The following is a 57,671-nucleotide window of genomic DNA, read 5'->3' on the forward strand; positions in this document are numbered from 1 at the left end:
TTTCATTCTTCTGAAATGCCCAATTATATGTTTCAGCTTCATCACCACTGGTACATCTGGCTGTATTGTCATGCGATACCAGGGTGCCGTCGGTGTTAAACTTAAAAGTATCATCCACTTCACAGGCTTCTATTTTAACTTCTTCTTTGTCCAGTATCCCGTCGTTGTCAGTATCACGGCCATATTCTACATACTTCCATTCTTTTTCGGTTAACAGATCTTTACGGGACTTTTCTTTGTCGTTATCTTTTTTACAGGCGGTTAAAGAGGCAGCGGAAAATAATAATAGGAAAGTTGCTTTTGTAAATGGTTTATACATATTGGTTGATTTATAACGTTTATCATTAGGGTTGGCGGTCAAATAAACAGATTTTAAGTTATTTTATTGCGTATTTGAACAAACGTGGCAAAAATAATTGCAGAGCTTGCAGGAGGCTGATGAAAAGTATTTGTGTGAGAACGGAAAAAAGGCATTCTATGGCTTGATAAAATAAGTTCAGCAATAAAAAGGAAAAGCCTCCCGAAAATATCAGGAGGCTTTTTAAAAATTTTGTTCTTTTATTTTTAATGCTTCAAATCCAGCACAATATTAACGGCAGGAAAAGGCGCAACGGTCACTTCTTTTGTAACCCGTAGTTTAGTAGTTGTAAGCTCAATTACTTTTACATCGCCGCTGAACCCGCCGAAAATTGGATCGGGGCTATGTAATACTGCTCCATTGTCTTTAAACCACCATTTAAAGGACGTGGTTTGAGGATCTCCCGGGGAACATTTAGTTGCTCCTTCATTGACTGTGCCTGTACTATCGCTCTTAAAGGTTACGGTATTATCTTTTTCGCAGTTTTCAATGGTGCCTGCAGGTAATGGCTGATCTGGCGTACCGTTCTTATCAGCATCAATGGCGGCAGTATCATACTTCCACGTGGCGCTCGTGATCAATTGAATTTTTGCTTTTTCGTCATTCCCCTTGTCATCATCATCTTTGTTGCAACTAAAAATGATAAATCCAATGGAAAGCAATGCAAATACATAATTTTTCATCTTAATAGTTTTAATTTAATAGCCTAATGGATTTGGGTCGTCAATGGGGCCGCAAAATAAGACATCTATAGTATGAGCAAATTTTATTCCCTTTACGTTGCTTTCAGGTGTTGCAGAACTTTAAGAATACGATAACTATTAAATTGCCCGTTTATTGTATGTTGTGAAACATGTTTATTTTTATTGATTTTAGTGTTGTTTTTACAAGTTGGCAAGCATCTTGCAAAGGCATTTGCGTATTTTCATAACTGATTATAAATCATTCATACTAAACCCCGTATATGCTATTAACAGCAGATGATATCCGGCAGCTCAATGACAAAATTCAATATCAGAGCGCTTTTATCGACCGGCTCCGTGACGAAACAGCCCGGGTTATTATTGGCCAGCATCATATGTTAGACAGGCTGTTAATTGGTCTGTTAAGCAACGGGCACGTTTTGCTGGAAGGGGTACCCGGATTGGCTAAAACCCTCACTATTAAATCACTGGCGCAGGCTATTCATGCCAAGTACAGCCGTATTCAGTTCACGCCCGATCTGCTTCCGGCCGACGTAATTGGCACCATGATCTATAATCAGCAGAAAAATGAATTTATCGTACGCCGGGGGCCAATTTTCGCCAACTTCATCCTGGCTGATGAAATTAACCGCGCCCCGGCTAAAGTGCAAAGTGCCTTGCTGGAAGCGATGCAGGAAAGACAGGTAACAATCGGCGATAGCACCTATAAATTGGATGAACCATTTCTTGTACTTGCTACGCAAAACCCATTGGAGCAGGAGGGTACCTATCCTTTGCCCGAAGCGCAGCAGGACCGGTTCATTATGAAAGTAATTGTAGATTATCCTACCAAGCAGGAGGAACAGATCATTATACGTCAGAACGTGCAGGGAACAAAATCTCCTGAAGTGGGCAGGGTAGTGTCGATGCAGGAAATAACACAGGCAAAAGATTTGACGCGACAGATCTACATGGACGAAAAAGTTGAAAATTATATCCTCGATATTGTTTTTGCCACTCGTTTCCCCGAAAAATACAAACTGGAAAAATTAAAACCGCTCATTGCCTATGGTGGTTCACCCCGCGCCAGCATTAACCTGGCACTGGCCGCCAAAGCGCATGCCTTTTTAAATAAACGCGGTTTTGTTATTCCTGAAGATGTGCGTAGTATTTCAAAAGATGTTTTACGCCACCGTATTGGTTTAACATACGAAGCCGAAGCGGAGAATGTAAACGTTGAGAATATTATTGATGATGTTCTGCGTGTTATTCAGGTACCATAAGTATTCTGTTCACTGCCACTGACCCAAAGCCCAATAACAATGTTAACTACGGCTGAAATAATAAAAAAAGTTCGCGAGCTTGAAATTAAAAGCAAAAAGATCACCCGGCATTTATTTACGGGTGAGTATCATAGTGCTTTTAAAGGCCGGGGTATGTTGTTCAAAGAAGTACGCGAATACCACGCGGGAGATGATATCCGGTTTATTGACTGGAATGTATCAGCCCGCTTTAATCATCCGTTCAGCAAAGTATTTGAAGAAGAACGCGAATTATCGGTGATGCTGCTGGTAGATGTAAGCGCCAGCTCCCTGTTCGGTACTACATTGGCAAGAAAAAAAGACCTTATTACTGAGGTGGCCGCCGTACTGGCGTTTTCAGCCATCAGTAATAACGATAAAATAGGTGTGCTGTTCTTTAGCGATGTGATAGAAAAATTTATTCCACCCAAAAAGGGCAGGGACCATGGCCTATACATCGTGCGCGAACTGCTTACCGCAGAACCAAAAAACAAAGGAACCCGGTTAGGGCATGCCTTGCAACGGTTGAATAATACCGTTCGGCAAACCAGTATTGTTTTTGTGCTCAGCGATTTTCTTGACAATAATTTTGAAGATGGCTTAAAAGTGGCCGGTAAAAAGCATGATGTGATAGGCATTAAAGTGTATGATAAAATGGACATGCAATTACCCGATGCCGGTTTAATGGAAATTGAAGATGCAGAAACCGGGGCGCGCAATTGGATAGATACCAGCGATTACCTGGTACGGCAACAATATGAAGCTGCTTTTTTTAATCATACAAACTATTGTAAAAATATTTTTACGCGGGCAGGTTGCGACCTCCTGCATATACGCACCGGCGAGGACTATGTAAAAGTGCTGCAGAAATTCTTTATCGGGCGTAACCGGTAATTATGAAAAACCAGATTCTTTATATTATCCTGATTAGTTGTTTACTTGCCAGTCCGGTATGGATGCATGGCCAGGTGTTGGCCAAGGCATCGGTCGACCGCGACCAGATCCTCATTGGCGAACCCATTAAACTTACTTTTGAAGTACGTATACCGCTAGGTAAATCCTTCACCTGGTTTAACCTGGATACCATTCCTCGCTTTGAGATCATTGAAAAAGGAAAAACCGATACCACTGATAATATCGACGGAAAGCAATTTCACCAGGAGCTTACCATTACCAGCTTTGATTCGGGTATGGTGGCCATTCCACCCATGACGCTCAAAGTAGGCGACAAGTTGTATGCTACCGATTCCATTCCCATTGAAGTAAGTTATGCGCAATTAGACATTTCGAAAGATTACCGCGATATAAAAGAAATAGAAGAGGTGCCCAAGCCGGGCTGGATGGCCTGGATACCCTGGATTTTGGGCGCTGTTACCCTCATGGCAATTGCTGTTATTGTTTACCTGTTACGAAAACCAAAGCAAGCTGCGCCGCCGACACAACCGGTTCAACCCAAGCAAAGCCCTTACGAAGAAGCGTTGCAGGCATTGGAAGAATTGCGCAAACAGGGTTTCCTGCACAATGGAGAAGTAAAAACATATTATAGCCGGCTCAACGATATTTTGCGGGTGTTCCTGTTCCGTAAGCTGAAAGTGGCCACGTTAGAGAAAACAAATGAAGAACTTATTGCGCAATTGCGCCAGGTGCCTATGGATAAAGAGAGTTTCGCTCAACTGGTACAGGCTTTACAGATTGCAGACTTTGTAAAGTTTGCACGCTATCAGCCTGATGAAAATGATAATGAAAAAAATTTTGCCGTTATTCAATCGGCTATCAAAACACTAAATAATATTACCTGACCCTTGCTGTACAATTGGTTTGAAAATATAACATTTGCATATCCTGAAGTATTCGGATTGTTTGTATTTGTTCCGGCTATGCTATACTGGTACCTGAACAAATATAACCGGCAACAGGGTACAATGAAAGTATCTTCCCTGGCAGTTGTACGCAGAAGCAGCTCCTGGAAAAGTACCTTTCGGCATGCTCCTTTTGTAATCAGGCTACTGGCCCTGAGTTGCATTATCATGGCAATGGCCCGCCCGCAAACGCGTAATGATGAAGAGTTGAAAAACGGGCAGGGCATCGACATCGTGCTTTGTATGGATGTAAGCGGTAGTATGCTAGCGCAGGATTTTTTACCCGACCGGTTAGAAGCTTCCAAACAAATGGCGGCAGCCTTTGTAGATATGCGCCCCACCGATCGCATTGGCGTGGTTATTTTTTCGGGAGAAAGTTTTACCCTGGTTCCCTTAACTACCGATAAAACGGTATTGAAAACCCAGATATATAATATTCAACGCGGGTTACTGGAAGATGGTACGGCCATCGGTGACGGATTGGGCGTAAGCGTTGACCGGTTGAAAAGCGTAAAAACAAAATCGAAAGTTATTATCCTGCTTACCGATGGGGAAGACCAGGGCGGCCGCATTGATCCGCTGGCTGGTAAAGAGCTCGCAAAAGCTTATGGCGTTCGGGTATATACCATTGGCGTAGGGTCTGAAGGATATGCTCCGGTGCCTATTCCCGATGGAAGTGGCGGCACCACCACCCGGCAGCAAAAAGTGAATATCGACGAAAAACTGTTGCGCATGATTGCTACAGAAACCGGTGGTTTGTATTTCAGGGCACGTGACAATGAGAGTTTGAAAAAGATTTATACAGAAATTGATAAGCTCGAAAAATCACGCATAGAAGTTACCTCTCTCAAACGCTATACTGAACGGTTCTTCCCTTTTGCATTTATAGCAACCGCCTTGTTGTTGCTTGAAATATTTTTGCGATATACCTTATTTAAAAAATTCCCATAAGAGGGAAGGTCCTGAGCGCCCTGAGCGAAACCGAAGGGTCGAAGGACAACAGCCGAATATCCTGAGCGTAGTTGAACGATTAATTTGCATTAGCGTACATTTATGGTTCAATGAAAGCAATCGTATACCGGTCAACCGGCAGTTGGTACAATATAAAAACCGAAACGGGCAAAGCTATGAGTGCCCGCATAAAAGGTGTATTCAAAATAGATGATATAACATCTACCAACCCCCTTGCGGTAGGTGATGAAGTTATTATTGAAGTAGAGAGCGAATCGGCTAATACAGCTATTATCACCGAAATTCTTCCCCGGCGCAATTACATCAACCGCCAGTCGCCATCACATAAAAAACAGCATCATATTGTAGCGGCTAATATCGATCAGTCAGTAATGTTTGCCACCCTGCGCGAACCTAAAACTTCACAGGGCTTTATCGATCGTTTCCTGGTAACCTGCGAAGCGTACCATGTGCCGGCCATTGTAGTTTTTAATAAAGCTGATGTATATAAAAATAAAGAGCTGGATAAATACGCAGCTCTAAAGGAGATGTATGCGGCCATTGGCTATCGCACAGTGCTTATGTCGGTTAAAAATAATGAAGGCGTAGAAGAAGTGCGGGCGGCTTTACAGAATAAAACCACGCTGTTAAGCGGGCATTCAGGTGTTGGTAAATCGTCATTTATTAATGCCATTTTCCCCGAACTGAAATTAAAAACGCAGGATGTAAGCGGCTGGAGCGGCAAAGGATTGCACACCACCACGTTTGCAGAGATGTTTGATCTTCCTTCGGATACCGGTGGCCGCGTCATTGACACACCGGGTATGCGCGAATTTGGACTGGTAGATATTTCAAAGCAGGAGCTGTCACATTACTTTCCCGAAATGGCCCGCCTGATCAACGATTGCCAGTTCAATAATTGTTTACACATAAACGAACCGGGCTGCGCAATAAAAGATGCGGTGGTTAATGGCAGCATCGATGAAGAACGCTACATTAGTTATTACAATATTCTTGAGTCTATTGATGAGAAGACTTATTAACTATTGAATATCGGATGTCCAATACAGAACGTCGATGTAGAGCTAACCCCGGGTTTTACTTCGATATTATATCAAATATCGTTTAGCCTTGTTGACCAGTAATTTCGTTTCAAGAAATTTGGCAACTTCTATTACTGCATCATTATCCTTGCGCGGCGCCTCTTTGAATTTGTAGGGATAAATAGAAATTCCAGTGTAAATGTTGTAATACAACGTGAGTAAGTGGCCTTTATACGTGAAATTCCACGTTAGGGTGTCAAAGTCATCCTGCTTGTTGGTAAATCTGATCTTAAGATCGTCCAGGAGAATGTTGGATACCTCGTAAAAGCGTTTCAGCCCGCAGTCATCATCAATGATGGCCTCGGTACAGCCGAAATCTGTGCGCAGAGTCAGGCTCATAAAGTACGGTTTGGGGTTATATGTATATGGTTGAACCTTGTTCAACCAGGTTATCCAGGGTATTTCTACGATCTAAATTTTCTGGCTTTTGGCACCTTTTCACCACTCAATATACGCTCTGCTCCCACATTTTTGCCATTACTGGGGCAACCATGTTTCGGACTGCACGCACTTCCACCTAAAATATAAGTTGCCATTGACGCAAAAAAAAGAAGAGTTCTGATAGATTTCATATTCCTTATTTTCAAAGCCTAAAACGCCCTTAAATCTAAAAATATTATGCCATTAATGCAATAGGTAAAACCAATTATTCGGTTACCTGATCACGAAACCAGTCGGCATACTTGATGTAGTTATTGGCAATGCGGTCAATTTCGCCCTGAATTTGCGTTACTGCTATGTCTTTCACCTTTTTAGCAGGCACGCCGGCAAAAATGGTTCCAGGCGGAACGATGGTTTCTTCCAATACCACGGCGCCCGCCGCAATGATGGAATTGCTGCCGATTTGGGCGCGGTCCATAATAATAGCGCCCATGCCAATAAGTACATTGTCTTGCACCGTACAGCCATGTACAATGGCGTTATGCCCAATAGATACGTTGTTGCCAATAATAGTTTGGGTGCGTTTATAGGTGCAGTGAATAACGGCGCCATCCTGTATATTCACTTTATTTCCCATGCGTATGCTGTTTACATCGCCCCGTACCACTGCATTGAACCAGATGCTGCAATCGTCGCCCATTTCCACATCTCCAACAATGGTAGCATTGGGGGCAATAAAGCAATTACTTCCGAATTTGGGGTAAACTCCTTCAACGTGTAAGATGACTGGCATGGCTGTTTATAGTTTATGGTTTATTGTTTGTGGTTTTTGCGGTCTCACAACAAATGTCCTGAATAAGTTCCAGGTTTCAAGTTTCAGGTTTCAAGGTCCCGATTTTTTGGGCCTGCTATCGTTTAAACACCCTGCAATTAACCCTGTAATCTGCAACCTGTAACTTGTAGCTGGTTCCCAGGAGACCGGCGCCCGGTAACTGGCACCCGGTAACTGGTCACCGGCAGTCGGCAATCGTGAAAACGTGAGTTAATTCTGTATTCCATTATCCCATTAGCAAATTATCACTTTATCACATTGTTCTAGGGCTATCTTTGCCCCTGATTATGAATAAACGAGAATTATTTCTACGGCACGTGGCGCAAACCTCTCCGGCTCCGTTGGGGTTAGATATCATAAAGGCAAAAGGGAGCATTTTGCGCGATGCTGACGGTAAAAAATACCTCGACCTCATTGCCGGTATCAGTGTGTGCAATGTTGGTCACGGGCATCCTAAAGTGGTAAAAGCCATAAAAAAGCAGGTGGATGACTATATGCATCTGCTGGTATACGGCGAAATGATTGAAACACCCCAGGTGCAATATGCCAAGTGGCTTACCGATCATTTGCCGGCTTCGCTGAATTCCGTTTATTTTACCAATTCGGGGGCCGAAGCCACCGAAGGCGCTATGAAACTGGCAAAGCGCGTTACCAATCGTACCCAGATCATCGCTTTCAATAAAAGCTATCATGGTTCTACCCAGGGCGCGCTGAGCATTATGGGCGATGAATACTGGCGGAATGCCTTTCGCCCCCTGTTGCCCGATGTGCTGCACCTGGAATATAATGCTGCAGAATCGCTGCAGGAAATTACTTCCCAAACAGCCTGTGTAATTGCCGAAACCATCCAGGCCGAACGGGGCGTATTTGCGCCTTCAGCCCAATGGATGGCTGCCCTGCAGGAAAAATGCAGGGAAACCGGCACTTTACTGATCCTCGATGAAATTCAAACCGGTTTCGGCCGAACCGGCACCTTGTGGGGGTTTGAGCAGTTTAACGTGGTGCCCGATATTGTTTTAATGGGAAAAGCATTAGGCGGCGGTATGCCTATGGGCGCTTTTATAGCAGACCAGAAAATAATGCAGGTACTTACCGAGAACCCGGTGCTGGGCCATATAACCACATTTGGGGGCCATCCTGTTTGTTGTGCGGCCGGGTTGGCTGCTTTTAAAGTGCTTTTGAAAGAAGAAATCGTGAACCTGGTAACAGATAAGGCAGCTTTATTCCATGAACTCTTACTGCACCCCCTCATAAAAGCCGTACGGGCCAATGGGCTGCTCATGGCGGTTGAATTTGACCATTTCGACATCAATAAAAAAGTAATTGATGGCTGTTTACAGCAGGGCCTGCTTACCGACTGGTTTTTATTTGCGCCTGAATGCATGCGTATTGCACCTCCCCTTACCATTACAGAAAAAGAAATAAAGAAAGCCGCCAGCACGATATTGCAGGTCTTGGATGCTGTACAGGAAGCAAAGTAGAGTAGTGCTTTCGGGTGAACCAGAGCCCAGATAAGTTACAGGTAAGGCAAAACTCGGAAACCTGGAATCCGGAAACCGGTAACTGGCAACCTGCAACCTGTAACAGGTTTGTCACCAGCCAACTTGTTAATAAACCGGTAATTAGGTTTATATCCGGCATATACCTTTAAATTTGCGCCTCACCATTATTTAATCATTTCAAAAATAGGCTATGCGTAAAATTGATCTTATTCCATTTCTGATTTTAGGTTTAGTGGCTTGTAATGATGGCCGCACAAAGGATACAGAAAATGCTGTTGATACTGCTGCAGCGGCAGCCACAACAGATACTATGCACCATCATGCTGATGCAGCCCAGGCAATTGAACCGCTGCCTGCCATCCCTGACGGCGCTAAAGTGTTTTTCGTTAACCTGAAAAATGACCAGAAAATAAAATCTCCCTTTAAAGTTGAAATGGGGGTATCGGGTATTGCATTGGATACTGCCGGTGCAATTAAACCCGCTTCTGGTCACCATCATATCTTGATCGATGCCGGCGATTCACTGACTGCTGGTACCGTAGTTCCCAAAGATTCTGCCCACCTGCATTTCGGCAATGCCCAAAAAGAAGCAGAATTGAAGTTAACTCCCGGTGAACACAAACTCACTTTGCAGTATGCCGATGGCATCCACCGTTCTTATGGCGGTAAGCTGGCGGCTTCGGTAACCGTGACCGTACAGAAATAATACAGTTTTTATAAAATATCTTGGGCTGGCATCAGTAAAATGGTGCCGGCTTTTTTTATTGCCGAAATGGAAGATAGGTTTGGGGAAAGAAGGCGAACAATAACATAATCGTTTGAGTACCCAAAAAACGGGTTAAAGTGTCTTATTTACACAAAAAGAGGGCGTTCAGAAAGGGAAATTTTGATGACTTAATTGTTAAAATATAGCAGCTCGTCTAAAAAATTATTTATTTAAAATTCTGTACAATATTTTTGACGAAGTTAAACAAGGTCTATGCAATAGCTTTGAGGGCATGACCTGCGGGGCGATTTTCTAATCGCCCTTTTTTTATGCAATGTGTAATAAATGGTCAAACAAATGGCGTACCCATTGACTGCAATCAACTATATAGTATTATTTTTTTTGTGTTTGGTACTACGGTATTCTTCAACTGTTTTAATTAGTGATAGTCGGTTATTGTTCGTAAGAAATCACCCCTGAATTTCATCGATCAATATCAGATTATTGTAGTTCTTTTCTTTGTGAAGTATCGCAAATTACACTTTACCAGGAGCCAGTTCTCTGGTTCCTGCTTTTTTTATTTTACAAGTACGCATGAATGATCATAATTGCATATTCACAAACACACCCGCACTACATCTAAATTCTTCCTTCAATTTCATAAAAAAACTTCGCCAGGAAAAAACCATAGCGAAGTTTAATATTTTTAGGAGTAATTCTCACCCCTCACCATTAACCATTAAAACTGCAATCTAAAGCTGCCAAATACCCCAAAACGTTGAGTGGCGGCTTCGGGCAGTGGTTGAGGTAATACCCGCCACACAAAATCGAATCTGAATACTTTAAAGATATTATCAACGCCAGTACCTATTTCGAGGTAGGTTTTACCATCGAGTGATTCAAATTTATAATCAGAATTGGCAGGCATATTCAAGGCCTTATTTTCCTCGCTTAAGCTTCCCCACAATCCTTTTACTTCATAAAACTGACGCCATTTTAGTTTACGGGTAAGCGGTATAAAACGGAATAACCCGGCTCCGATATTATGTTCAAAATTAAACCCGGCGTACTGGTCGTGCAGGTATTGCCAACGGTTCATTAAACTATAGGCGTATTTGTTATAGTAATAAATTTCATTGCCAGGCGCTACATCCAATAACATAAAGGGCAGCGTTCCAAAAGTTTTTCCTGCAAATACGTTGTAATATAATGTGCCATAAGGCGAGATCTTTAAATAGTCAGATACGCTTCCACTTAATTTGGTGTAATCATAGTGGCTGTTTAATACACCCGACATACCCCTTGTTAACCGTACTGAAGTGATGGGGTAGGGGCTGCCCATGGTGTACCGGTAAAAAGAGCCTTCGATGAACTTTTCGAGGTAGGCAAACCGCAACTGTATGGAGGCTTCAAACGTATTTAAAGGTTCTGTAGTGCCATTGCCACCAATGAAGAGTTCTTTGGAAGGTAAATTCAATACGGGGTTATATAATTTGCGAACGCCGCTTACCATCACTGAAAAGCCCGAATGCCATTCTTTAAAGAGATCCAACTGCATTAATTCGGTTTTCAGGAATTTTATGGGAACGCCATTCTTTCTTACCGCCAATGCAAAGATGTTATCCTGGCTTACTTCATCTAAATAATTCTGACCATAATCAATATCTTTTGAATACTTGGCAAAAATGTAGGATCGGGGGTTTCTGTTGAACAGGTACATTACATCTGCCTCATATTTGAATTGCTGGTCTTTGGTGCCATACGCTAAATAGCCATGCAGCCGGAGATTTTTGTTGAAGCCACGATTGGTGCCCATGTCCCACCGGAAACGATAACCTTCCAGCACATTAGAGAAGATCCAGTTGTACCAGGGGCCGATCTCGAAATTGCCAACATCAAGGTAGCCTGTAGCCAGAAAATTAACGGTACGTATAGCCCGTTGAAAGGCCGGTAACTTTAACAGGGTATCTATCGTTTGGTATAACTTTTTTTCGGTAACACTTAATTCTTCGTGGCGGTTCTCTATCCAGAATGAATCGGATGCGTTGTTTGCCTGAGGCGGAAAGATCGTTTCTTCAATGATCTTGTTTTTGGCCAGCTCATTGGTAACCGAAGAATCATTGACTACAATGTCTTTGTACGTAGTGGTTTTTCTACCAATAGCCGAGAGCAGTTTTTCGCCCGATAGGAGGGAAAGATCAACTACGAATTTATCCCTTATCAAAAACCAGGTGCTGTCGTTCAGCAAGCTGAATTCCTGTATCAGGCTCAGCCTGTTCACATAGTTCAGGTTAGCATCTTTACCCAGGCGCAGGTTCATTTTCTGAATGGCAAAAGTGGTATCATGTACCCAGCAATCGCCTTCAAAAGTGTTTTGCCCTTTGTGTTTGGGAATAAAGAAGAAGTGGATGAGGCGGCGGCCATTTACAAATTGCGAGTCTAATACTTTATAATTATAAAATGCATCGCCATTATCACTGATGGGGCTTACGAATTGTTTGTCAAATACAGGTATGAAGTTGCTGTAAAAGTTTACATTCTGATCTATGCCACCCAGTAATTTCGAAACGCTTTCATTGTTCACCCCCATGGTTTTGGTGCCTTTGAATACTTCGCGGCGGCGCAGGGGCGACTTCTGGTAATAATAATCCGAGATAGCTTCTGTAATATAAACCGGTAAATAAGGAATACCTTCTTCTGTTGTATCAATATTGTTCAACACAAAATTGAACTTCTTGACGAAGGGCAGGTTTTCCCATTTTTCTCTTTTTATGTTTTTAAGGTCTACTTCCAGTTTGTTGTACAATTCATAAGAGAAATTGCGGAAACGGTAGCGGTCGTTTTGCGGTTTATGTTTTACAATACGTTTCCACATGAGCAGTCCGCGGTCTATTTTCTTTTTTACAACTACTGCTTCAAATTTGCCGCGTTCCATTAAGATACTAATGTCCAGAACATTATTCTTTACTTTTTGCAATAAAAAGCTATCAATTGGCAGTTTGAAATCCTGGTATCCTACATAGGAAATAACCAGGGTATCAGTAGGCCATTCGTTAAAGCGAAAAATAAATGCTCCTGATGAATCACTGAGCTTACCTGTTTTCTGGCTTATAAACTGCATAGAGGCGAAAGGGATGCGTTCGTCACTATGAGCATCTTTGACAATTCCTTTCAGTATCCTGTTTTGTGCAATTGCGGTCTGGGTCAACAAAATGAAAAACAGGAGTTTAATCGGTCTAATAAACATTCTAATAAGGTCGGTTTGATTTCCGGCCAAAAATACAATAACACAAATAAAAGCGATTTGTTAAAAACGATAAATGGGGTTAAGACATCGGTAAAAAGCGGTTTCATCCGGCAAGATTTGGCATTACAAGCCTATAATTATCCTGAAAAAGAAGAAAAAACTGCTATAGCTATGGCTTATAATAATATTTGCAGTTTTTTGCCAGTGAATGATTAAGGAAATCTCTTTTGTATCAATTACCTGCAATTTCAATATTAAATGCGAGCATAAGGGATAGAATTGACACTTCAAATCAGAGAATCCTTGGCATCTACAAGGGTATGCCGAGCTTGACTACCGTTCTTTTTTGTGGTATTGTGAAGCAGACATGTCAGATGTTTAGCACTGGCAGGCTTGCCCTGACAGTTGCATTGGTTAAAACCTGCACTCAACCTTCCCGAAAACCATATTGTAAGGAACATTTTAAATTGGCGGATACGTAGGGTTCGCCAATAATGACATTCTAAACCTCAATATTAACAGCAATCCATTCAAACCTGGCCTTCTAATAACAAAATATATGATTCTCTCTTTATCAATTAAAATGAACAAGTGTTAGGTTGTTAATTTTTATTAAAGGCGCAAAAAGTTTGGAAATATCAAAATCTCGCGCTTACTTTGTTTTACAAAGTGCTTTTTATGGATAGCCAACATCCCCCGCTGGAAACCCTGCAGGACATTAAACGAATTATGGAACGGTCTTCACGCTTTATTTCACTAAGTGGATGGAGCGGGATCAGCGCCGGCGTATGCGCCCTGTTGGGAGCCTGGGCCGGGCACAGCCGCATTGCCAGTTATCTGCAAACAGTACGCGGAAGCAGTTATTACCGGGGTGAAACAGCTACTGTAAGCGATAGTGCAACAGCATTGATGCAAGACCTGGTCATAATTGCCGCCATTACTTTTATTACAGCGTTTATTTCAGCTTTTTTGTTTACCTGGGCCAGAAGCCGCAAAAATGGCACGCCACTGTGGGATCCTATTGTGCAACGCTTGGCCTGGAATACCATATTGCCTATGGTGATTGGCGGATTGGTTCTTGTGCGCGCTATGCAATGGGGATACTTTGAACTGGTGGCGCCTGGCTGTTTGATCTTTTACGGGCTGGCTTTAGTGAATGCATCGAAATACACATTAGGTGAAATACGATACCTGGGTTATGGTCAATTGATATTAGGTATTATTAATTTGTGGGCTATTGGTGGTGGTTTGTATTTTTGGGCTGCCGGTTTTGGTTTGTTGCATATACTGTACGGTGTCATTATGTGGTGGAAGTATGAACGTCGGCCTTAGATAATAATTTACAGCATGAAGAACCCGATTGAAAATCTTAATAAAGTTTTTGATAGCCGCATTCGCATGGGGGTCATGAGCATTCTCATTGTAAATGAGGAGGTGAGTTTTAATGACCTTAAGCAAATGTTAGATGTTACCGATGGTAACCTGGCATCGCACATGGTAAACCTGGAAGAAAATGGTTTTATTAAGGTTCATAAAGGATTTATTGGACGTAAAACAAATACAACCTATTCTATTACCAGGGCAGGGGAAAAAGCATTTAAAGATCATATTGAAGCATTGGAAAATATGATCAGGGGAATGAAGTAATTTTTTTTGTCCTTTTACTTTGAAATACAAAGTGCTTTTAATTATGCGTGACAATTATTACAAACAACTGTGGTTAACAATTAAAATATGGCTCATTGATCGGACTTACATTTTTTATGTTTCTTATTTTCTGTGCAGTTATAAGAATTGGGGCAGATAGGATCTTCCCGGTATTACTGGGCATTGCAGTATTGTCGGGCATTATTGGCATACTATCACAATACAAATCATTATTAAAATATGGCAGCGATTATGATGTGCCGGAAACTGCCGGCTATGAGCAAAATGATCCTGCATAAAAAATAAACCAACCATGAATAAAGACCTTGTAAAAGTTGTTTTGGTAACAGCTGGCGCTGTTTTATTTAACCTTGTTTTCTGGAACGAGAAACTGGCCATCAATACGGTTTTGTTCGATGCCTTTTTATTGTCAGCACTGTTCTGTTTATATCCGCAGGCCCGGCAGCATGCAACCGTTAACTGGTTATTGCTGGGGCACCTGGTTTGTTTGGCCATGGTAGTGGTGCACAATACCGAACTAAGCAAGATAGCCTTTGTAACAACCCTGTTGTTGCTGGCTGGTTTTGCCGAGTATGCGCATCGGTCGGTATGGTTTGCCGGTGGCTCTATGTTGATGAATGTGATTATGGTGGCGGCTTCTTTTGTAGAACCTATCCGGTTCAACAGAAACCGTACAATCAAGCGCGCAGGCATTAGCCGGGTAATCCGTTTTGCAGTATTCCCTATTATATTGCTGGTCGTATTCTTTTTTATTTACCAGGGCGCCAATACCGTTTTTTCCGAGATCGCAGGTCAGATAGGAATACAACTGGAACTATTTTTTAGTCACTTTTTCGATTTCTTCTCCTGGCAACGCATCCTGTTCCTGTTATTAGGATTGTTGATCACCGGTTCTATATTGCTGAAAAGCAAACTGGATTTTTTCAGTACCCGGGAAGCCCGTTTGCACGATGGGTTGCAACGATTCAGAAAAACATTGCGTCAGAAAAGGGAAGGGGCGTTCTTCCAGTTCGTTGAAGTGGTAATGGGTAAAATGGCCAGTGGTATGATGGCCTTAAAAAATGAGAACACCACCGGTATTATCAGCCTGGTATTACTGAATGTTTTATTGCTGGTAGTGAATGTCATTGATGTGAATTTCTTATGGATCCATTTTCAATACAAGGAAGGGGAACCCGTATATAAAATGGTGCACGAAGGCACAGAGTTGCTGATTGTTTCCATTGTGTTGGCTATGGCTATTTTATTGTTCTTCTTTAAAGGCAACCTCAATTTCTACAAACGGAATAAATGGTTGAAGTATGGGGCTTATGCCTGGATCATTCAAAATGCGATGTTGGTAAGCTCTGTTCTCCTGCGCGACTATTATTACATTCTTAAGCATGGCCTGGCTTATAAGAGAATAGGTGTGTTATTCTTTTTATTAATGGTGTTGGTAGGCCTGGTAACCGTGTTTTTAAAGATCTGGAACCGGAAAACCAATTACTTCCTGTTCAGGGTGAACGCATGGGCAGGTATTGTAGTACTGGTACTGGCTACTACCATTCACTGGGATGAAATGATTGCCGGATATAACCTGAAACGCAAAAATACCGTAGACCTGGATGTGTCGTTTTTGCTTTCCTTATCAGACAAGGCATTGCCTTTGCTTGATACTAATATTGTTGCCTTGCAAAAGCGCCAGAATGATTTGCACGCTGTAGCTACAGATAGGGCTGTTGTCTGCGATACCTGTTACATTGAGCAGTTAAAGCAACGGGAAATGGCATTTGCGCAAAAACAACAACAGTTGTCGTGGTTATCGTGGAATTATGCCGATGCCTATACGAAAAAGTATTTCCAAAGAAAGGGGCTGATTTCCGTAAATAAAAGCGAATAATTATGACATCAATATCAGTAGCTGTCAAAATTTGGGTAAAAACGCTATTTATTGGAGCCTTGATATTTGGAATAGGCATATTAATAAACGCAGATGGTTTTTGGGGGCTATTGGCTGGAGTAATGATTTTTGTTATTGGATTTATTGTAACGGTGCCTTTGTTAATGTTCATTTCTCCGCTGGTGAAACTCTCGGCCAGGTTACCCTATGGTAACCGGTCGAGGATGGGGTGGCTTATTTTTTGTCTTTTTGTAATGTACTTTCTTGTGTATATGTTGCTGTCATTTATTTTATCATACCGTTTCATAAATTTTGATTCAGATGAATATGGCAGGTTGATACTTGCCACATTTGTTGATCTGTTAATAGCAGTAGTAACTACACATAGATCGTTGTTTAAATTTTATGAACAGCCTTAATATTATTTGTTTTAAAAATCAAGTTTTATGAAGTCACAGGAGTTCTCTTTCCGGTCAAGAATAAAAAGCTTCCGGTTTGCGATGGAGGGCATTGGTTCTTTTTTTCAACGCGAGCATAATGCCTGGTTACATTTTATGGCAACCATCGCCGTAATTACGCTTACTGCGTTGGTAGGTGTTACCAAAAATGAGTTGCTGGCCCTGGTGTTTGCCATTGGGTTTGTTTGGGTGGCTGAAATGTTCAATACCTGTATTGAACGCGTAATGGATTTTGTTTCTGACCAGCGGCACGCCGAAATAAAGTTTATTAAAGACCTGGCTGCAGGGGCTGTATTAGTATCGGCTGTCACTGCATTGGCTGTAGGTGCTATTGTATTCATTCCTAAATTATTTTAATCATGAAATTAGCGCAGACGAAAGAGCTTGGTAAGCCAAACAATTGGTTTGGTTGGTCATTGTTCAAAACAGGCGGCAGCGAAATAGATCGCATACTGGCATGGTCTATGGCCTTTAGTGTAATCCTGGTGATGGCGCGGATCGCTTATACCGGCAAACTCACTTTTATCTTTTTGAATTGGAATCTGTTCCTGGCCTGGCTGCCATACAGAATATCTTCCTGGTTACAACAGCGGCCATCGGTTCAGGCCAACAAATGGAAATTTGCGGCTGTAGCACTTGTGTGGCTGTTGTTTATTCCTAATGCATTTTACATATTGACCGATCTCTTTCACCTGGGGGTGTACAATAACGTGCCTAACTGGTTCGATTTGACGCTTATCATTTCCTTTGCATGGAATGGTTTGTTGCTGGGTATATTGTCAGTGCGGCAAATGGAGAAAATGATACAGCCGTATTTGCCCGGAAAGCATGAATTGCTATTTATTTATCCCATCATGTGGCTGAATGCATTCGGCGTTTATATAGGTCGTTACCCAAGGTTCAATAGTTGGGATATTATTACCAACCCATTCGGGCTCGCTGCTTACATATTCAGGCTGTTGTGCCATCCCATACAGTGGAAATATGCATGGGGCATGGTTGCCTGTTTCTCGATATTTATGACCCTGGTTTACCTCGCTATAAAAAGATTGAGCAAAGCTATTCATTAACCCAGGCGCTATACCCTTCCAATATAGCGGTTGGTTTATCCACAAAAAAGGCGCTTTGTTCTCATAGCGCCTTCTAAAATTTTTCAAGCCATGATATGCAAAAGGAAAAGCCCCTGACCAGGTCGGGGGCTTTTCCTTTATATAACAATTTTATTCTCCATTATTCTCCCCCTTTAGGGGGCGGGGGGTTAGAAATCTACTCCCATGGCAAAGTGTAAATATGGTTTTCCTTTAAAGAAAACATTCATTTCCCAGGCGGCGTCTAAACGCAGGAAGTAACCCAGTAATGTGCTGCGGGCGCCGAAACCATAACCACCAACAAATGGTCCAATACCGCCGGCTTTTATCAGCACTTGTGCCGGCTCACTACCATATACCACTTGTGGACGGGATATTTTATTGTACTTGCCATTCCATGCACTGCCCAGGTCAACAAACTGAATAAGCTGGAAGTTACGCAGGAAGGCATTGTTAATAGGCTTATTGAAAAGGGTAGCAAATACCGGTAACCGGAATTCGCTGTTAATGACAACCGCATTATTGCCATTGGCTACGTTTTGCGGGAAGCCACGCATATTAACAGCCAGTGACTGAAAGGCATACGTAGGATCGTTTGGTCTGGGGTCCTGGCTGTATTTAGGGAACATCCAGCCATCAACGCCTCCCAGATAATAAACGATCTTCTGGCTACCCCAGGAGAAATCGCCTGATACCCGGCCGGCCCAGATAAAGTTGCGATAAATGGGATAGTAATAACGGCCATCGAAACCAAAATTATAGGTGAATCGTCCGGGTTTAAGACCACCAACCGATGGTTTGCTGATCTGTGCATCAAGGTCCATATACACCTTATAACGCAAACCGTTCCAGATGTTGGTTGCTTTTTGAATAGCGTCATCATGCACGTATTCAATGCGCGTTACGGCAAAGGTTTGCTTATTGATATCTGGTGTTTTTAACGTCAGCGTATCGAAGTAAGCACCGCGAACTACTACCTTATCGTTTCTGATACCGGTAGAAAGCCTGATACTGCGTACCCGGTCGAACGGATATTTGAATACTGCCTGGTACAGGTTGGTGTACGATTTACCTTCATACAGCGTTGCTGTACCACCGATGCCCTGTACATTACCCAGGTCGGTACGGCGATAATAGATCAACGAGTAATCTATTCTTTTTTTGAGGTAATCAATACGGCCATACCATTCGCCGCCGCCATCGAATAAAGATTGATTTACCGGTACAAATACACTGGCGCCGGTGTTACCTACAGAAGCGCCGGTTCCAATACCGCCTATCAATGGCAGGCGCATAGCGCCGGTGAAACGGATGTCTTCAAACAGATCGAAAACGGATGCTTTCAGCATACCGTTAAAAGCACCGCCGCTTTGCAATACGATTGGTAAGGCGCCGGTATATGGCTGATAACGGCTGATGAGGATGTCGTTATTAAATCCACCGGAGAAATTATCTACTGAAAATTTCAGCTTATAGTCAAACAGTTTAGCCTTTTTTAAGACGGGCTCTTCGCCTTTTTCTGCCGGGGCCACTACTGTTTCATTTCCCGGTGGCTGCTGTTGTGTTTGTGCAGAGTCTTTTTTCTCTTTTTCAAAACCGGTTTCAAAAATATCGCTGATCTTTCGGGCGCTGTCCTGACCAGTATTAGGCTTGTTAAACTGGATGGCTGCTCCGCTTGCCGCCTGTTCGGCTATTATGGTCTTTCGCCGGTATTCCGTTGGCCGCGGATTCAGGTTCCGTTTGCGCAGGCTGGCATCGTCTACTTTTAAACGATATAAAAATTTCAGGTTGCCTTGTTGTCTTACTTCACTTACCTGGCCCTGGTAACCGGCAATTTTAGTTTCCAGCAAAGCGCTTTGGTAATTGGTGATCGGGAACACATAAGCCGAGTCGTTGGTTACGGAGAAAGTGAATACTGAATCCGGTTCGGTTTTACCCCAGGCCCTGAGGGTAGAATCAATTTCATTTGGATCAGGGTTACGCAACACTTCATCGCCTACCAGTACAACTGTATCCAAACCTGCCCGTACCGTACTGAAGAAGCCGGCAAAGCGGTTGGAGATACCTGTTTCATCACTTACAAAGGTGAAGTGATAGGTATTGTACTGCATGGGATAACGGGCGTTGCCCCATTTCATTTTTGTTAGCTGGGTAATTTGCCTGAATTCGCTCTTGTTATAATTGTCGGCCAGGAAAATATTATAACGTTGCGAGGCCACTGCGGTATCGCCGCCTATGGTTGTGGCATCGGGGCGGTTAGATGAAAACAGGATGCCGGTCTTATTGGGGAAGGCTACAAAAGTGGGATCAAGATCGGCATATGCATCATTGGTAACCTGCTCGTACGTATCTTTTTCAATATTGTAAATGTAGATATCAGATTGTCCTTTGCGAACGGCACTTAATAACAGGGTATTGGAGTTCAGCATGAACTGCATATCCTGTATCTGTTCAAAATGCGGTATTTCCTGCTTTACACGTTTGAACCGGGCAACCATGTCATAGACGAATAAATTTACTTTTCCTTCCGACCAGTAAATACAGGCCAGGCGGGTGCCTTTGCCATCCCAGGCTAATAAAGGATAATTGGGATTGATCTCGTTCTCATTGGCGCGAACACCGGTATTTAATAAAACCTTTCTTTCGGTCATATTTTCCCACAACACTACCCGGTACTGGCCTTTGATAAATTCTACTACAGCATAGTGTTGGCTGCGGGGGGCAGGGTTCGGCGTGAAATGGATAAAGTCTTTATTGTGGGTTACTTCTTCAACGATTGAAACCGTTCCTTTAGGAATATCGCGGCGGCCACGAAGATCTTTTTCATACATTTCTGTTCTTTCGAGCATGAAATCTTTCAGCACTTCTTTAAATTTCTTTTTAGCGATCCGTTGGGAAGCACTGTTGAGGTTGCGGTAAACCCGGGAGAGGTATAAAAAGTAGGTAACGTTCTCTTTTTTATATTTCTCAGCCATGTAATGCCAGAAAGCATGGCCGGCCAGCAATGGCTTTTCGTAAGCGAAATGGTAAAAATTCTTGTATTCTCCCGACAAAAGGGCAAGCTTCAGCTCATTGTCGTATTCTGGGCTCCAATCTTCCGCTACGTAATCAATATACCCATCAACCAGCCATTTGGGCAGGTCGAGCAAAGCCTGGTTAGTTGCAAATTCACCCAGGTCATCGCCAAACAGGATATTATCTACCAGTATGCGGGCAATACCCTGGCGTATTTGTTTGCGTAATTTAGAATGGTCGCCGTCGAAGTACACCACCATTTTGTTATTCACCAGTTTGGTAATACCACCGGTGGTTTGCCAGTCGAGGCTAAGTCCAATGTTCGATTGGCGTAATTCATCAAAATTATTATATATAACGATGTTGGCGCGGCGTTGCAGGCCATACTCAACAAACTGTTCCAGGCCGGGCAACTCGCTTTCGGCCACCTGTGCTACATAGTTGGCAATGGTTTTACCATTTTCATAGAAATAAGTATTGAAATTGGTAGTTTGGTAATATTCCCATTTGAATTTACGGTACTGAACCCGGTTCTTTCCAAACTCCACAGTATTCACCTGGGCGAATAGTACGGTTGGCAGCAACATGGCTAGTAAAAGGAAAAAGGAAGAAAATACTTTTGTCTTTGGCTGAATCTGTTGAAATTGCATAGCCTGTCTTTAAATGTTTTAAAGTTAAAACAATCCATAATACCGCGAAAATCAATTATAACAAGGTACGAGTATGCTTACAGTGACATCTTTTACATTTAGTCCGGTTCAGGAGAATACGTATGTGGTGTATAACGAATCGGGCGAATGCTGCATTATCGATCCCGGCTGCTATTTCGGTAATGAACGCAATGAATTGAAAGAATTTATACAAACTTCCGGCCTAACGCCTAAATATTTGTTAAATACCCATTGTCATTTAGACCACGTATTCGGAAACAAATTCATCCATGATACCTGGAATCTAACCCTTCACCTGCACGAAAAAGAAAAGCCGGTACTGGAATATGCTCCAACGTTTTCCTTATCGTGGGGGCTGCCTTTTGATAATTACAAAGGCGACCTATTATTTTTACGCGAAGGTGACACCATACCGTTGGGTACCGATGCATTACAGGTATTATTTACTCCCGGGCATTCGCCCGGACATATTTGTTTTTATTGTCAGGCGCAGCAGTTCGTTATTGGTGGCGATGTGTTATTTCGCGAAAGCATCGGCCGTACCGACCTGCCTGGTGGAAACTTCGAAACCCTTATTGCCAGCATCCGCAACCAGCTGTTTGTTTTGCCCGATGATACCGTGGTTTTTTCCGGCCATGGCCCGCAAACCACCATCGGCCATGAAAAGCTGCATAACCCGTTTTTAAAAGGTTATTAACTGGATCTAGAGGATAAGATGGCAAGGTGCCTTTGTTAATTGCCATTGCTATTGCGGCTTTAATCCTGACCCCGGGACCTTATAAAAAAATTTACCTACAAATGGCAGGCGCTCAAATTCTTTCTTTTCAACTTTAAGGATAAGAAGCGTAAATAGCCCCATCAACAGTAACGAAGAGCCATAATAAACATATGGAAAATAACCTGCCTCGTGGTTGAGGTTACGTGCGATCAGGTATTCGTGAAAAACATACATTAACGCGCATATGAACAGGTAGGTAATTAGTTTCTTTTTAGGGTAGGGTACGGGATAATATTTCTGTCCTAAAACGTAACTGATCACCATCATAAATGCATAGCAAATAAAAGTAGCCCAGGCCGAACCGGTGTACCTGAAATCCGGAATAAGCACAATGTTTAATATAACCGTAATAACAGCCCCGGCAATGGTAATATAGGCGCCGGTCATATTGCGGTTAGTTAATTTATACCATACGGTTAAATTGTAATATATGCCCAGGAATACGCTTCCCATGGCAAGTATGGGAACGATATGAATGCCCTCAGCATACGCTTTAAATTTTGAAGCGATCAGAAACTTCCAGAAATCAAGGAAGAGTGCAATGACGAGGAACATAAAGGAACAGGCAATTACAAAAAATTTCATAACCCGTGCATATACCCTTTGGGCATCATCATTTTTGCTTTGATTAAAAAAGAAGGGCTCTGCCGCCAGCTTGAATATTTGTATAAAAATGGTGATTAGCACCGCCAGCTTATAGTTTGCGCCAAATATGCCAAGGTCTTGTTTTTCCTGAATGGAATCACCTGGCAATACTTTGCGATACACCAACCGGCTAAGCATTTCGTTGATCATACCACCTAAGCCAACAATGATCAAAGGGTAAGAATAGATTATTACTTCTTTCCACAGTTGTTTGTCAAACACAAAACGGATAACGCTTATTTCTTTATAAAGCAATAATAATGTTACAAAGCTGGCAATTAGGTTAGCAATGATAAAATAACCTACGCCAATATCTGGTCTATACAGGAACGCCAGAAAACTGTTTTCGCCCTTATCATGCGCTCCTTTTGCTACAAACAGAAAAAACAGCGTCAGTAGAATATTTATTAAGGCAGAAGCGAGGTTTACAAAAGCATATTTACGGGGACGTTCTTCGAGCCGCAATTTAGCAAATGGAATAATGGCTAAAGTATCAAAAAAGGTTATCCAGATCATCCAGGTTACAAATTCCGGATGATCGCGCAACTCAATAAAACTGGTGAGCGGCCCTTTAAATGCAAATAATAAAACGGTAAAGAGTATGGTGCTTGCAACAATGGAAATGTTTAGTGTATTGTATAGAACATTTCTGTCTTTTTGCTGGGCAAACCGAAAATAGCTGGTTTCAAGACCATAGGTAAAAAGAATATTCAGAAAGGGAATTACAGCATATACCTGGGTCAGGTCGCTGGTACTTACCGGGTCAAAAATGCGAAAACCCAGCAGTGTTAATCCATAATTTAAAAAACGGCTTACAATTTTGGGTACGCCATACCACATTGTTTGCCCGGCTAATTTTTTAATACCGCTCAATGAAATTTATTTAAAATGAATGGTCAAAATTAAGGGTTCATTCATTATAACCCGACTGGTAGCTGCTTGTTTATGCGGGATATAGGATTTAAATAACAAAGCTTGTACCTGAAATTCCCGATGAGATATATTGCCGTTGATTATCAGGCAGTCAGCTGCTCAGGGTGAACCGGCCTCAAAGGTAAGCCATTGCCGGTTACTGCGCCTTCGCGAAGCTTCAGCAAAGCAAGGCCAGTTACCGGTTGTCGGTTGCAGGGTCCAGAGCTTGCCCCGCTCTGCGGGTTTTCATGTTGCATGGACTTTGCTTTGAAAATCTGAAACTTATGCCCTGTAACTTGTAACCTCGTATCTGTAACAGTGGGTTTTTCACGTTTGCTCAGCCAGCTGGCGCATCGGCGAAACTGTTGATATGTTTTTTATTGCCTGCTATTGCTATCTTTGCGGCCGCATTGTATATTTAAGTCACAAAATCCGATCCCGATGAAAGTATCTTTACCTCTAATGGTCCTTGTGACCGTTATTTCATTAAGCTCCCCTGTTTTTTCGCAATCCGGCGAAACAAAGGTTGAATACCAGAAAAGTGATAAAATAGTTGCGACCATCGAATTACCTTACTCTGCTGAAGTAGTAGAGGACGCCATCAAAGAATATATGGGAAAAAAGGGCGGTAAGAGCGACCACATCAAGAGTTTTGATGTTTATCGCAATGCACGCCTGTCGGAAAATGACCCTGAAATTGTTGATGTGCATTACAAGGTAGATCGCAAGCTGGTAAAAGACCGCGAAACGAGCGTGGTGTACCTGCTCATTGGCCGCCCCGGTGAGAATGTTGGCGCCCGTACTTCCGATGATCGCTTTAAAGTAGGTGATGCCAAGGAGCTGTTGAACACCATGGCGCCTTACATTGATGCCTATAACCTGGATGTGCAAATTAAAAAACAGGAAGAGGTGGTTAAGAAATCAGAAAAAAGATTGCTGAACCTCAAGGACGATCAGTACGATCTCGAAAAAAGGTTAAAAGCCCTGCAGGAGAAAATTAACCAGAACAAGAATGACCAGGTATTGCAAACCGAAGACCTGAACCGTCAGAAGGATGCATTGAATGTTATTCAGAACAAAAAAGACGTTACCCAGGGAAAGTTGAGCAGGCAGTAAGAAGAAAGCTATATATAAGCATTAAGCCGTAACTTCAAGCAGAAAGGCAAAGGCCAAAAGCAGATTACGGGCAACAAGGCATAAAGGCAACGAAAAAAACTTATAAATTATTAGTAGGCGGGACCACGGTTCCGCCTTTTGTATTTTAGCTTTCGACTTTCACCTATAAGCTGTATTCGCGTGTAGCTGTATTCTGCTTTGGAGGTATTTCACTTGCACCTGCATCTCGGTGCCTTGTTGCCTATATGCCTTCTCTACTCCGGCTGCGCGAACCTTTTATCATTAATAAAAGTAGAATCGGTAAGCGTTTTCAAAAATTCAAGCAGGTAATACTTTTCTGTATTGGAGAGTGGGATCTTATTCTTCAATAAAGGATCAAGCGTAGGACCATTCTGTATGCCGCTGCTGTAATGGTCAAGCACACTGGTAATGGATGAAAAACGACCATCATGTTCATAAGGAAAAGTAAGGGCCACATTACGCAGGCTGGGCACTTTAAATTTCAGCGAGTCTTCCCGTTTATTCGTGATGCGCATTCTGCCAAAATCGTTTGCAAACGGGTCAACCGGTAACCCTACATTGCGAAAGCTATGATCGGTAAATAAAGGCTCGGGATGGCAACTAACGCATTTTGATTGAAACAGGGTATACCCGTTTTGTTCCGTTAAGGTAAAGGTAGCTGTGCCCTGTTTTACTTTATCGTATTTTGAATTGGCCGAAACCAGGGAGTTCACAAACTGGGTAATGGCAAATAACATGCGCTGGCTGTTGATGGTTTCATCGCCAAACGCAGCGGAAAACATTCTCTTATATTGATCGTCTTGCTGCAGTTTATTGAGGACGTTGTTCAAATCTTCTGCCATTTCATTGGGCGCCGTAAGCGGGGCCAGCGGTTGTACTTCAATATTTACAATGCCGCCATCCCAATGCATTTCTTTATTCCAGGCCATGTTGAATAAACCGGGCGCATTGCGTAGTGTAAACTGGTTGTTGAAACCATGGCTTAATGGATGATCGAAGGTGGCAAAAGCGGCAAATTGCTGGTGGCACGATGCGCACGGGAAATTACCGTCTTTCGACAGGCGGCCATCATAAAAAAGCTTCCTGCCCAGTTCAAACCCTTCCTGTGTTAAGGGATTGCCGGTAAAGGTGTATTGCGGGGCTGGAAATCCTGCTGGTACTGTAAACGTTAGCGGGTGTGGCCCGCTGTTATCATTGCCTGATTTTTTACAGGCATTTACCAGCAGGCATCCCAAAAAAAGCAATAAAGAAATTCTTATTGTCCATCTTACAGCCACTATTTATTCATTAGCAACAGAATCTACGGTAAACATTTTTGAATAATTCTCAGCAATCTGTTTTGCCAGGTCTCCGGGGGTCTTAACCACCGGGTTTTCGGCAATCTTTATATCGTGCGGATTATAAAACCAGTCATTGGCATCGCAGGTAATAAACATCTGGCTTGTTTGGCCAGGCTGCAGTTCTAAATTCTGCGCAAATGGAAATAACAAATAGGGCTTTTTAATTACGCTTTCAGCACTGGTGAACCCGCCGATATGATACTCAAATTTACCACCTTGCGATGATCTGGAAGAAGTTCCTTCCAGTTTTGCCATAATATAACCGGTCGTACGGTCCCAGAACATGCCAAGGGCAGGGTCCAGGGCGCCGGTTTGAGCGCCGCTTACATTCTGGGCGCTATCTACCCCAATAGTAAATGAAATACGGTTGTATACATAAGGTCGGACAGCTATTTTAATTTCTGTAGAAACCGAATCGGCAAAATCAACCAGGTAATATTTATCATTAGCAAGCTTGAACGAATAGCCCGAATCGGTATTGCTCATCTCAAAATTATGGATGTAGAACTTAAAGGCGGTGGGTGTGTACCGTTCTTTAAAAATGTTCTGGTACTCTTTTCCCAGCTCCAGGCGAACAGAATCATATTGCACTACGGGTATGAACTTCAATACCAGGTTATGATCTTTGGCTGGTATTTCGTCGAACTTTAATTCTTTCTGGCAGGAAAAAATAGCTGTTACTAACAGCAATCCAATGCTTAGTTTGGGCAAATTAACCCGGTGCAGTTGTTGAGTCAGTTTCATAGCATTCGGTGTTACGCTTACAAATCGCCGGGTCGGATCTTTCGGCGGTTTTGTTTGTGTTGTGATTGTTTCTGTTTTGTTTCAAGCCGCTTTGCTTTAGCTGCTTTGGAAGGTTTGGTGGCGATCCGTTTTATTTCTTTCTTTAATGCCTGCTCTAAAATCGCATTCATTTTTTTTACCACTTCTTCCTTATTCTGCAACTGGCTGCGGTGAATCTGGCTTCTTACTTGCAAAAACCCTTCCGAATTTATTTTTGAGGCCAATTTCTTTTGAACAATTACTTTTTGCTGATCATTTAAAATCAGCGAATTAGATATATGAAAATATCCTTCCACCATTGTCTCCACCTTATTTACATTTTGTCCCCCCTTGCCACCGCTTCGAGCAGTTTTAAAATGCAATTCTTTTGAAACATCTATCTTCATTCTATAAAGATAAAACTAATTAATACGTATATGCGGGCGGTAATACAACGGGTAACACAGGCGAATGTTGTGATCAATAACAGTATACGTTCATCTATTTCAAAGGGTTTGCTCATTTTGGTAGGAATTGAAGATGCTGATACCACCGAAGATATTACCTGGTTAAGCGGGAAGATCGTTAACCTGCGCATATTTAACGATGCAGCCGGCGTTATGAACGAATCGGTCAGGGATCAGGGCGGCGATATTTTGGTGGTAAGCCAATTTACTCTGCATGCTTCTACCAAAAAAGGGAACAGGCCATCGTATATCAAAGCATCCAAACCTCCTATTGCCGTTCCGTTATATGAACAATTCGTACAGCAATTGCAAACCGAGCTGGGTAAACCCGTTTTTACCGGCGAATTCGGCGCCGATATGAAGGTGTCGCTGCTGAATGATGGACCCGTTACTATTGTAATAGACACAAAGAATAAAGAATAATGTTAATTTGAAAATGTGCAAATTTGAAAATGGAGGCAGAGATAGGAAGTAAGAAGAATGAGAATGGAATGGGAGCCTTTGATGTTTGCCGTTTCAAGATTCACCACTCACAATTCACCACTTACCATGCAAATCAAAGAAGCGCAACAACAGGTTGATCACTGGATAAAAACAGTGGGCGTTCGATATTTCAGCGAGCTAACCAATATGGCTATTCTTACCGAAGAAGTAGGAGAGTTGGCGCGTATCATGGCCCGTAAGTATGGCGATCAGTCGTTCAAGGAAAGCGATAAAAATAAGGACCTGGCCGATGAAATGGCCGATGTATTGTGGGTGCTCATCTGCCTGGCCAATCAAACCGGCGTTGACCTTACCGAGGCCCTGAAAAAGAATTTTGAGAAAAAGAATATACGGGATGCTAACAGGCATAAGGATAATGAGAAGTTGAAAGGTTGAGAAGTTGAAAGTTGAAGCGATGATAAAGTTAATAAAGTTGATATGGGATGAGCCTTTCGGCTGCCGAAAGGCATTAGGGAACCCTGGAATAAAGACCTTGTCAACTTGTTAACCATATTAACTTGTCAACTATATTTGCATCCTTATGGCAACAGATAACAATAGATTCCAGGCAATTATTTCGCATTGCAAAGAGTATGGATTTATTTTTCAGTCTAGTGAGATCTATGACGGGCTCAGTGCCGTGTATGATTATGGCCAATGGGGTAGCGAGCTCAAAAAAAATATCCGTGATTACTGGTGGAAGAGCATGACCCAGATGCATGAGAACATTGTGGGTATTGATGCGGCCATTTTTATGCATCCTACTACCTGGAAGGCCAGCGGGCACGTTGATAATTTCAGCGACCCGATGATCGATAATAAAGACAGTAAAAAGCGCTATCGCGTAGATCACCTGATCGAAGCAAAGGCCGATGAGTTGGAGAAAGAGGGTAAGAAAGCTGATGCCGACGCCCTGTTGGCAGAAATGGATAAGTTGCTGGCTGCCAACGATTATGAAGGTTTAAAAAAGCTTATAGAAGATAGAAAAATTAAATGTACGGTAAGCGGTACCGGTAACTGGACGGAGGTGCGTCAGTTTAACCTGATGTTCAGCACCCAGTTGGGCAGCGTATCGGAAGAAGCGAGTGAGATTTACCTGCGGCCCGAAACCGCCCAGGGTATTTTTGTGAACTTCCTGAACGTACAAAAGACCGGCCGCATGAAAATACCTTTTGGTATTGCACAAACCGGTAAAGCTTTTCGTAATGAAATTGTTGCCCGGCAGTTCATCTTCCGCATGCGCGAATTTGAACAGATGGAGATGCAGTTCTTTATTCGTCCCGGCTCTCAAAAAGAATGGTACGAATACTGGAAGGAGGAACGTATGAAATGGCACCTGAGCCTGGGCATTCCCAAAGAAAAATTCCGTTTTCACGATCACGTAAAGCTGGCTCACTATGCTGATGCCGCCTGCGATATTGAATATGAATTCCCCATCGGGTTTAAAGAACTGGAAGGTATCCATTCCCGTACTGACTTCGACCTGCGTAATCACCAGGAGTACAGTAAAAAGAAAATGCAGTACTTCGATTCAGAGATCAATCAGAACTATATCCCATACGTAGTGGAAACTTCGGTAGGGCTTGATAGAACTTTCATGATGATCCTGAGCGAAGCCTATACTGAAGAAGACCTGAGCACTGCCGACAAGCAGGATAGCCGGGTGGTATTGAAGATCCCACCAAAACTGGCGCCCATAAAGCTGGCCGTATTGCCATTGGTAAAGAAAGATGGATTACCGGAAATTGCCCGGGAAATTATGGATGACTGTAAATCGCATTTCCGTTGCTTTTATGAAGAAAAAGACACCATTGGAAAGCGATATCGTCGTATGGACGCAATTGGTACACCATTCTGTATAACAGTTGATAAGCAAACCAAAGAAGACGGAACCGTAACCATCCGGCACCGCGATTCCATGCAACAGGATCGTATTCCTGCTACTCAGGTAAGGGAATTGGTTCAAAAACACATTGGCTAAATGCGGTATAAATATTGAATTAATTGAAATATTCGCATCGAAAAACTACTCTTTTTAATTATGTTTAACCTTGTACTTTTGTAACACCTTAAAAAAACCAGGTGAAACAACAATGGAGGCTAGCCTATGCTTTTAATTAAATTGTCAATTGACGTTTCACTGCTGGTTGGCATCATCGCGATTGCTTTTGCTTCAGGCTTTTTACTACGCAGTAGTCAGCTTAAAAAGCAGAAAAAGCGAGTGAATGAATTAGAGAAGGAAATGATGACCAGTCATGCAGAAATTCTTGAATTACAGAGAGATAAGCTGATGCTGGAAGAAAAACTCAAAGGCTCATCTAACATTCCTGTAATTTCGATTACCGCAAAAGAAGAAAAGAAATCAGACAAGCTGCAGGATAAATCGGTTAGTAATAAGTAACGTCCTGCTATAGTTCAAGCTTGTTTTTCTCTTCGCCCTCTTAACCAGCACTATTTCCAAATCCATTTGATATCCCGGGGGAATAATAACCAAAATCATCGTGATCAAAAACGATGATAGCAGTTGTTTATTGGCCTTTGTCCAAATAAATAGCTCAGCTAAGTGCATTTTGCAAGTTGAGGGATAATAGTATCTATAGGGTTCTGGCAAAGGTCAGATCAAATATTTTATTGCTATCCATATAACTCCTGGTGAATAAGCTTACGGTCGTACCCCAACGCCTGAATGCGTTGTTTTGCCTCATCGATCATGTTCTTCCAACCGCATAAATAAAAATAAGCCGGCCTTAATGAAGTGGGGTCGGAAGTGCCCATATTGCTACCGTTAGATTGTATTATTTCCTCATAAATAGTATGTACATAACCGGTACGAATCAAATGATCTTGATTTTCGACAACTTCCCGTGAATAGGTAGGTATGTATTGAAAGCTGGTTACTTTCTGAGATAATTCCTGCAGTTCTTTACCGTATAAGGTATCTCCCAGCTTTCTGCAACCGAAGATGAGGTAAATGTTCTGGTGGCTGATATTATGATTTAAAATATGATGGGTCATTGATCTAAATGGCGCTATACCAGTACCGGTACAAATAAAGAACAGGTCGCGGTCAATAGGCTCAGGCAAAGTAAACTTACCCAGAGGGCCGCGAAACGGTAGTTCGTCTCCTTCTTTTACTTCATTAAAGAGCCAGGTAGTGCCGGCGCCACCTTCCAGCAAAACGATCACCAGTTCAAAAACATTAGTGCCATCGGGCCAGGAGGAAATGGAGTAGCTGCGCTGCCGCCTGGCAGGTTTTTCATGAATAGGCAGGTCGAGGGTAACAAACTGGCCGGGCTCAAAATCGAACGACTTCATTTCTGGCACTTCTATCCAATACCGCCTCGTGTTACTGGTTTCATTAACAATGCGAATAACTTTACCGGTTTGCCAGGGAAGAAGAGACATATGGCTTGCAATTTTTAATAAGTTACTGGATTTATGGCCATTGGCAAAATTGAGGGCTGAAAGTCAGTTGTTTCAGAGCCCGCCCTGATCTGCGGGGTTGCAAGGAGAAGGTAGTTGCCGGATCCCGGGTTCCGGATCCGGGGAAATTCAGTTACATCGGAATTGCCGGGTAAAAATAGAGGCCTCAACTGGGACCTGAAACCGGCTATCCCGGTACCCGGCAACTGGCACCCGGCAACTGGTAACCGGTAACCGGCACCTATGAACCCGAAATATGTATGAGCAATAAGCAATAGACAATTGGCAATCTGCCCCCCTGAAACTTGAAACCGGCACCCGGCAACCGGTACCAGGCAACTGGCAACCGGTACCTATGAACCCGAAATATGTAAGAGCAATAAGCAATAGACAATTGGCAATCTGCCCCCCTGAAACTTGAAACCGGCACCCGGCAACCGGAACCCGGCAACTGGTAACCGGCATCCGTTAACAAAGAACTTAGAGCTGTTCCCCTCCTCGTTGCCTTTATGCCTTGTTGCCTCGTTGCCTTTTTCCTATCTTTGCGCCGCTGATATGAATTTGCAGGTGCTGCTCGACGCGTATAAAAATAACCCCCGCCTTTTTCAATTGGCGGACAGGCTCACTTTTGCCCAACCCCAACAAATTTTTTGTAAAAACCTGCATGGTAGCTCCCCGGCCTTTGTGATCGGCACCATTTTTCAACACGATGCCTGCAGTCAGCTCAATCATGTTATTGTTTGTGAAGATGCCGAAGCGGCCGCCTACATGCACAATTCGCTGGAGAACCTGACCCATGCCCTGAATTCATTTTTCTTTCCCTCTTCTTTTAAGAACAGGAAGAATTTCCGGTTGCTCAATTCTTCGCACGTAATGTTGCGGACCGAAGCGCTAACCCGGTTTTCTTCACCCCCGGCAGGCAGTAACCGCGTTGGTATGCTGGTTACTTATCCCGAGGCTTTGTTTGAAAAAGTAGTGTTGCCCAAAACGCTGGCCGGCAACATCATTTATTTGAAATCGGGCGATACCATAGATGTAGAAGGCTTGTTACGCCAGTTAGTTGATTATGGTTTTTCCGGCACCGATTTCGTGTATGAGCCAGGGCAATTTGCCTTACGCGGTGGTATATTGGATATTTATTCCTTTGGCAACGAAAAGCCGTACCGGGTTGAACTGTTTGGCAATGATGTAGACTCCATTCGCATTTTTGATCCCGAAACCCAGTTGAGCGAACGGAAATTATTACAGGTAAGCATCATTCCAAATGTAGAAACGCAGTTTGACGAAGACGAGAAGATCTCCCTGTTTGAATTTCTGCCCGAGAATACCGTTTACTGGATCCAGGATTGGGAGCTTACCAAAGAAAAACTGTTAACCCAGGAAGAAGACCTGCACCTGTTCCTGGAAATACAGGCAAACAATACGGCGCCCAAAGAGAAGGAGAATGCCGATGATGACGATAAAACCATAAAGACAACCATAAAGGCCGATGAATTTATCTCAGGCAGTTCGCTGAAAAAAGAGCTAGCGAATCGTCATGTTGTAGAGTTTGGCCATTCGTCGGGTTTTTTGGAAGATAGCGAGCCCACTCACCATTCACCACTCACCATTGACCATAATACCAAAGACCAACCCGCTTTCAATCGCCAGTTCGATCTGCTGATAAAAGACCTGAAACAATGGGAAGCAAAGAAGTTCAGTTTGTATTTATTTGCAGAAAACCCCCGGCAGTTAGAGCGGCTGAACAGCATTTTTGAAGACCTGAAAGCCGGCATTCAATTCACGCCGGTGCCCACATCTATACACGAAGGATTTATTGATGAAGACCTGAAAGTGATCTGTTATACCGATCACCAGATCTTTCAGCGTTATCATAAATACAAGGTTAAGCAGGCTTATAATAAGAACAAGGCCATTACCCTGCGTACCCTGCGCGAATTGCAACCGGGCGATTACGTTACCCATATCGATCATGGGGTAGGCGTGTACAGCGGCTTGCAAAAACTGGAATCAAACGGCAAGCTGCAGGAGGCGGTACGCATCATATATAAAGACAGCGACATATTGTATGTAAATATTAACTCGCTGCACAAGATCTCGAAATATACCGGTAAGGAAGGAAGCATACCCAAGGTAAATAAGCTGGGTAGTGACGCCTGGAACAAACTGAAAGAAAAAACCAAAACAAAGGTTAAGGAAATTGCCTTTGACCTCATTACCCTGTATGCCCAACGCAAGGCGCAGCAGGGGTTTCAGCATGCGCCAGACAATTACATGCAAACCGAACTGGAAGCCTCCTTTATTTATGAAGATACGCCCGATCAAAGTAAGGCCTCAGGAGATGTGAAGAAAGACATGGAATCGCCATCGCCAATGGACCGCCTGGTATGTGGTGATGTAGGTTTTGGAAAAACGGAAATTGCCATCAGGGCCGCGTTCAAAAGTTGTTGCGATGGAAAACAGGCAGCCGTACTGGTGCCCACCACCATCCTGGCATTTCAACATTATAAAACATTCAGCGAACGCCTGAAAGATTTCCCGGTAACGGTAGATTACGTAAACCGGTTCAAATCGGCTAAAGAGAAAAAAGAAACCTTAAAGAAACTCGAAGAAGGTAAAATAGATATCATTATTGGAACCCATGCGCTGTTAGGCAAGGAAGTTAAATACAAAGACCTGGGTATTTTGGTCATTGACGAGGAGCAAAAATTTGGCGTAGCCCATAAGGAAAAGATCAAGACCCTGCGTACGAATGTAGACTGTTTAACTTTAACGGCAACGCCTATACCCCGTACGTTACAGTTCAGCCTGATGGGCGCCCGTGACCTGAGCATTATCAATACGCCGCCACCGAACAGGCAGCCAATTCAAACCGAAGTGCAGGTATTTAACCAGGACTTCATCCGGGACGCCATATATTTTGAAACAGAACGGGGCGGACAGGTATTCTTCATACATAACCGCGTACAGGGCCTGGCAGAAATGTCGGCGCTTATCCAGGGATTATGCCCTGACCTGAGCATTGGCTATGCGCATGGCCAGTTGGAAGGACATGTGCTGGAAGAGCGCATCCTCGACTTTATTGATAAAAAGTACGACGTACTTATTTGTACCAATATAGTTGAAAGCGGGGTAGATATTCCCAATGTAAATACCATCATCATTAACAATGCCCACCATTTTGGGTTAAGCGATCTGCACCAGTTGCGCGGCAGGGTAGGGCGAAGCAATAAAAAAGCATTCTGTTATCTGCTGGCGCCGCCGATGAGCACCTTGCCGCCCGATTCAAGAAAGCGCTTGCAAACCCTGGAGCAGCACAGTGAACTGGGAAGCGGCTTCCAGATAGCCATGCGCGACCTGGATATACGGGGAGCGGGTAACCTGCTGGGTGGTGAACAAAGCGGCTTTATGGCCGAGATCGGCTTTGAAATGTACCAGAAGGTACTGGAAGAAGCCATCAAGGAGTTAAAGCGTACGCAGTTCCGTGAATTATTTAAGGCAGAAATATCGAAGCAGGAAGATTATGTGCAGGATTGCACCATCGATACCGACCTGGAAATATTGATACCCGATAGTTATGTGGAAAGCATCACCGAACGGTTAACGTTATATACCCGGTTAGATAATTGTGATAACGAAGAAGAGCTGCAGGCATTTGCCGTTGAACTGCAAGACCGCTTTGGGCCTATACCGCAACAGGTGGAAGACCTGTTTGATACGGTGCGGAGCCGCCGGATGGCCGTAGAGCTGGGCTTTGAAAAAATGTTGCTGAAAGATGAAACCCTGAAATGTTATTTCATTAATAAGGCCGATTCACCCTATTTTGAGTCGCCCATTTTTCATAATATCCTTACGTTTATTCAAACCAAAACCAATAAGGCGCGGTTAAAACAGAACGGAAAATTATTTATGCTGGTAATAGAAGATGTGACCAGTATGCAGATAATGGTACGTTTTCTTTCGCAAATGAAACAATTTGTATCGGCTAAGGAAGCTACGGTATAAAGAAAGTTAAAAGGCCAAAGCGAAAAGCTGAAAGTCGAAACGCGGCTGTATTTGCATCAGGCCTTAGCCGGTAACCTGAAACCAGAATTAGAGTCTCTTCTCCATAATATAGTGCGGAATAGTAACCTCTTCAAATTCCTGGCCGCAGACGTTATAACCGAGTTTTTCATAAAAACCTACGGCAGTTTTGCGGGCATGCATGGTTATTTTCTGAAAACCGCGGTCGCGGGCAATATTTTCGGCAAACTGCATCAGGGCCCGGCCAATGCCTTTACCCTGCAGGTTATTTAATACGGCCATCTGGCGCAAGCGAACCGAAGCGGGGTCTTCTTTGATCAACATACAGCAGCCCAGCATCTTTTCTTCTTCAAAAGCGCCAATTAAGATCTCCTCTTTTTCTTTTTCCAGTTCTTCGGGGGTAAATTGCAAACCCAATGGCCTGCGTAAAATGTCATTACGCAATTGAACCATTTGCTGGTACTCGCGGGAACCATGATCTATTATTTTTAAAGCCATGCCGACTAATTGGGTAGTGCGCTGCAATATAATGATTTACCATTTATCAGCCCCAATTGAGGTATTTAAAAATAAACAGGTCCCGAAAAGCATAAACAACGCAGATATCCGTTTTAGGGGGCCTGCCGGTAGTTTGGCGGGCGGGATAGTACTACAAAACCGGTAAATCACAAAATATTAACAAGATTAATTAAAAACCAGCCTTTTATTGTCATTATTCCAAAATCTATATTTTTGCAGCCGTAACTAAACTTTACAAAAATGTCAGACATCGCAACAAGAGTTAAAAAGATCATTGTTGATAAGCTTGGTGTAGAAGAAGCAGAGGTTACCAATGAGGCTTCTTTCACCAATGATTTAGGTGCCGATTCGCTCGACACCGTGGAATTAATTATGGAATTTGAAAAGGAGTTCAATATTTCCATCCCTGATGAACAGGCCGAAACAATTACCACTGTTGGCCAGGCTGTTGCTTACTTAGAAGAGCATGCTAAGTAATTTGAATACTGTAGATCAGGTGCAATAAATTAAATCCGCTTTCGATAGCTGGGCGCATGCTGCGAAAGCGGATTTCTTACTTAAAACTCCCTCTGGCAAGAGCTATGCAATTGAAACGAGTTGTTGTAACCGGTATTGGTGCTCTTACACCTATCGGTAATAGTTTACAGGAATATTGGAACGGACTCATTAACGGAGTATCCGGTGCCGATTTTATTACCCAGTTTGATGCCTCCAAATTCAAAACACGCTTTGCCTGCGAGTTAAAGAATTTTGACCCGTTGAATTTCCTTGACCGTAAAGAAGCCCGCAAAATCGACCGTTTTACCCAAACTGCCCTTATCTCCAGCGATCAGGCAGTGATCGACGCCGGCATTAATAAAGATAATGTGAACGTTGACCGGGTAGGGGTTGTATTTGCCAGCGGTATCGGCGGTTTGATAACCTTCCAGGAAGAAGTGGTGAATTTCGCCAAAGGCGATGGAACTCCCCGCTTCAATCCCTTCTTCATTCCTAAAATGATCCTGGATATTGCAGCCGGTCACATCTCCATGCGGCATGGTTTTCGCGGACCTAACTTTGCCGTGGTAAGTGCTTGTGCCTCCTCTACCAACGCTATTATGGATGCGTTCAACCTCATCCGGCTTGGCAAAGCAGACATAATTCTTACCGGTGGCGCTGAAAGCGTAATTAGCGAAGCAGGAGTAGGCGGTTTCAATGCCATGAAAGCCCTGAGCGAACGCAACGACGACCCCAAATCAGCCAGCCGTCCGTACGATAAAGACCGCGATGGCTTTGTTATGGGAGAAGGTTCCGGCGTATTGGTGGTAGAAGAACTGGAACATGCCTTGCGACGTGGTGCAAAAATTTATTGCGAAATTGCCGGATGTGGAGCTACAGCCGATGCGCATCACATAACAGCCCCGCACCCTGAAGGACTGGGCGCTAAAAACGTTATGAACGTAGCTTTGGAAGACGCTGGTATGAAACCCGAGGATATTGATTATATCAATACCCACGGCACTTCAACACCGTTAGGCGATATTGCCGAAGTGAAAGCCATAACAGATGTTTTTGGTGAACAGGCCTACAAAGTAAACATCAGTTCAACCAAGTCCATGACGGGGCACTGTCTTGGTGCTGCCGGTGTAGTAGAAGCTATAGCTTGTATCATGAGCGTGGTACACGATATAGTTCCGCCTACTATCAACCATTTCACCGACGACCCTGAGCTGGATTCCCGTTTAAATTTCACCTTTGAAAAAGCCCAGCAGCGAACTGTACGAGCTGCATTAAGTAATACATTTGGCTTCGGAGGTCACAATGCCTGTGTGATCGTTAAGAAATATAAAGCGTAACTTTATACGCTTTGAGTTGTAGAACTAACGATTTTGATGGTTGCGGACTCCTGGCCCTATTTATGATTTTTTGGCTTAATGAAAAATTAGTAGATTGACAATTGTGGGAATCCTGGACCGCTTTTTAGGCAAAGAAGAGAATCTTTCTTTTAAAAAGAATCTGCGCAATGTACTGGGTTTTACCCCGGGCAAGCTCGCATTATATAAGGCTGCCCTTACGCATAGGTCCGTAAGGGATAGTGCCGATGAAAATAACGAACGGCTCGAATACCTCGGAGACGCAATTCTCAGTGGGATCGTAGCCGATTTTCTTTTTAAGAAATACCCCTACAAAGAAGAAGGATTTCTTACCGAAATGCGCTCCAAGATGGTAAATCGTAACAAGCTCAACGAAATTGCCATCAAAATGGGTTTGAAAAAGATCACTTTCTACAATAAGTTCGACAATTCGCTAAAGATGAGCCAGATCTTTGGCAATACGCTCGAAGCAGTGGTAGGTGCTATTTACCTCGACCGCGGGTTTACAAAAACCAAGCAATGGGTGTTTGAATGCATTATCATTCCACACTTGTATATGGAAGACCTGGAGAACCTCGAGATCAACCATAAGAATAAATTATACGGCTGGGCCAATAAAAATGGGAAGAACCTGGAGTTTGAAACCCTCGATGAACGCATAGAAGGCGGTCGCCGCCTGTTTACCATCGGCGCCGTAGTAGATGGTGAATTACTGGCCGAAGGCAAAGCCTATAATAAAAAAGACGCCAGCCAGATTGCCGCCGCCATCGCCATCGATAAACTGGGTTTGAACAAAACTGAAGTTCCTGACGAAGAATAGGCCCGGAAATACCGAATGTTCAATATTCAATATCGAAGTACTTACAATTACTTCTGATCTCTGTATTCCAACTTCTACATTCAACATTCGATACCTGCCTGCCGGCAGGCAGGTTCAATATTCGACGTTCCTCTCTCTTTCCTCATTCCTCTGTTTTTAATTCTTAATTTTTCATTTCCCTGGATAACATAACCTGTCACGCCCTAGCGGATTAGCTTATTCTTCCTAAATACTTCCCCTTATTGTAATGTTTTTCCAGATATGGGAACATTTCCATGTGCTGGCAGCTGGTTCCTGGCCAGGAAAAATATATTTTTTTGAGACTTTGGGAAAAATAATAATGCTTCTGATTATCATTTATTTATAACAAAAATTACCCATTTCCGGCGACCTTCTACCCCCTTATTTTACCCATGCCAAAAAAATCAGGTACGTGTATTGAAAATATTTAAGCATAAAACTGTTTACCCCATGAAATCAATTTACACTACCCTTTTCGCCCTCCTGATGGCTACCAGCCTGATGGCAGGCTCTATCAAATCCAAAAGTAATAACTGGAACTTAACCGGTACATGGAACCTGAACCGCTTACCCGCCAATGGCGATAGCATTATAATACCCGCTGATTCTGTAGTAACCCTCGATCAGCTCATTGACCTGGATAATGTGGTAGTTATTATATATGGCACTTTAGATCTGGAAAATGGTAAATTAAGATTGAATTCAGCCAGTCGCATCATAATATATAGCGGTGGAAAAATAACCGGTGTAAACTCTAACGATCAAATCAAGATCGGTAGCGACATTAAGTTCAAGGGAACACAACTTGTTCAAACAGGCTATAGCTACGCAGATAATACAACCGGTAACGGCTTTTCGGCTGGCGCTACTCTCCCTGTTGTTTTTCAATCGTTTTATATTACCCGCCAGGGTTCAAACAACCAGCTTAGCTGGAGTACCAGTGAAGAAGTAAACAACAACTATTATGCAATAGAAAAAAGTACTGATGCCCGCAACTGGAAACAAATAGCTGTAATAATGGGCGCAGGTACATCCAGCCTGGTTAATAAATACGCTTATACCGATAAAAACAGTGCCGATGCAGTAGTTTATTACCGCATACGCCAGGTAGATATGAATGGAAGCGCTTTTTATTCAGCCATTCGGTCATTACGCAATAATGCAAACAGCCAGGTGACCAACATTTTTGCTTCATCAAACAAAACAGTGACCATCGACTTTAACAGCGATGTAAGAGATAACGTATCTATACAATTAATAAACATGAGCGGACAGGTTATAGTGCGCAAAGATTTTAATCAGGCTTCTTACCGGCTTATCGTAAATGCGATGAGTGCCGGCTCCGGTGTGTACGCCGTACGGGTTAGTGATAGCAAGGGTTGGAGCGAGGTTAAGAAAATAGCATTGTAGGTTTAATGGTCCTCATATTAGGTAAACAGTAATGGTTCCGCTGTGTCTACAGCGGAACTTTTTTTATACGTTTAGTCTATTTTTTTATGTAATCATCGCAGTTACAGCATCTTCCGTCTATAACCGGCTGCCCGTGTGGATTATTACCTTTTCTTGTATTATATTCACAGGGTTAAGTCAGTATCTTTAAGCGAATTGCTATGTCATGTCGGCATTTAACCCGGAACGTCATATAACCAATGTAGACTACAAAATAGTGGCTGCTTTGGAAAAAATTTCTGAAGTGTTCAGGGTCTTGTTATGGACGGAAGCCAAGGAACATAAGCTGAGCCCCATACAACTGCAGTTGCTTATTTTTATCAAATACCATACTTCCGACAAGCAGCGCCGCATAGCCTCCATGGCGCGGGAATTCAATCTTACCAAAGCCACCATCAGCGATTCAATAAAAGTATTGGAGCAGAAAGGGCTCATCAAAAGAACGGATGACGCCCTTGATTCACGCAGTTTTAATTTTTCGCTTACCGATCAGGGAATGAAGCTCACCGGCATGATCGAGAACTTTACCCTGCCGCTGGATGGCGCCATAGCTACTTTAACACCCCAACAAAAAGACCAGTTTTTAAAACTGGTGCTCGATCTTATATACCGGTTAAATCAAAGCGGAATTATTTCAACACAACGTATGTGTTACACCTGCTTTTATTATAATGGCGACAGGCAGCAGGACCATTTTTGCAACCTTATGCAAAAGCCATTGGCCATTGATGAATTGCGTATAGAGTGCCCGGAACATGTGATGGGGGGGAAGGCAAGTTAATTAGTTAATAAGTTATTGTGTTAGTAAGTTGAAGTATAACTAAGAACTCAATAACTAACGAACTCAATAACTATTTTCGCTCCATACACAATTCTACCAGCACCCCATTAGTATTTTTCGGATGAAGAAAGCACACTAACTTATTATCGGCGCCGGGCTTTGGTTTTTCGTTCAGTAGAACAAAACCTTCACTAACGAGCCGTTTCATTTCCGCTTCAATGTCTTCTACTTCAAAAGCAATATGGTGTATGCCTTCACCTTTTTTCTCTATGAAGCGGGCAATCACTCCTTCGGCGCTGCTGCTTTCCAGCAATTCTATTTTGGTATCGCCGGTCTTAAAAAAGGCGGTAGCCACCTGCTCGCTTTCAACCTGCTCGGTTTTATAGCAGGAAGTATTCAGCAGTTTTTCAAACAAAGGCACCGATTGAGATAATTCGCGAACGGCAATACCAATGTGTTCGATTTTCAGCATATCACGTAGTTGTAGTTTGTTAGGTAACAAATTTAATGGAATAGCTTTTGGAGTATTAAAAAACAGTTTCATGTTACAAGTTACAGGGACTTTAAAATTCGGTAATCCCACTATTATTCAGTTTGCTTGCCCTGAAACCTGGAACCTGGAACTTGCAACCTGGAACCCGGAAACCGGCAATCAAATACAACCATTTCAATTAATTTTGTGTTTACAACCTTGGGTAATACCCAATGAATATGCTGAAACTTCCCATTTATCTCGATCATAACGCCACAACGCCCTGCGACCCGCGGGTAATGGAAGTGATGTTGCCCTATTTCACCGATCTGTATGGCAATGCGGCCAGTCGCAGCCACTCCTTTGGCTGGCAGGCCGAAGAGGCGGTAGACTATGCCCGCGAACAGGTAGCCAGGCTTATTGGTGCCGAACCCAAAGAGATCATTTTTACCTCAGGCGCCACAGAAGGCGATAACCTGGCCATAAAAGGGGCGTTTGAAATGTATGCCGGCAAGGGAAACCATATTATTACCTGTGTAACCGAACACAAGGCTGTGCTGGATACCTGCAGGCATATTGAGAAGTTGGGCGGAACCGTAACCTACCTGCCGGTAAATAAAGAAGGCCTGATAGATCTGCAACAACTGGAAGCAGCTATCACCCCTCGCACCATTTTGATAGCTATCATGTACGCCAATAATGAAACAGGCACCATTCAACCGGTTAAAGAAATAGGCAAACTGGCCAAAAAGCACGGCGTGTTGTTCTTTACCGACGCTACCCAGGCGGTAGGCAAAATACCAGTTGATGTTATAAAAGATGAAATTGACCTGCTCACCTGCAGTGCGCATAAGATGTATGGACCAAAAGGGGTGGGGGCATTGTACGTACGCCGGAAAAATCCGCGCGTTAAATTAACGGCCCAGTTAGATGGCGGCGGTCATGAAAAGGGAATGCGTAGTGGTACGCTGAATGTCCCCGGCATTGCCGGTCTTGGAAAAGCTGCCGACATCTGCCGCCAGCAACTGGAAGCAGATGGCCAACGCCTGAGCCAATTGCGCGATAAACTGGAAAATGCCCTGTTGAAACTGGATGCTACTTATGTAAATGGAAGCCGGGACCACCGCCTGCCACACGTTGCCAATATCTCGTTTAACTTTGTGAACGGGGACGGGCTGATGATGGGATTGAATAAAGAGGTGGCGCTATCGTCCGGGGCTGCCTGTACCAGTGCATCCATGGAACCCAGCTATGTGCTCAAAGCGCTGGGGGTAGAAGATGACCTGGCGCATAGCTCCTTACGGTTTTCCATTGGCCGGTTCACCACAGAAGAACAAATTGATTTTGTGATAGAAAAGGTGACTAATACGGTGGAACTGCTACGTAAGAATTTGATAATTAGCTAATTTGAAAATGAGAAAACAAAAGTTCAAACGAATTGAAGTACAAAATAGAAAAGGTTATCTTTAAACAAATCAGGTAAAAAAGCGTTATAAAATAGGATGTGCTTTTATTGAAAATCAAATCATTAGAAGCTGAATTTTCAAATTTGCACATTTTCAAACCTTCAAATTATGATTTTTGTAAGCGATAAAGCAAAAGAGAAAGTAAGTAAACTGATGGAAGAAGGCGGCCATGCCCCCGATGCCGGTTATTTTTTACGGGTATCAGTGGTAGGTGGCGGATGTTCTGGCCTCAGTTATAAAATGGATTTTGATAACCAATCGAAACCCGGTGACCAGGTGTTTGAAGATAACGGCGTAAAAGTGGTTACCGACCTGAAGAGCTTTTTGTACCTGGTGAATACCACGCTGGAATTCTCAGAAGGGCTTAATGGCAAGGGATTCTATTTTAATAATCCCAATGCGAGCCGCACCTGCGCATGTGGAGAAAGCTTTTCGGTATAGGGAACGCATATGTTATAAAGGCAGAATAGCCTTGTCAAACCTGTTAACTTTATAACCTGCCAACTTTTCTCATCTTCTTACAATACAGGCCCTGTTTTTGTGAAAAACAAGGCCTTTTATTTTTCCCACCGGCTACCTCTCGTTTACCGCTTCTTCGCATTTCCTTCATATCTGGGTCGTTTTTGCATAACCTTTTTATTGAACCTGTCACGTACCTGTTTCGCAGGTATTTCGTAGATGTCTCGTACCTTTTAAAGGAACGGCTTATATACGACACATATACGAGATATGTACGGGATATATACGAAACATTGGATAATCAGATGTAGCCCAAGTACGACCCGGGTACGAACCTGAGGTAAAGAATGAGTAAAAGCCAGTGACGAGTAGTTAGTAGTGCGTGTAGGTGTTATAAGGGGCTGTTTTTCTCCCTTTAGGGCTGGGCCTAAAATAAAAATCCCCCGTTTGTATCGGGGGGACTTTTTATGCAGTAGGTTTCGGCTATTTTATGATTGAACAGAAATAGACGGTAACCGGATGTTCATTTTTCATGGATAATAGTGAAGACTAGACGCAATATAATAAAATTGCTGAAACGAGCGTCATATAGCCGCATCTTTTATTTACTTATACTTATAATCACTTATTTTCGCTCCCATGTGGTCAGTTTGTAAAAAAGAATTCCGGCAATTTTTCAGCAGCCTGACCGGCTACATTGCCATCATCGTATTCCTGTTATTAAATGGATTATTCCTGTTCGTTTTTCCCGATACCAATATCCTTGACTTCGGGTACGCCACTCTTGACAAATTTTTTGAGCTGGCCCCCTGGATCTTGTTATTGCTGATTCCCGCTATTACCATGCGCAGTTTTGCCGACGAATTCAAAGGCGGCACGTTCGAAATTTTGCAAACCAAACCGCTCAGCCGCTGGCAACTGGTTTCGGGAAAATATTTCGGCTCCCTGGGCGTGGTGCTTATTGCCTTAATTCCTACCATTATATACCCCATCAGCGTACAGCAACTGGCTGCCACTGGCGGCGGTATCGATATGGGGGGCACCATTGGCTCCTACATTGGACTGATATTCCTGGCCGGGGTTTTTGTGGCCATCGGTATAGCCTGCAGCAGCGTAACCAATAACGCGGTCGTAGCATTTATTGCCGGCGCGTTCCTTTGCTTTATACTGTATAGCGGGTTCAACGCCGTTAGCCGCATACCTGCCCTGCAGGCCGGCGCCGATTATTATATTGAAATGCTCGGCATCGACTTCCATTACCGCAGCGTAAGCAGGGGAGTGGTTGACAGCCGCGACATTATTTATTTTCTTAGCATCATCCTATTCTTTCTAATATTTACCAACCGCAATTTGTTGAAACGATAATCCGGTAATACACCATGAACAAAATACTGGCTTCAAAACTATGGTGGTTGTTTTTGCTGATCGTATTGGTGGGTATTAACTACCTGGCATCAGTAGTGCATACCCGTGTTGACCTTACTCAGGAAAAAAGATATACTTTATCACCTGCTACCAAAAAATTATTAAAAGGCCTGCCCGATAAAGTTTCCATTACCGTGCTGCTCACCGGCGATATGCCGGCCGGGTTTAAAAAACTTTCCAACAGCACCCAGGAAATGCTGCAGGAGTTTAAAGAACTGGCGGGCAGCAATCTTCAGTACAAATTTGAAAAGTTTGGCGAAGGACTGAGCGATACCGCCCGATCGAACCTGCAGGTACACCTCGACAGCCTGGGCCTTAAACCCACCAACGTTAAGGTAAAGGCAAAGGCCGATGAATCGCAGGAAGAACGCCTGGTTTACCCCGGCGCCCTGGTAAAATACAAAGACCGCGAAGTAGCTATTGATCTTTTACAGGGGCAGGATATGACCGGCGGTGTGCAATCGCTGAACAATGCCGAGGCGCTGCTGGAATATAAAATGGCGCGCACCATTCAAAAGATCACAGCCGATACCGTGCCGGCCATCGGTTACCTGCTTGGCAATGGCGAACTCTTCAACTATAATGTTTACGATCTTGTTGACCGTACCCTGCGCCAGGAATACCGTTTTGGTTGGGTGCCTATTGATAGTGTGCCGGTAATTCCCACGGTTTTTGATGCGCTGGTGATCGTGAAACCCACTATCCCCTTCAGCGATAAGCAAAAGCTGAAAATTGATCAGTACATTATGCAGGGCGGTAAGGTAATATGGCTGATAGATAAGCTGTATGCTGAAATGGACAGCCTCATGCGTTCGCATAGTGATTTTGTAGCGTTTGACCGTAACCTGAACCTCGACGATCAACTATTCAAATACGGCGTTCGCATCAATGGCGACCTGGTACAGGACCTGCAATGCGATAAAATACCGCTGGTAGTAGGCAATTATGGTAACCAGCCTCAAATGCAACTGGTGCCCTGGCCCTATTTCCCAACGTTATCTTCTTACTCAGACCATGCCATTGCCAAGAACCTGGATAATGTGCTATCGATCTTCCCTAATTCTATAGATACGGTAAAAAACAATATCAAAAAAACGATCTTATTATCTACCTCAGAAAGTTCCCGCATCATCAGTACACCCGCCATTGTAACGCTGAACAGTATAAAAACGGAAGATGATTTAAAAACATTCAATAAATCATTTATGCCAATCGCCGTTTTGCTGGAAGGCAGATTTTCATCCCTGTACACCAACCGCTTATCGGGCGGTATGATGGATACCCTGGCCGGGTTGTACAAACAGCCCTTCCGCGCCGCTACCGAAAAAGAAAGCAAAATGATCGTGGTATCGGATGCTGATATTGTTTCGAATGTAGTTACACAGAACGAAGGTCCGCTGAATATGGGCTTTAACCAGTTTACCAATACCCAGTACGCCAACAAAGATTTTTTCCTGAACTGCGTGCAATACCTCACCGATACTTCAGGCATACTCGATACGCGGTCGAAAGATTTTGCCCTTCGCCTGTTAGACCCCAAGAAAACAGATGAAGACCGGGGCCAATGGCAATTGTTGAGCATCGGGTTGCCGGTTTTTGTAGTATTGATATTTGGCGTTGTTTATCAGGCCTTACGGAGGAGAAAATATCAAGGGTAGAAATGGTTTGTTGTTTGTAGTTTTTGGTTTGTTGTTGTTTCATTTTGAGCCGATTAATTATTTGCTTGAATCGCTAAAAGCCCGGGAATCACGCTTTTTGAAATACTACCCCGAGTTTAGCGAGCCCTGCCACAAACAACAAACCATAAACCACAAACTAGGCTTATCTTTGCCGACCATTTAATACATACATGACTCCTGAGCAGCTTACGTTTTTAATATTTGGCAGTTTATTAGTATTGGCTTTGGCATTTGACCTGGGATTACTTAGTAAAAAAACTTCCCATGTAACCATAAAAAAAGCCTTGTGGCAAACAGCCTTCTGGGTTACGCTGGCCCTGCTTTTCTTTGTTTTTGTTTGGGTTGAGAACGGCCACGGCAGAGCCATCAAATATGTGAGCGCCTATTTAATGGAGTGGTCGCTGAGTATTGACAATATCTTCGTCTTCATTCTCATATTTGGGTTTTTTGAAGTAAAGGAAAAGTTTTACGGGCGGGTATTGCTGATCGGTATTTTGATGGCCATCATCTTCCGCATCATCTTCATAGCCATTGGTATAGAGCTGGTGACGCAATTTCACTGGATCCTGTACATCTTCGGTGCTATTTTGGTATACACCGGTTTCGGCATGTTCAAAGCAAAAAATGAAGAAGAAGAAACCCAGAACCTGCAGGAAAACAAGGTGTATAAATTGCTGAAACGGGTATTACCCCTTACGCCCGAGGATGGAGATGGAAAATGGTCGATCAGAAAAGACGGCAAGAAATATTATACCAGCCTGTTTGTAGTGGTGATCATGCTGGCTACCACCGATATTGTATTTGCCCTCGACTCCATTCCGGCGGTATTTACCCTTGCCAAAGGAGATAAACTGGTGATCTATACCTCCAATATTTTTGCCGTACTGGGCTTACGTTCCCTGTTCTTTTTACTGCGGGGCGCCAGTGATAAATTTGCGCATCTGCAACAGGGTATAGCGGTAATACTGATCTTTATCGGGTTGAAGATGTTGTTAGAGGATTTACTGGTTAAATACGTACTGGTTAAATACCATGGCATTAAAGAAATACCAATATATGTTTCCCTGTTAGTGATCGTTACCTGCATTCTTGCCTCTATCGTTTATTCAATAACTGTAAGTAGAAACAATATAAGCAAAGACACCGATGCAGGTATAGACCGGGAAATTCACTGATCAAATTAACCGGGTGAAATACTTTATTGACAATATTGCTTCCATCATAAAAGGAAAGTGGCTCGTTCATCACGATAATGCGCCGATTGAGCAGTTGCTGATAGATAGCCGCAAACTCATCTTTCCCCAAACCTCCTTATTCTTTGCGTTAAAAGGCCCGCGCCGCGATGGGCATACCTTTATTCCTCAACTATACGAAAAAGGCGTTCGCAATTTTATTGTGAGCGAGGCGATGGATGTTACCCACCTGGCCGATGCCAACATATTGCAGGTGAACGATCCTTTACAGGCTTTGCAAAACCTGGTGGCCTGGCACCGGAAACAATTCAGCCTACCGGTAATAGGCATTACCGGTAGCAATGGAAAAACCATTGTAAAAGAATGGTTGAACCAACTGCTGGAAGAAAAATATACCATTATTCGCAGTCCGAAAAGTTATAACTCACAAATAGGCGTGCCGTTGAGCGTATGGCCGCTGAACGAGCAGCATGAGCTGGCGATATTTGAGGCCGGCATTTCGCAGCCCGGCGAAATGGAGCAATTGCAAAAGATCATTCAACCTACCATTGGCATCTTTACCAACATAGGGGAAGCGCATAGCGAAGGGTTTGTGAACCTGCGGCAAAAAGTGAATGAAAAGCTACAACTGTTCAAACAGGTAGAAACGCTTATTTATTGCCAGGACGATCCGGAAATAAACAGTGGGGTTGCCGCCGTATGGCAATTAATGAGCAACAGCAAACGCTTCACCATTTTTAGCTGGAGTATGGTGACCGAGGCCACGTTGCAAATACGTCAGGTATATAAAGAAGGGGGGAAAACGACCATTACGGCCAGTTACCAGCAAGAAGAGATCAGTATAGTAATTCCATTCATCGATAATGCGTCGGTAGAGAATGCCATTCATTGCTGGTGCGTGCTGCTGCATTTACAAATACCGCAACCAGCCATCGCGTTGCAGATGCAGCAGTTGGGCCCTGTGGCCATGCGGCTCGAATTGAAAAAAGGCATTAATAATTGTTCCATCATCAATGACAGTTACAGTGCCGACCTCAGCTCATTTACCATTGCCCTTGATTTTTTAAGCCAGCAACAGCAGCATGCAAAAAAGACGGTTATTCTTTCAGATATTTTGCAAAGCGGCCGCTCAGAAAAAGACCTGTATGCCGAAGTGGGGCGGTTGCTGCAACAACGCCAGGTGAACCGGTTGATCGGGATTGGGGAACGCATTTCGCACCATCAACATATTTTTCAAACCGCCGGTATTCCCGAAGTGGTGTTTTATTCGTCGGTAGACGCTTTTATAAAAGAACTGAATCACCTCCTTTTTAAAGATGAAACCATCCTTTTAAAAGGGGCCCGCATATTTGAACTGGAGCAAATTGACCGGCTGCTGCAGCAGAAAGTACATCAAACGGTTTTGGAGATCGATCTTACTGCCGTTGCGCATAATCTGAAGCAGTTTCAACAGTTATTAAACCCTTCTACCCGCCTTATGGCCATGGTAAAGGCATTTTCGTATGGCAGCGGCAGTTATGAAATTGCCAATGCGCTGCAATTTCACCGGGTCGATTACCTGGCCGTGGCCTATGCCGATGAAGGCGTTGAGCTGCGCAAGGCCGGTATTAATCTGCCTATCATGGTCATGAACCCCGATGAATCAACGTTCGATGTGCTGGTGCAATACAGTTTGGAACCAGACCTGTATTCGCCCGGCATTTTATTATTGTTTGAAGATTTTGTTAAAAAACAGGGCATACAGCAGTTCCCGGTGCATATTGAACTGGAAACGGGAATGAACCGGTTGGGATTTTCGATGGCTGATTTGCCTGTTGTATTGAATGCACTTCGCACCCCGTTCTTTAAAGTGCAAAGTGTGTTCACGCATCTGGCATCGAGCGAAGACCCGCAGCACGATGCGTATACCGATCAGCAGGGCGAGCTGTACATGCAAATGGTAGCGCAATTGCAGGCTGCTGTAAATTATAAGTTCATCAGGCACGTGGTGAATACGGCCGGCATCATTCGCCATCCTAAATGGCACCTCGATATGGTGCGTTTGGGCATTGGCATTTATGGCGGCGACAGCAGCGGTGAGGGCGGATTGGATCTGCGCGAGGTTTCTACCTTAAAGTCAACCATTGCACAAATAAAAAACCTGAAAGAAGGAGAAACGGTGAGCTATGGCCGTAAAGGCGTGGTAACCAGAGATACACGCATTGCCACTGTGCGCATTGGCTATGCCGATGGTTATCCCCGCAGCCTGGGGCATGGCGCCGGTAAAATGATGGTGAACGGTCACCTGGCGCCCGTAATTGGTACGGTTTGCATGGATATGACCATGATTGATATTACCAATATTTCACATGTTCAGGAGGGCGATGAAGTGATTGTTTTTGGCAGTGCTTTGCCGGTAAAACAGGTAGCCCATTGGGCCCAAACTATTCCATATGAGCTGCTTGCCGGAATTTCGCAAAGGGTGAAAAGGGTATATTTTGAAGAATAAACCGCTCATCAATACAAGCCTGATGGGACCTCTATAAAACAGATAAAACCTTATCTTTGGAAACTAAATTTTAGCATAGTGAAGATTAGAACAGTTGCCCTGGTAATACTAGGAATTATTATTGCCGATCAGGCTTTAAAAATATGGGTAAAAACCAGCATGAATTACGGACAGCAGATCTTTTTGCTGGGCAGGTCGTTACGGCTTTATTTTATAGAAAATGAAGGAATGGCCTGGGGTTGGAAATTCGGTGGCGAATGGGGTAAACTGGCCCTCACCATCTTCCGGTTAATTGCCGTGATCTTCGGGGTGTATTACATCCGCAGTATAGTACAAAAGAAATACCATCGTGGTTTTATACTTTGTGTATCGATGATCTTTGCCGGTGCGCTCGGTAACCTCATAGATAGTATGTTCTATGGAATGATCTTCAGCCGCAGCGATGATGGATTACCTTTAGCGCAAATGTTTCCGGCCGGTGGCGGTTATGCAGGGTTCCTGCATGGTAAGGTGGTAGACATGATCTATGCGCCTATCATTGAGAATAAAATGCTGCCAGCGTGGATCCCTTTCTGGGGTGGTGAACGCTTCACGTTCTTCTCACCCATCTTCAATATCGCCGATGCCTCCATTTCAGTAGGCGTTATTGCCATCCTGATCTTCCAGAAGAGATTTTTCAAAAAGAGCCCGTTGGAAGAAGAACCAGTTACGCTAAAAACTGAGGAAGAGTTAAAAGACACGGTGAAGGTGTATAGTGGACAATAAGAATATTGAATAACGAATTTTGAATAATGAACCTGCCTGCCGGCAGGCAGGTGTCGAAGTAGAAATGCTTCGACATTTTTGTTTTATAGATCAAAGCCGAAAGCTATAAGCCGTAAGCCATAAGGCGAAAGCGAAAACTGTATTTGCTTAAATTACAGCTTAAGGCTTATGGCTAAACAAAAAGCCATCGTATATAACGGTGGCTTTTGTTTAGCTATGTGATGCATTAATTAACTATATCTTCCCCACCATATCTTTCGGGTCAACCCACTCGTCGAATTGCCCGGGCGTAACATAGCCCAGCTTCACGGCCATTTCTTTTAAGGTAGTACCTTCTTTATGCGCCTTCTGTGCAATTTCAGCGGCTTTGTAATAACCGATCTTGGTGTTGAGTGAAGTTACCAGCATCAATGAATTATCAACGTGCTTTTTGATGTTGGCTTCAATAGGTTCAATACCTACAGCACATTTTTCATTGAAGCTTACACAACCGTCGCCTATGAGGCGGGCACTGTGCAGGAAGTTATAGATCATTACCGGTTTGAACACGTTCAGCTCAAAGTGACCATTGGCGCCGCCGATATTGATGGCAACATCATTACCCATTACCTGCGCTGCGATCATCGTCAATGCTTCGCACTGCGTGGGGTTTACTTTACCGGGCATGATAGAAGAACCTGGTTCGTTATCGGGAATAAACAATTCACCGATGCCACTGCGCGGGCCACTGGACAGCATGCGAATGTCGTTGGCTATTTTCATGAGGCTGACCGCAACCGTTTTTAAAGCGCCATGGGCTTCAACAATAGCATCATGCGCAGCCAGGGCCTCAAATTTATTTTCAGCCGTAACAAAAGGCAAACCGGTGAGGGCTGCAATATGTTTGGCCACATTCTCAGCATAATTGGGCGGGGTATTGATACCGGTACCAACCGCAGTGCCACCCAATGCCAGTTCGCTCAGGTGCGCCAGGGTATTTTTAATAGCACGCAAGCCATGATCGAGCTGCGAAACGTAGCCGCTGAACTCCTGGCCAACGGTAAGCGGCGTAGCATCCATAAAGTGCGTACGACCGATCTTTACCACGTGCATGTATTGTTTGCTTTTTTCAGCCAGGGTATTGCGCAGTTTTTCAATACCGGGGATGGTTGTTTCAACCAGTATTTTATACGCCGCAATGTGCATGGCGGTGGGAAAGGTATCGTTCGAAGACTGTGACTTGTTTACATCGTCGTTCGGATGGAGGAACTTTTCTTTATCGGTGAGTTTGCCGCCTTTGATCAGGTGACCGCGGTAGGCAACTACTTCATTTACGTTCATGTTGCTTTGGGTACCGGAACCGGTTTGCCAAACCACCAGGGGAAAATAAGCATCCAGTTTTCCTTCCAGGATTTCATCACAAGCCTGACCAATAACATCACTTTTTTCTTTGGGCAGAACCCCTGCTTCGAAATTGGTAATAGCTGCCGCTTTTTTCAGGTATGCAAATGCCCTGATGATCTCTTTGGGCATTTTATTGATATCCTGTGCAATTCTGAAATTGTCAATACTGCGCTGAGTTTGAGCGCCATATAGGGCATCGGCAGGCACCTGCACTTCTCCCATGGTATCTTTTTCGATCCGGAATTCCATATTGTAAAATTTGCGCAAAAATACAGGGTTTCAGGTTACCGGTTGCCGGTTACCAGTTTCCGGGCTTAAAATTCGGGCTCTCCTTTCTTAGTGGTTACTCTCCGAATTTCGGCCCCGGTACCCGGCGACTGGTAACTGGTAACAGCTTTTTCTTATCGAATAATCAATTCGCTTTTCAATACAATGTTTTCGTAAGGCGCTTCCTGACCGGCGGTCTTTTTCTCTATTAAGCGGAATAATAATTCGGTGGCGCTTACGCCCTGGTCGTAGGGGAATTGTTCTACCGAAGCCAGCGGAGGATATTCAACATACTGCGTAACCGGCACGTTGGCGTAGCTTACAAAGCAAATGTCTTTATTGATGGTCAGTTTTTTCTGCCGGGCGTAATGGATGGCATCGAGCGTTACATAGTCATTGAAGGAAAGGATGGCGGTAGGTCTTTTCTTTAGCTGCAATAATGCATCCAGGGCCTTTTTAGTTCCATCTACTGTCAAATCGGTACTTACGATCAGCGATTCATCAACCGCTAGTTTATGCTTTTTATGCGCTTCCATGTAACCGTCGAGCCGCTCGTTCTTCATATTCAGGGTAGGCGGGCCCTGCAGGTAGCCGATACGTTTATGTCCTTTTTTTATGAGCCATTCCACTGCTTCTACCGAGCTGTCGTATAAGTTGCAGCTTACCGAATGAATGTCTTTGGCATCGGGAACGCGATCGAAGAACACCACAGGGATATCGTAATTCTTCATTTGTTCAAAATGCTCAATATGCGTGGTGCTGCTACTGATAGAAGCGATAATGCCATCAACGCGGTGGTTCTTCATCGATTCTATCAGCTTTTGTTCGCGGGCCAGGTCATCGTGACTTTGTCCGATAAGCACAATGTAGTTATGATCGAGCGCTACATCTTCAATGCCGTTGATGGCGGCGGAAAAAAATTCTTCGCGCAGATTGGGAAGCACCAAACCAATGGTAAATGTTTTGCGCTGTTTGAAGAAGATGGCTGTTTGATTAGGTTCGTAATTCAATTCGGCAGCCAGTTTTTTCACCGCCATTTTAGTACGAAGCCCGATGCTTGGGTGATCGTGCAAGGCACGGGACACCGTAGAGGCGGAGATATTCAACCTGCGGGCAATTTCCTTTATGGTAGGGAGTTTCTTTTCCATGGTGTAGTTCCGAAGTTAATCATTGTTATGGCATAAAATGTGGGCAATCGTTTGCGGAAAATACAGCTGAAAGCTGCAAGCTATAAGCTGTAAGCAATACACCGCTGCGCGAGGGGAAATACAGCTGCAAGCCTTTAGCCATAAGCAGTAAGCCATAAGCTGTAAGCAAAGCAAAAGATAATAGAGTTTCTTGTATTGCTTATAGCTTACAGCTCTATTTGCCAGTGAAATTCGGCTTCCTCTTCTCCAGAAACGCATTAGTGCCTTCTTTCATGTCATGCGTGGCGAAGCATTCGCCAAACAGTTTTACTTCTTCGGTAAAACCATCTTTGGTATGATCGAACACGGCATTGGCAGCCTGAATACAACGGCCTACCGCCAGCGGTGCTTTGGTATTTACCAACTCCAGTATGGAGCGGGCTTTGGTCAGCAATTCTTCCTGTGGTACAACATAATTTACAAGTCCATATTGCAGGGCGGTTGCGGCATCGAGCATATTACCGGTAATAAGCAATTCAATTGCCCTTCCTTTACCAATCAATTGCGTTAATCGTTGCGTGCCGCCATAACCGGGTATTAAACCCAGGTTCACTTCGGGCTGACCAAACCGGGCATTGTCTGAAGCGATGCGAAAATGACAGGCCATAGCCAGTTCACAACCACCGCCCAGCGCAAAACCATTCACCGCTGCAATAACAGGTTTGGGCGCATCTTCAATTTTTTTGAAAATGTACTGGCCTTTATGCGCCAGGTCCATGCCTTCACTATGTTTCAATCCAAGGAATTCGCTGATATCGGCGCCTGCTACAAATGCTTTGGCGCCGGCGCCGGTAATGATAGCTGATTTAATTTCCCGGTTGTTATATACTTCGTCAATGGCTGCGTTTAATTCTTCAAACACGGTTTTATTCAACGCATTCATTTTATCGGGCCGGTTGATGGTAATGAGCAGGATACCATTCTCTAATGATGTAGTTATGGCAGAATACATGTTATAAGTTTTTATTAAATACCTTTTACAGGTGCATGATCGTATTGTAAATCTAAACTAATTATGCAATTCGGGCGATGCATATTCAGGTGTAATGGGAAATAGGCCTGAAATGTATTAAACGTAACATGAAGCGTTTTGACGGCCGGCCGGAATGTTTGGTAAAGAACCGTATTTTTGAAACTTAAATGTTGCTTGCATGAATCAGAAAGTAAACAGACCATTACGGATACTGGTGGCCAAAGTTGGACTGGATGGGCACGACCGCGGTGCGAAGGTGATTGCGACGGCCTTACGCGATGCCGGGATGGAAGTGATCTATACCGGGCTGCGGCAAACGCCTGAAATGGTAGTAAATGCTGCGTTGCAGGAAGATGTGGACGCTATTGGCATTAGTATATTGTCTGGCGCACACATGACCGTTTTTCCTAAAGTAGTGGCATTGATGAAAGAAAAGGGAATGGATGATGTGTTGCTTACCGGCGGTGGTATTATTCCCGAAGAAGATATGCAGCAATTGAATGATATAGGGGTAGGGAAGTTGTTTGCACCCGGAACGCCGACGACGGAGATAGCGGGGTATATAGCGGAGTGGGTAGCCACTCATAGAAGTTTTTAGGGGGTGGACTTGTTGTTTAGCTGTAAGATTCAAGTTTCAAGCTGCAAGCTGCAAGCTGTAAGCTGCAAGCTGTAAGCCGAAAGCTGTAAGATGCAAGCTGTAAGCTGTAAGCTTCAAGCTGCAAGCTTCAAGCTTCAAGCTGCAAGCAACGCCAAGAGACGTTAATTTTGAATTAATGCATTTTGAAAACCTGTAAGCATTCTTTGTTCTTCGAGTAATGCAGTTTTTAGCTCCCGTAATAACTGTTGGTTACCTTTGTTTAGTTGTTCGGCAATAATAATTTGGGTTTCCAATTCAAACGAAGAGCCCAGGGCTATTTCAATAAATCGTGAATAATCTTTCTCACTTCTTCGACTACTTCCTTCGGCAATATTGGAGGGAATTGAAATCCCTGCTTTATTCATTTGTTGTACAATGGAATATTTATCTTCCCTGGGAAATGTTTCTGTTACGCGGTAGGTTTTTATGGCTATGGCAATACCATTTTGCCAAATCTTCAATTCTTTAAAATTTCTCATTGAAGCCAGGTTTAATGATTATTATCTATGTGCTGTATTTGCTTGCAGCTTGAAGCTTGTGGCCTGAAGCTGCAAGTTATAATTCTATAGATTACAATTGCCCCAATAGGTTACTTACCCTCTTCACCGTCTCTTCCTTCCCAATAATCCCCGCAATATCAAACACGCCCGGGCCGAACTTACCCCCGACCAGCATTATACGCAATGGCAATAATACTTCGCCGGGTTTAATTTGTTTGGCTGCGGCCAGTTCTTTAAACCCATGTTCCAGATCAGCGGCAACCCAGTTGGTTTGCTGTTGCAGGTAATTGATAACATCACCAAAAAATGCCTGCTTGGCTTCGTTCCATTTGGGTTTTATGGCATCGAGGTCCCATTGCTGCGGCGTTTGAAAAAAGAAACGCGCCTGCTCAACAAAATCAGCAATGAAAGTGCAACGCTCTTTCACTAATGCAATCACTGTTTCAAGCTTTACATCATCATTTACTGAAATTCCCTGCTGTTCAAGCGTTTTTCTTACTTCCGGCTTCAGTCTTCCAACTTCCGATTTCTTGATCCATTCATGGTTGAACCATTTGGCTTTCTCAAAATCGAATTTGGCGCCGCCTTTATGGACCCGGTCCATCGAAAACTTTTGTACGAGTTCATCCAGGGTAAATAATTCCTGGTCGGTACCATCATTCCAACCCAGCATGGCCAGCATATTAATAAATGCTTCGGGCAGAAATCCTATTTCGCGAAAACCTTTGGTTAATTCATTGGTGCCGGGAACCGTCCAGTTCATGGCAAATACGGGAAAGCCCAACCGATCTCCATCGCGTTTGCTGAGCTTGCCATTGCCATCGGGTTTTAAGATCAACGGCAAATGCGCCCATTGCGGCATATCTTTTTCCCAACCCAGGTATTTCCATAATAATACGTGCACCGGTGAACTGGGCAACCATTCTTCGCCGCGGAATGCATGCGTGATTTTCATTAAGTAATCATCTACCACCACGGCGAGGTGATAGGTAGGCATACCATCGGCTTTTAATAACACTTTATCATCAACAAGCTCGGTATGAAAACTTACTTCGCCGCGGATCATATCAGTAAAAGTTACTGTTTCATTTTCAGGCATCCTGATGCGAATGACGTGCGGAACATTATCGGCCAGTAACCGCTCTGTTTCTTCGAACGTAAGCGAACACGAGTTGCGCATTTGCATCCGCACTTTGTGATCGTATTGAGGAGAAGGATTTTCGGCTGTTTTAAACCGTTCACGCATGGAGTCCAGTTCATCTGGCCGGTCGAACGCATAATAAGCTTTTCCTTCCTGCACTAAAAATTCAGCGTATTGTCTGTATAGGTCTTTACGCTCGCTTTGGCGATAAGGAGCATACGGGCCGCCTGCCTGCGGACTTTCATCTGGTTGCAGTCCGCACCATTTTAAACACTCATAAATGTATTCTTCTGCGCCCGGTACATAACGACTTTGGTCGGTATCTTCAATACGCAACACGAAGTCGCCACCCTGCTGGCGGGCAAACAAATAATTGTATAAAACTGTTCTAACACCTCCCAAATGAAGGCCGCCTGTTGGACTGGGCGCAAACCGTACTCTTACTTTTTTTGCCATAGGGAGCAAATATAAGTTGAAAAGTTGATGGGGTTGACAAGTTGAAGTAAGCTAGAGGCTGGTAG

The 57,671-nt window shown here is 43.6% G+C and carries 52 protein-coding genes (1 of these 52 only partly in view); 34 read left to right on the forward strand and 18 right to left on the reverse strand.

Going from position 1 to position 57,671, the window contains the following annotated elements:
• On the reverse strand, positions 1-319 hold the 5' portion of the coding sequence (locus tag FAM09_RS20285; protein WP_136578960.1) for a lipocalin family protein. Its footprint begins 128 nt before the window's first position; the window shows 319 of its 447 coding nt (coding positions 1-319); its start codon is at positions 317-319; its stop codon lies beyond the left edge, outside the window.
• Between the two features lie 245 nt (positions 320-564).
• On the reverse strand, positions 565-1,041 hold the full coding sequence (locus tag FAM09_RS20290) for a lipocalin-like domain-containing protein (protein WP_136578961.1): 477 nt from the start codon (positions 1,039-1,041) through the stop codon (positions 565-567).
• Positions 1,042-1,322: 281 nt separating this feature from the next.
• Here FAM09_RS20290 and FAM09_RS20295 point away from each other — a divergent pair, with 281 nt between their 5' ends.
• The 5 genes from FAM09_RS20295 to rsgA all read left to right on the forward strand — a co-directional run bounded on the left by FAM09_RS20295 (position 1,323) and on the right by rsgA (position 6,195).
• The gene (locus FAM09_RS20295) at positions 1,323-2,324 is read left to right on the forward strand and encodes an AAA family ATPase (RefSeq protein WP_136578962.1); all 1,002 of its coding nucleotides are present in this window, start codon (positions 1,323-1,325) and stop codon (positions 2,322-2,324) included.
• 39 nt (positions 2,325-2,363) lie between these two features.
• Positions 2,364-3,236: a DUF58 domain-containing protein gene (locus tag FAM09_RS20300; RefSeq protein WP_136578963.1), complete on the forward strand. Its 873-nt coding sequence runs from the start codon at positions 2,364-2,366 to the stop codon at positions 3,234-3,236.
• A gap of 2 nt (positions 3,237-3,238) precedes the next feature.
• Positions 3,239-4,141 (forward strand): BatD family protein, encoded by a 903-nt coding sequence (locus FAM09_RS20305; protein ID WP_136578964.1) that lies wholly within the window; start codon positions 3,239-3,241, stop codon positions 4,139-4,141.
• A 3-nt stretch (positions 4,142-4,144) separates the two neighbouring features.
• On the forward strand, positions 4,145-5,152 hold the full coding sequence (locus FAM09_RS20310) for a vWA domain-containing protein (protein WP_136578965.1): 1,008 nt from the start codon (positions 4,145-4,147) through the stop codon (positions 5,150-5,152).
• 110 nt (positions 5,153-5,262) lie between these two features.
• Entirely contained in the window at positions 5,263-6,195 is a 933-nt protein-coding gene (gene rsgA / locus FAM09_RS20315) for a ribosome small subunit-dependent GTPase A (RefSeq protein ID WP_136578966.1), read from the forward strand.
• A gap of 66 nt (positions 6,196-6,261) precedes the next feature.
• On the opposite strand, the gene FAM09_RS20320 is transcribed toward rsgA, so the two are convergent.
• Together FAM09_RS20320 and FAM09_RS20325 are read right to left on the reverse strand one after the other, a co-directional pair.
• A complete protein-coding gene (locus tag FAM09_RS20320) occupies positions 6,262-6,594 on the reverse strand; it encodes a DUF3630 family protein (RefSeq protein WP_136578967.1) in 333 nt (110 codons plus the stop codon).
• Positions 6,595-6,901: 307 nt separating this feature from the next.
• A complete protein-coding gene (locus tag FAM09_RS20325) occupies positions 6,902-7,429 on the reverse strand; it encodes a gamma carbonic anhydrase family protein (RefSeq protein WP_136578968.1) in 528 nt (175 codons plus the stop codon).
• Positions 7,430-7,755: 326 nt separating this feature from the next.
• On the opposite strand from FAM09_RS20325, the gene FAM09_RS20330 reads away from it, so the two are divergent.
• Both FAM09_RS20330 and FAM09_RS20335 read left to right on the forward strand, forming a co-directional pair.
• The gene (locus tag FAM09_RS20330; protein ID WP_136578969.1) at positions 7,756-8,949 is read left to right on the forward strand and encodes an aspartate aminotransferase family protein; all 1,194 of its coding nucleotides are present in this window, start codon (positions 7,756-7,758) and stop codon (positions 8,947-8,949) included.
• Positions 8,950-9,160: 211 nt separating this feature from the next.
• Complete coding sequence (locus FAM09_RS20335; protein ID WP_136578970.1) at positions 9,161-9,676, forward strand: DUF4399 domain-containing protein; 516 nt, start codon at positions 9,161-9,163, stop codon at positions 9,674-9,676.
• A gap of 739 nt (positions 9,677-10,415) precedes the next feature.
• On the opposite strand, the gene FAM09_RS20340 is transcribed toward FAM09_RS20335, so the two are convergent.
• A complete protein-coding gene (locus tag FAM09_RS20340) occupies positions 10,416-12,923 on the reverse strand; it encodes a DUF5686 family protein (RefSeq protein ID WP_136578971.1) in 2,508 nt (835 codons plus the stop codon).
• A gap of 57 nt (positions 12,924-12,980) precedes the next feature.
• On the opposite strand from FAM09_RS20340, the gene FAM09_RS30770 reads away from it, so the two are divergent.
• The 7 genes from FAM09_RS30770 to FAM09_RS20370 all read left to right on the forward strand — a co-directional run bounded on the left by FAM09_RS30770 (position 12,981) and on the right by FAM09_RS20370 (position 17,998).
• Positions 12,981-13,139 (forward strand): hypothetical protein, encoded by a 159-nt coding sequence (locus FAM09_RS30770; RefSeq protein WP_153825467.1) that lies wholly within the window; start codon positions 12,981-12,983, stop codon positions 13,137-13,139.
• A gap of 462 nt (positions 13,140-13,601) precedes the next feature.
• The gene (locus tag FAM09_RS20345; protein WP_243751729.1) at positions 13,602-14,255 is read left to right on the forward strand and encodes a hypothetical protein; all 654 of its coding nucleotides are present in this window, start codon (positions 13,602-13,604) and stop codon (positions 14,253-14,255) included.
• Positions 14,256-14,270: 15 nt separating this feature from the next.
• Positions 14,271-14,570 carry a winged helix-turn-helix domain-containing protein gene (locus FAM09_RS20350; RefSeq protein ID WP_136578973.1) on the forward strand — a complete coding sequence of 100 codons (300 nt, stop codon included), beginning with the start codon at positions 14,271-14,273 and terminating at the stop codon, positions 14,568-14,570.
• 116 nt (positions 14,571-14,686) lie between these two features.
• On the forward strand, positions 14,687-14,869 hold the full coding sequence (locus tag FAM09_RS20355) for a hypothetical protein (protein WP_136578974.1): 183 nt from the start codon (positions 14,687-14,689) through the stop codon (positions 14,867-14,869).
• Positions 14,870-14,883: 14 nt separating this feature from the next.
• Entirely contained in the window at positions 14,884-16,470 is a 1,587-nt protein-coding gene (locus FAM09_RS20360; protein ID WP_136578975.1) for a DUF4153 domain-containing protein, read from the forward strand.
• 446 nt (positions 16,471-16,916) lie between these two features.
• On the forward strand, positions 16,917-17,285 hold the full coding sequence (locus tag FAM09_RS20365) for a diacylglycerol kinase (RefSeq protein WP_136578976.1): 369 nt from the start codon (positions 16,917-16,919) through the stop codon (positions 17,283-17,285).
• A gap of 2 nt (positions 17,286-17,287) precedes the next feature.
• The gene (locus FAM09_RS20370; RefSeq protein ID WP_136578977.1) at positions 17,288-17,998 is read left to right on the forward strand and encodes a DUF1361 domain-containing protein; all 711 of its coding nucleotides are present in this window, start codon (positions 17,288-17,290) and stop codon (positions 17,996-17,998) included.
• A 188-nt stretch (positions 17,999-18,186) separates the two neighbouring features.
• On the opposite strand, the gene FAM09_RS20375 is transcribed toward FAM09_RS20370, so the two are convergent.
• Complete coding sequence (locus tag FAM09_RS20375; protein ID WP_136578978.1) at positions 18,187-21,681, reverse strand: hypothetical protein; 3,495 nt, start codon at positions 21,679-21,681, stop codon at positions 18,187-18,189.
• A gap of 73 nt (positions 21,682-21,754) precedes the next feature.
• Here FAM09_RS20375 and FAM09_RS20380 point away from each other — a divergent pair, with 73 nt between their 5' ends.
• The gene (locus tag FAM09_RS20380) at positions 21,755-22,399 is read left to right on the forward strand and encodes an MBL fold metallo-hydrolase (RefSeq protein ID WP_136578979.1); all 645 of its coding nucleotides are present in this window, start codon (positions 21,755-21,757) and stop codon (positions 22,397-22,399) included.
• 48 nt (positions 22,400-22,447) lie between these two features.
• On the opposite strand, the gene FAM09_RS20385 is transcribed toward FAM09_RS20380, so the two are convergent.
• The gene (locus FAM09_RS20385; protein ID WP_136578980.1) at positions 22,448-23,998 is read right to left on the reverse strand and encodes a lipopolysaccharide biosynthesis protein; all 1,551 of its coding nucleotides are present in this window, start codon (positions 23,996-23,998) and stop codon (positions 22,448-22,450) included.
• Between the two features lie 480 nt (positions 23,999-24,478).
• On the opposite strand from FAM09_RS20385, the gene FAM09_RS20390 reads away from it, so the two are divergent.
• Positions 24,479-25,153, forward strand: coding sequence for a hypothetical protein (locus FAM09_RS20390; RefSeq protein ID WP_136578981.1), 675 nt, complete (start codon positions 24,479-24,481; stop codon positions 25,151-25,153).
• Positions 25,154-25,407: 254 nt separating this feature from the next.
• Here FAM09_RS20390 and FAM09_RS20395 read toward each other — a convergent pair whose 3' ends face one another.
• The 3 genes from FAM09_RS20395 to arfB are packed head-to-tail and all read right to left on the reverse strand — an operon-like array spanning position 25,408 to position 27,683.
• Entirely contained in the window at positions 25,408-26,451 is a 1,044-nt protein-coding gene (locus FAM09_RS20395; RefSeq protein WP_136578982.1) for a cytochrome-c peroxidase, read from the reverse strand.
• Positions 26,452-26,454: 3 nt separating this feature from the next.
• Positions 26,455-27,258, reverse strand: coding sequence for an MbnP family protein (locus tag FAM09_RS20400; RefSeq protein ID WP_136578983.1), 804 nt, complete (start codon positions 27,256-27,258; stop codon positions 26,455-26,457).
• Between the two features lie 17 nt (positions 27,259-27,275).
• On the reverse strand, positions 27,276-27,683 hold the full coding sequence (gene arfB, locus FAM09_RS20405) for an alternative ribosome rescue aminoacyl-tRNA hydrolase ArfB (RefSeq protein WP_136578984.1): 408 nt from the start codon (positions 27,681-27,683) through the stop codon (positions 27,276-27,278).
• A gap of 30 nt (positions 27,684-27,713) precedes the next feature.
• Between arfB and dtd the strand changes: the two genes are divergently transcribed.
• The 4 genes from dtd (at position 27,714) to FAM09_RS20425 (ending at position 30,627) form a co-directional block, all read left to right on the forward strand.
• Positions 27,714-28,166: a D-aminoacyl-tRNA deacylase gene (gene dtd, locus FAM09_RS20410; RefSeq protein WP_136578985.1), complete on the forward strand. Its 453-nt coding sequence runs from the start codon at positions 27,714-27,716 to the stop codon at positions 28,164-28,166.
• Between the two features lie 126 nt (positions 28,167-28,292).
• Positions 28,293-28,622: a nucleotide pyrophosphohydrolase gene (locus FAM09_RS20415; RefSeq protein ID WP_136578986.1), complete on the forward strand. Its 330-nt coding sequence runs from the start codon at positions 28,293-28,295 to the stop codon at positions 28,620-28,622.
• 145 nt (positions 28,623-28,767) lie between these two features.
• Positions 28,768-30,207, forward strand: a complete 1,440-nt coding sequence (locus tag FAM09_RS20420; RefSeq protein ID WP_136578987.1) for a glycine--tRNA ligase — start codon at positions 28,768-28,770, stop codon at positions 30,205-30,207.
• A gap of 126 nt (positions 30,208-30,333) precedes the next feature.
• A complete protein-coding gene (locus FAM09_RS20425; protein WP_136578988.1) occupies positions 30,334-30,627 on the forward strand; it encodes a hypothetical protein in 294 nt (97 codons plus the stop codon).
• A 233-nt stretch (positions 30,628-30,860) separates the two neighbouring features.
• Here the strand turns inward: FAM09_RS20425 and FAM09_RS20430 are convergent, their stop codons facing one another.
• Positions 30,861-31,631, reverse strand: coding sequence for a ferredoxin--NADP reductase (locus tag FAM09_RS20430; protein WP_136578989.1), 771 nt, complete (start codon positions 31,629-31,631; stop codon positions 30,861-30,863).
• Between the two features lie 435 nt (positions 31,632-32,066).
• Here FAM09_RS20430 and mfd point away from each other — a divergent pair, with 435 nt between their 5' ends.
• The gene (gene mfd / locus FAM09_RS20435; RefSeq protein ID WP_243751730.1) at positions 32,067-35,654 is read left to right on the forward strand and encodes a transcription-repair coupling factor; all 3,588 of its coding nucleotides are present in this window, start codon (positions 32,067-32,069) and stop codon (positions 35,652-35,654) included.
• Positions 35,655-35,741: 87 nt separating this feature from the next.
• On the opposite strand, the gene FAM09_RS20440 is transcribed toward mfd, so the two are convergent.
• Positions 35,742-36,170 (reverse strand): GNAT family N-acetyltransferase, encoded by a 429-nt coding sequence (locus tag FAM09_RS20440; RefSeq protein WP_136578990.1) that lies wholly within the window; start codon positions 36,168-36,170, stop codon positions 35,742-35,744.
• Between the two features lie 261 nt (positions 36,171-36,431).
• Between FAM09_RS20440 and FAM09_RS20445 the strand changes: the two genes are divergently transcribed.
• From FAM09_RS20445 to FAM09_RS20465, 5 genes are all read left to right on the forward strand, one after another.
• Positions 36,432-36,668 carry an acyl carrier protein gene (locus FAM09_RS20445; RefSeq protein WP_081146706.1) on the forward strand — a complete coding sequence of 79 codons (237 nt, stop codon included), beginning with the start codon at positions 36,432-36,434 and terminating at the stop codon, positions 36,666-36,668.
• A 104-nt stretch (positions 36,669-36,772) separates the two neighbouring features.
• Positions 36,773-38,026 carry a beta-ketoacyl-ACP synthase II gene (gene fabF, locus FAM09_RS20450; protein WP_136578991.1) on the forward strand — a complete coding sequence of 418 codons (1,254 nt, stop codon included), beginning with the start codon at positions 36,773-36,775 and terminating at the stop codon, positions 38,024-38,026.
• Positions 38,027-38,129: 103 nt separating this feature from the next.
• The gene (locus tag FAM09_RS20455; protein ID WP_243751738.1) at positions 38,130-38,864 is read left to right on the forward strand and encodes a ribonuclease III family protein; all 735 of its coding nucleotides are present in this window, start codon (positions 38,130-38,132) and stop codon (positions 38,862-38,864) included.
• Between the two features lie 471 nt (positions 38,865-39,335).
• Positions 39,336-40,295: a T9SS type A sorting domain-containing protein gene (locus tag FAM09_RS20460; protein ID WP_136578993.1), complete on the forward strand. Its 960-nt coding sequence runs from the start codon at positions 39,336-39,338 to the stop codon at positions 40,293-40,295.
• Positions 40,296-40,500: 205 nt separating this feature from the next.
• Positions 40,501-41,115, forward strand: a complete 615-nt coding sequence (locus FAM09_RS20465; RefSeq protein ID WP_136578994.1) for a MarR family winged helix-turn-helix transcriptional regulator — start codon at positions 40,501-40,503, stop codon at positions 41,113-41,115.
• Positions 41,116-41,185: 70 nt separating this feature from the next.
• Here FAM09_RS20465 and mce read toward each other — a convergent pair whose 3' ends face one another.
• Positions 41,186-41,587, reverse strand: coding sequence for a methylmalonyl-CoA epimerase (mce, locus tag FAM09_RS20470; RefSeq protein WP_136578995.1), 402 nt, complete (start codon positions 41,585-41,587; stop codon positions 41,186-41,188).
• A gap of 239 nt (positions 41,588-41,826) precedes the next feature.
• Here mce and FAM09_RS20475 point away from each other — a divergent pair, with 239 nt between their 5' ends.
• The 7 genes from FAM09_RS20475 to FAM09_RS20505 all read left to right on the forward strand — a co-directional run bounded on the left by FAM09_RS20475 (position 41,827) and on the right by FAM09_RS20505 (position 51,062).
• The gene (locus FAM09_RS20475) at positions 41,827-42,993 is read left to right on the forward strand and encodes an IscS subfamily cysteine desulfurase (protein WP_208025613.1); all 1,167 of its coding nucleotides are present in this window, start codon (positions 41,827-41,829) and stop codon (positions 42,991-42,993) included.
• A 168-nt stretch (positions 42,994-43,161) separates the two neighbouring features.
• Complete coding sequence (locus FAM09_RS20480; RefSeq protein WP_136578996.1) at positions 43,162-43,494, forward strand: HesB/IscA family protein; 333 nt, start codon at positions 43,162-43,164, stop codon at positions 43,492-43,494.
• Between the two features lie 657 nt (positions 43,495-44,151).
• Positions 44,152-44,877, forward strand: a complete 726-nt coding sequence (gene gldF, locus FAM09_RS20485) for a gliding motility-associated ABC transporter permease subunit GldF (protein ID WP_136578997.1) — start codon at positions 44,152-44,154, stop codon at positions 44,875-44,877.
• A gap of 14 nt (positions 44,878-44,891) precedes the next feature.
• Entirely contained in the window at positions 44,892-46,595 is a 1,704-nt protein-coding gene (gene gldG / locus FAM09_RS20490) for a gliding motility-associated ABC transporter substrate-binding protein GldG (protein ID WP_136578998.1), read from the forward strand.
• Between the two features lie 191 nt (positions 46,596-46,786).
• Positions 46,787-47,791, forward strand: a complete 1,005-nt coding sequence (locus FAM09_RS20495; protein WP_136578999.1) for a TerC/Alx family metal homeostasis membrane protein — start codon at positions 46,787-46,789, stop codon at positions 47,789-47,791.
• A 13-nt stretch (positions 47,792-47,804) separates the two neighbouring features.
• On the forward strand, positions 47,805-50,297 hold the full coding sequence (locus FAM09_RS20500; RefSeq protein WP_243751731.1) for a bifunctional UDP-N-acetylmuramoyl-tripeptide:D-alanyl-D-alanine ligase/alanine racemase: 2,493 nt from the start codon (positions 47,805-47,807) through the stop codon (positions 50,295-50,297).
• A 78-nt stretch (positions 50,298-50,375) separates the two neighbouring features.
• Positions 50,376-51,062, forward strand: coding sequence for a lipoprotein signal peptidase (locus FAM09_RS20505; protein ID WP_136579001.1), 687 nt, complete (start codon positions 50,376-50,378; stop codon positions 51,060-51,062).
• Positions 51,063-51,296: 234 nt separating this feature from the next.
• Here the strand turns inward: FAM09_RS20505 and fumC are convergent, their stop codons facing one another.
• The 3 genes from fumC to FAM09_RS20520 form a co-directional block, all read right to left on the reverse strand.
• Positions 51,297-52,694, reverse strand: coding sequence for a class II fumarate hydratase (gene fumC, locus FAM09_RS20510; RefSeq protein WP_136579002.1), 1,398 nt, complete (start codon positions 52,692-52,694; stop codon positions 51,297-51,299).
• Positions 52,695-52,846: 152 nt separating this feature from the next.
• Complete coding sequence (locus FAM09_RS20515) at positions 52,847-53,860, reverse strand: LacI family DNA-binding transcriptional regulator (RefSeq protein WP_136579003.1); 1,014 nt, start codon at positions 53,858-53,860, stop codon at positions 52,847-52,849.
• Between the two features lie 214 nt (positions 53,861-54,074).
• Positions 54,075-54,851, reverse strand: coding sequence for an enoyl-CoA hydratase/isomerase family protein (locus FAM09_RS20520; protein ID WP_136579004.1), 777 nt, complete (start codon positions 54,849-54,851; stop codon positions 54,075-54,077).
• A 199-nt stretch (positions 54,852-55,050) separates the two neighbouring features.
• Between FAM09_RS20520 and FAM09_RS20525 the strand changes: the two genes are divergently transcribed.
• Complete coding sequence (locus FAM09_RS20525; protein WP_136579005.1) at positions 55,051-55,470, forward strand: cobalamin B12-binding domain-containing protein; 420 nt, start codon at positions 55,051-55,053, stop codon at positions 55,468-55,470.
• A gap of 161 nt (positions 55,471-55,631) precedes the next feature.
• Here FAM09_RS20525 and FAM09_RS20530 read toward each other — a convergent pair whose 3' ends face one another.
• Together FAM09_RS20530 and gltX are read right to left on the reverse strand one after the other, a co-directional pair.
• On the reverse strand, positions 55,632-55,988 hold the full coding sequence (locus FAM09_RS20530) for a four helix bundle protein (protein WP_136579006.1): 357 nt from the start codon (positions 55,986-55,988) through the stop codon (positions 55,632-55,634).
• A 91-nt stretch (positions 55,989-56,079) separates the two neighbouring features.
• Positions 56,080-57,606, reverse strand: a complete 1,527-nt coding sequence (gltX, locus tag FAM09_RS20535; protein WP_136579007.1) for a glutamate--tRNA ligase — start codon at positions 57,604-57,606, stop codon at positions 56,080-56,082.
• Between the last annotated feature and the right edge of the window lie 65 nt (positions 57,607-57,671).

The organism is Niastella caeni (genome assembly GCF_004834005.1).
Taxonomy (GTDB): domain Bacteria; phylum Bacteroidota; class Bacteroidia; order Chitinophagales; family Chitinophagaceae; genus Niastella; species Niastella caeni.

Bases quoted from the DNA above. Each gene is read 5' to 3' on its own strand.
- FAM09_RS20290 (WP_136578961.1), bottom strand. From the start codon at position 1,041: ATGAAAAATTATGTATTTGCATTGCTTTCCATTGGATTTATCATTTTT.
- FAM09_RS20295 (WP_136578962.1), top strand. From the start codon at position 1,323: ATGCTATTAACAGCAGATGATATCCGGCAGCTCAATGACAAAATTCAA.
- FAM09_RS20300 (WP_136578963.1), top strand. From the start codon at position 2,364: ATGTTAACTACGGCTGAAATAATAAAAAAAGTTCGCGAGCTTGAAATT.
- FAM09_RS20305 (WP_136578964.1), top strand. From the start codon at position 3,239: ATGAAAAACCAGATTCTTTATATTATCCTGATTAGTTGTTTACTTGCC.
- rsgA (WP_136578966.1), top strand. From the start codon at position 5,263: ATGAAAGCAATCGTATACCGGTCAACCGGCAGTTGGTACAATATAAAA.
- FAM09_RS20320 (WP_136578967.1), bottom strand. From the start codon at position 6,594: ATGAGCCTGACTCTGCGCACAGATTTCGGCTGTACCGAGGCCATCATT.
- FAM09_RS20325 (WP_136578968.1), bottom strand. From the start codon at position 7,429: ATGCCAGTCATCTTACACGTTGAAGGAGTTTACCCCAAATTCGGAAGT.
- FAM09_RS20330 (WP_136578969.1), top strand. From the start codon at position 7,756: ATGAATAAACGAGAATTATTTCTACGGCACGTGGCGCAAACCTCTCCG.
- FAM09_RS20335 (WP_136578970.1), top strand. From the start codon at position 9,161: ATGCGTAAAATTGATCTTATTCCATTTCTGATTTTAGGTTTAGTGGCT.
- FAM09_RS20340 (WP_136578971.1), bottom strand. From the start codon at position 12,923: ATGTTTATTAGACCGATTAAACTCCTGTTTTTCATTTTGTTGACCCAG.
- FAM09_RS20345 (WP_243751729.1), top strand. From the start codon at position 13,602: ATGGATAGCCAACATCCCCCGCTGGAAACCCTGCAGGACATTAAACGA.
- FAM09_RS20350 (WP_136578973.1), top strand. From the start codon at position 14,271: ATGAAGAACCCGATTGAAAATCTTAATAAAGTTTTTGATAGCCGCATT.
- FAM09_RS20355 (WP_136578974.1), top strand. From the start codon at position 14,687: ATGTTTCTTATTTTCTGTGCAGTTATAAGAATTGGGGCAGATAGGATC.
- FAM09_RS20360 (WP_136578975.1), top strand. From the start codon at position 14,884: ATGAATAAAGACCTTGTAAAAGTTGTTTTGGTAACAGCTGGCGCTGTT.
- FAM09_RS20365 (WP_136578976.1), top strand. From the start codon at position 16,917: ATGAAGTCACAGGAGTTCTCTTTCCGGTCAAGAATAAAAAGCTTCCGG.
- FAM09_RS20370 (WP_136578977.1), top strand. From the start codon at position 17,288: ATGAAATTAGCGCAGACGAAAGAGCTTGGTAAGCCAAACAATTGGTTT.
- FAM09_RS20375 (WP_136578978.1), bottom strand. From the start codon at position 21,681: ATGCAATTTCAACAGATTCAGCCAAAGACAAAAGTATTTTCTTCCTTT.
- FAM09_RS20380 (WP_136578979.1), top strand. From the start codon at position 21,755: ATGCTTACAGTGACATCTTTTACATTTAGTCCGGTTCAGGAGAATACG.
- FAM09_RS20390 (WP_136578981.1), top strand. From the start codon at position 24,479: ATGAAAGTATCTTTACCTCTAATGGTCCTTGTGACCGTTATTTCATTA.
- FAM09_RS20400 (WP_136578983.1), bottom strand. From the start codon at position 27,258: ATGAAACTGACTCAACAACTGCACCGGGTTAATTTGCCCAAACTAAGC.
- arfB (WP_136578984.1), bottom strand. From the start codon at position 27,683: ATGAAGATAGATGTTTCAAAAGAATTGCATTTTAAAACTGCTCGAAGC.
- dtd (WP_136578985.1), top strand. From the start codon at position 27,714: ATGCGGGCGGTAATACAACGGGTAACACAGGCGAATGTTGTGATCAAT.
- FAM09_RS20415 (WP_136578986.1), top strand. From the start codon at position 28,293: ATGCAAATCAAAGAAGCGCAACAACAGGTTGATCACTGGATAAAAACA.
- FAM09_RS20420 (WP_136578987.1), top strand. From the start codon at position 28,768: ATGGCAACAGATAACAATAGATTCCAGGCAATTATTTCGCATTGCAAA.
- FAM09_RS20425 (WP_136578988.1), top strand. From the start codon at position 30,334: ATGCTTTTAATTAAATTGTCAATTGACGTTTCACTGCTGGTTGGCATC.
- FAM09_RS20430 (WP_136578989.1), bottom strand. From the start codon at position 31,631: ATGTCTCTTCTTCCCTGGCAAACCGGTAAAGTTATTCGCATTGTTAAT.
- FAM09_RS20440 (WP_136578990.1), bottom strand. From the start codon at position 36,170: ATGGCTTTAAAAATAATAGATCATGGTTCCCGCGAGTACCAGCAAATG.
- FAM09_RS20445 (WP_081146706.1), top strand. From the start codon at position 36,432: ATGTCAGACATCGCAACAAGAGTTAAAAAGATCATTGTTGATAAGCTT.
- fabF (WP_136578991.1), top strand. From the start codon at position 36,773: ATGCAATTGAAACGAGTTGTTGTAACCGGTATTGGTGCTCTTACACCT.
- FAM09_RS20460 (WP_136578993.1), top strand. From the start codon at position 39,336: ATGAAATCAATTTACACTACCCTTTTCGCCCTCCTGATGGCTACCAGC.
- FAM09_RS20465 (WP_136578994.1), top strand. From the start codon at position 40,501: ATGTCGGCATTTAACCCGGAACGTCATATAACCAATGTAGACTACAAA.
- mce (WP_136578995.1), bottom strand. From the start codon at position 41,587: ATGCTGAAAATCGAACACATTGGTATTGCCGTTCGCGAATTATCTCAA.
- FAM09_RS20475 (WP_208025613.1), top strand. From the start codon at position 41,827: ATGCTGAAACTTCCCATTTATCTCGATCATAACGCCACAACGCCCTGC.
- FAM09_RS20480 (WP_136578996.1), top strand. From the start codon at position 43,162: ATGATTTTTGTAAGCGATAAAGCAAAAGAGAAAGTAAGTAAACTGATG.
- gldF (WP_136578997.1), top strand. From the start codon at position 44,152: ATGTGGTCAGTTTGTAAAAAAGAATTCCGGCAATTTTTCAGCAGCCTG.
- gldG (WP_136578998.1), top strand. From the start codon at position 44,892: ATGAACAAAATACTGGCTTCAAAACTATGGTGGTTGTTTTTGCTGATC.
- FAM09_RS20495 (WP_136578999.1), top strand. From the start codon at position 46,787: ATGACTCCTGAGCAGCTTACGTTTTTAATATTTGGCAGTTTATTAGTA.
- fumC (WP_136579002.1), bottom strand. From the start codon at position 52,694: ATGGAATTCCGGATCGAAAAAGATACCATGGGAGAAGTGCAGGTGCCT.
- FAM09_RS20515 (WP_136579003.1), bottom strand. From the start codon at position 53,860: ATGGAAAAGAAACTCCCTACCATAAAGGAAATTGCCCGCAGGTTGAAT.
- FAM09_RS20520 (WP_136579004.1), bottom strand. From the start codon at position 54,851: ATGTATTCTGCCATAACTACATCATTAGAGAATGGTATCCTGCTCATT.
- FAM09_RS20525 (WP_136579005.1), top strand. From the start codon at position 55,051: ATGAATCAGAAAGTAAACAGACCATTACGGATACTGGTGGCCAAAGTT.
- FAM09_RS20530 (WP_136579006.1), bottom strand. From the start codon at position 55,988: ATGAGAAATTTTAAAGAATTGAAGATTTGGCAAAATGGTATTGCCATA.
- gltX (WP_136579007.1), bottom strand. From the start codon at position 57,606: ATGGCAAAAAAAGTAAGAGTACGGTTTGCGCCCAGTCCAACAGGCGGC.